At 66.8% G+C, this 57,320-nt stretch carries 43 protein-coding genes (1 of these 43 running past the window's edge); 26 read left to right on the top strand and 17 right to left on the bottom strand.

The window, feature by feature from the left end; genetic code table 11:
• A protein-coding gene (locus ACZ9C1_RS08260; RefSeq protein WP_476253859.1) for an FAD-dependent oxidoreductase crosses the window boundary here: on the bottom strand, positions 1-4 show its start. 1,532 nt of this gene lie to the left of the window's left edge; the window shows 4 of its 1,536 coding nt (coding positions 1-4); it begins with the start codon at positions 2-4; its stop codon lies off the left edge, out of view.
• Between the two features lie 180 nt (positions 5-184).
• On the opposite strand from ACZ9C1_RS08260, the gene ACZ9C1_RS08255 reads away from it, so the two are divergent.
• Genes ACZ9C1_RS08255 through ACZ9C1_RS08245 form a run of 3 tightly spaced genes read left to right on the top strand, consistent with a single transcriptional unit; the run spans position 185 to position 5,874 of the window.
• Positions 185-1,327: a MexC family multidrug efflux RND transporter periplasmic adaptor subunit gene (locus ACZ9C1_RS08255; protein WP_476253858.1), complete on the top strand. Its 1,143-nt coding sequence runs from the start codon at positions 185-187 to the stop codon at positions 1,325-1,327.
• Between the two features lie 15 nt (positions 1,328-1,342).
• On the top strand, positions 1,343-4,471 hold the full coding sequence (locus ACZ9C1_RS08250) for an efflux RND transporter permease subunit (protein ID WP_102682834.1): 3,129 nt from the start codon (positions 1,343-1,345) through the stop codon (positions 4,469-4,471).
• The gene (locus tag ACZ9C1_RS08245) at positions 4,471-5,874 is read left to right on the top strand and encodes an efflux transporter outer membrane subunit (RefSeq protein ID WP_476253857.1); all 1,404 of its coding nucleotides are present in this window, start codon (positions 4,471-4,473) and stop codon (positions 5,872-5,874) included. Before ACZ9C1_RS08250 ends, ACZ9C1_RS08245 begins: the two co-directional genes overlap by 1 nt.
• A gap of 411 nt (positions 5,875-6,285) precedes the next feature.
• Here ACZ9C1_RS08245 and mobA read toward each other — a convergent pair whose 3' ends face one another.
• The 3 genes from mobA to ACZ9C1_RS08230 form a co-directional block, all read right to left on the bottom strand.
• On the bottom strand, positions 6,286-6,861 hold the full coding sequence (mobA, locus tag ACZ9C1_RS08240) for a molybdenum cofactor guanylyltransferase MobA (protein WP_476253856.1): 576 nt from the start codon (positions 6,859-6,861) through the stop codon (positions 6,286-6,288).
• Between the two features lie 61 nt (positions 6,862-6,922).
• Positions 6,923-10,045: a multidrug efflux RND transporter permease subunit gene (locus tag ACZ9C1_RS08235; protein ID WP_476253855.1), complete on the bottom strand. Its 3,123-nt coding sequence runs from the start codon at positions 10,043-10,045 to the stop codon at positions 6,923-6,925.
• Between the two features lie 11 nt (positions 10,046-10,056).
• Positions 10,057-11,232, bottom strand: coding sequence for an efflux RND transporter periplasmic adaptor subunit (locus ACZ9C1_RS08230; RefSeq protein ID WP_139670353.1), 1,176 nt, complete (start codon positions 11,230-11,232; stop codon positions 10,057-10,059).
• A gap of 158 nt (positions 11,233-11,390) precedes the next feature.
• Between ACZ9C1_RS08230 and ACZ9C1_RS08225 the strand changes: the two genes are divergently transcribed.
• Both ACZ9C1_RS08225 and ACZ9C1_RS08220 read left to right on the top strand, forming a co-directional pair.
• Positions 11,391-12,092: a response regulator gene (locus ACZ9C1_RS08225; protein WP_476253854.1), complete on the top strand. Its 702-nt coding sequence runs from the start codon at positions 11,391-11,393 to the stop codon at positions 12,090-12,092.
• Between the two features lie 6 nt (positions 12,093-12,098).
• On the top strand, positions 12,099-13,397 hold the full coding sequence (locus ACZ9C1_RS08220; protein WP_102682828.1) for an ATP-binding protein: 1,299 nt from the start codon (positions 12,099-12,101) through the stop codon (positions 13,395-13,397).
• 90 nt (positions 13,398-13,487) lie between these two features.
• On the opposite strand, the gene ACZ9C1_RS08215 is transcribed toward ACZ9C1_RS08220, so the two are convergent.
• From ACZ9C1_RS08215 to wecB, 5 genes are all read right to left on the bottom strand, one after another.
• Positions 13,488-14,573, bottom strand: coding sequence for a GGDEF domain-containing protein (locus tag ACZ9C1_RS08215; protein ID WP_277504755.1), 1,086 nt, complete (start codon positions 14,571-14,573; stop codon positions 13,488-13,490).
• 71 nt (positions 14,574-14,644) lie between these two features.
• The gene (locus ACZ9C1_RS08210) at positions 14,645-15,484 is read right to left on the bottom strand and encodes a DUF4434 family protein (protein WP_476253853.1); all 840 of its coding nucleotides are present in this window, start codon (positions 15,482-15,484) and stop codon (positions 14,645-14,647) included.
• Positions 15,484-18,486 carry a phage receptor gene (locus ACZ9C1_RS08205; RefSeq protein WP_476253852.1) on the bottom strand — a complete coding sequence of 1,001 codons (3,003 nt, stop codon included), beginning with the start codon at positions 18,484-18,486 and terminating at the stop codon, positions 15,484-15,486. The genes ACZ9C1_RS08210 and ACZ9C1_RS08205 overlap by 1 nt, the downstream gene beginning before the upstream one ends.
• Positions 18,483-20,657 (bottom strand): cyclic di-3',5'-guanylate-activated glycosyltransferase NfrB, encoded by a 2,175-nt coding sequence (gene nfrB, locus ACZ9C1_RS08200; RefSeq protein WP_457377846.1) that lies wholly within the window; start codon positions 20,655-20,657, stop codon positions 18,483-18,485. Before nfrB ends, ACZ9C1_RS08205 begins: the two co-directional genes overlap by 4 nt.
• Positions 20,654-21,808, bottom strand: coding sequence for a non-hydrolyzing UDP-N-acetylglucosamine 2-epimerase (gene wecB, locus ACZ9C1_RS08195; protein ID WP_198755128.1), 1,155 nt, complete (start codon positions 21,806-21,808; stop codon positions 20,654-20,656). Before wecB ends, nfrB begins: the two co-directional genes overlap by 4 nt.
• 315 nt (positions 21,809-22,123) lie before the next feature.
• Between wecB and ACZ9C1_RS08190 the strand changes: the two genes are divergently transcribed.
• A complete protein-coding gene (locus ACZ9C1_RS08190) occupies positions 22,124-22,549 on the top strand; it encodes a PACE efflux transporter (protein ID WP_102682822.1) in 426 nt (141 codons plus the stop codon).
• Between the two features lie 87 nt (positions 22,550-22,636).
• Positions 22,637-23,389: an AraC family transcriptional regulator gene (locus ACZ9C1_RS08185; protein ID WP_277504747.1), complete on the top strand. Its 753-nt coding sequence runs from the start codon at positions 22,637-22,639 to the stop codon at positions 23,387-23,389.
• Here the strand turns inward: ACZ9C1_RS08185 and ACZ9C1_RS08180 are convergent.
• On the bottom strand, positions 23,359-24,789 hold the full coding sequence (locus ACZ9C1_RS08180; protein WP_277504746.1) for an efflux transporter outer membrane subunit: 1,431 nt from the start codon (positions 24,787-24,789) through the stop codon (positions 23,359-23,361). The two genes, ACZ9C1_RS08185 and ACZ9C1_RS08180, sit on opposite strands and share 31 nt — an antisense overlap.
• Before the next feature lie 16 nt (positions 24,790-24,805).
• Complete coding sequence (locus ACZ9C1_RS08175) at positions 24,806-25,558, bottom strand: helix-turn-helix transcriptional regulator (RefSeq protein WP_139670367.1); 753 nt, start codon at positions 25,556-25,558, stop codon at positions 24,806-24,808.
• A gap of 419 nt (positions 25,559-25,977) precedes the next feature.
• On the opposite strand from ACZ9C1_RS08175, the gene ACZ9C1_RS08170 reads away from it, so the two are divergent.
• Positions 25,978-32,319 carry an amino acid adenylation domain-containing protein gene (locus ACZ9C1_RS08170; RefSeq protein WP_476253851.1) on the top strand — a complete coding sequence of 2,114 codons (6,342 nt, stop codon included), beginning with the start codon at positions 25,978-25,980 and terminating at the stop codon, positions 32,317-32,319.
• 34 nt (positions 32,320-32,353) lie between these two features.
• Here ACZ9C1_RS08170 and ACZ9C1_RS08165 read toward each other — a convergent pair whose 3' ends face one another.
• Positions 32,354-32,998 (bottom strand): helix-turn-helix transcriptional regulator, encoded by a 645-nt coding sequence (locus ACZ9C1_RS08165; protein WP_277504743.1) that lies wholly within the window; start codon positions 32,996-32,998, stop codon positions 32,354-32,356.
• Positions 32,999-33,310: 312 nt separating this feature from the next.
• On the opposite strand from ACZ9C1_RS08165, the gene ACZ9C1_RS08160 reads away from it, so the two are divergent.
• From ACZ9C1_RS08160 to ribD, 7 genes are all read left to right on the top strand, one after another.
• Positions 33,311-34,354 (top strand): methyltransferase, encoded by a 1,044-nt coding sequence (locus tag ACZ9C1_RS08160; protein WP_110701543.1) that lies wholly within the window; start codon positions 33,311-33,313, stop codon positions 34,352-34,354.
• Entirely contained in the window at positions 34,354-35,247 is an 894-nt protein-coding gene (locus tag ACZ9C1_RS08155) for a VOC family protein (protein WP_102685060.1), read from the top strand. The genes ACZ9C1_RS08160 and ACZ9C1_RS08155 overlap by 1 nt, the downstream gene beginning before the upstream one ends.
• A gap of 65 nt (positions 35,248-35,312) precedes the next feature.
• Positions 35,313-36,323 (top strand): formylglycine-generating enzyme family protein, encoded by a 1,011-nt coding sequence (locus ACZ9C1_RS08150; RefSeq protein ID WP_139670375.1) that lies wholly within the window; start codon positions 35,313-35,315, stop codon positions 36,321-36,323.
• A 34-nt stretch (positions 36,324-36,357) separates the two neighbouring features.
• On the top strand, positions 36,358-36,954 hold the full coding sequence (gene ribA, locus ACZ9C1_RS08145) for a GTP cyclohydrolase II RibA (RefSeq protein WP_102685058.1): 597 nt from the start codon (positions 36,358-36,360) through the stop codon (positions 36,952-36,954).
• Between the two features lie 24 nt (positions 36,955-36,978).
• Complete coding sequence (locus ACZ9C1_RS08140; protein ID WP_102685057.1) at positions 36,979-38,670, top strand: WD40 repeat domain-containing protein; 1,692 nt, start codon at positions 36,979-36,981, stop codon at positions 38,668-38,670.
• 12 nt (positions 38,671-38,682) lie between these two features.
• Positions 38,683-39,342 carry an SAM-dependent methyltransferase gene (locus ACZ9C1_RS08135; RefSeq protein ID WP_102685056.1) on the top strand — a complete coding sequence of 220 codons (660 nt, stop codon included), beginning with the start codon at positions 38,683-38,685 and terminating at the stop codon, positions 39,340-39,342.
• Positions 39,339-40,253 (top strand): bifunctional diaminohydroxyphosphoribosylaminopyrimidine deaminase/5-amino-6-(5-phosphoribosylamino)uracil reductase RibD, encoded by a 915-nt coding sequence (gene ribD / locus ACZ9C1_RS08130; protein WP_476253850.1) that lies wholly within the window; start codon positions 39,339-39,341, stop codon positions 40,251-40,253. Before ACZ9C1_RS08135 ends, ribD begins: the two co-directional genes overlap by 4 nt.
• Before the next feature lie 130 nt (positions 40,254-40,383).
• Here the strand turns inward: ribD and ACZ9C1_RS08125 are convergent, their stop codons facing one another.
• Both ACZ9C1_RS08125 and ACZ9C1_RS08120 read right to left on the bottom strand, forming a co-directional pair.
• Complete coding sequence (locus ACZ9C1_RS08125; protein ID WP_046855205.1) at positions 40,384-41,112, bottom strand: class I SAM-dependent methyltransferase; 729 nt, start codon at positions 41,110-41,112, stop codon at positions 40,384-40,386.
• Between the two features lie 2 nt (positions 41,113-41,114).
• The gene (locus ACZ9C1_RS08120; protein WP_457377851.1) at positions 41,115-42,536 is read right to left on the bottom strand and encodes an MFS transporter; all 1,422 of its coding nucleotides are present in this window, start codon (positions 42,534-42,536) and stop codon (positions 41,115-41,117) included.
• A 134-nt stretch (positions 42,537-42,670) separates the two neighbouring features.
• On the opposite strand from ACZ9C1_RS08120, the gene ACZ9C1_RS08115 reads away from it, so the two are divergent.
• The 3 genes from ACZ9C1_RS08115 to ACZ9C1_RS08105 all read left to right on the top strand — a co-directional run bounded on the left by ACZ9C1_RS08115 (position 42,671) and on the right by ACZ9C1_RS08105 (position 43,851).
• A complete protein-coding gene (locus tag ACZ9C1_RS08115) occupies positions 42,671-42,991 on the top strand; it encodes a YbjQ family protein (protein WP_023632483.1) in 321 nt (106 codons plus the stop codon).
• 140 nt (positions 42,992-43,131) lie between these two features.
• Positions 43,132-43,320: a hypothetical protein gene (locus tag ACZ9C1_RS08110; RefSeq protein ID WP_023632482.1), complete on the top strand. Its 189-nt coding sequence runs from the start codon at positions 43,132-43,134 to the stop codon at positions 43,318-43,320.
• A gap of 225 nt (positions 43,321-43,545) precedes the next feature.
• Positions 43,546-43,851, top strand: coding sequence for a hypothetical protein (locus ACZ9C1_RS08105; RefSeq protein ID WP_139670384.1), 306 nt, complete (start codon positions 43,546-43,548; stop codon positions 43,849-43,851).
• Between the two features lie 53 nt (positions 43,852-43,904).
• Here ACZ9C1_RS08105 and ACZ9C1_RS08100 read toward each other — a convergent pair whose 3' ends face one another.
• Complete coding sequence (locus ACZ9C1_RS08100; RefSeq protein ID WP_046855208.1) at positions 43,905-44,237, bottom strand: hypothetical protein; 333 nt, start codon at positions 44,235-44,237, stop codon at positions 43,905-43,907.
• Positions 44,238-44,580: 343 nt separating this feature from the next.
• Positions 44,581-45,720, bottom strand: a complete 1,140-nt coding sequence (gene ampC, locus ACZ9C1_RS08095) for a class C beta-lactamase (RefSeq protein ID WP_457377852.1) — start codon at positions 45,718-45,720, stop codon at positions 44,581-44,583.
• Between the two features lie 133 nt (positions 45,721-45,853).
• Here ampC and ACZ9C1_RS08090 point away from each other — a divergent pair, with 133 nt between their 5' ends.
• Positions 45,854-46,846, top strand: coding sequence for a bile acid:sodium symporter family protein (locus ACZ9C1_RS08090; RefSeq protein ID WP_102685049.1), 993 nt, complete (start codon positions 45,854-45,856; stop codon positions 46,844-46,846).
• A gap of 34 nt (positions 46,847-46,880) precedes the next feature.
• Here ACZ9C1_RS08090 and ACZ9C1_RS08085 read toward each other — a convergent pair whose 3' ends face one another.
• On the bottom strand, positions 46,881-48,197 hold the full coding sequence (locus ACZ9C1_RS08085) for a hypothetical protein (RefSeq protein WP_258600547.1): 1,317 nt from the start codon (positions 48,195-48,197) through the stop codon (positions 46,881-46,883).
• A 219-nt stretch (positions 48,198-48,416) separates the two neighbouring features.
• On the opposite strand from ACZ9C1_RS08085, the gene ACZ9C1_RS08080 reads away from it, so the two are divergent.
• The 7 genes from ACZ9C1_RS08080 to ACZ9C1_RS08050 all read left to right on the top strand — a co-directional run bounded on the left by ACZ9C1_RS08080 (position 48,417) and on the right by ACZ9C1_RS08050 (position 57,068).
• A complete protein-coding gene (locus tag ACZ9C1_RS08080) occupies positions 48,417-49,631 on the top strand; it encodes a sugar transporter (protein ID WP_102685047.1) in 1,215 nt (404 codons plus the stop codon).
• A 240-nt stretch (positions 49,632-49,871) separates the two neighbouring features.
• Positions 49,872-50,357 (top strand): DUF2165 family protein, encoded by a 486-nt coding sequence (locus ACZ9C1_RS08075; protein WP_110701571.1) that lies wholly within the window; start codon positions 49,872-49,874, stop codon positions 50,355-50,357.
• A 14-nt stretch (positions 50,358-50,371) separates the two neighbouring features.
• On the top strand, positions 50,372-51,466 hold the full coding sequence (locus tag ACZ9C1_RS08070; protein WP_457377853.1) for an efflux RND transporter periplasmic adaptor subunit: 1,095 nt from the start codon (positions 50,372-50,374) through the stop codon (positions 51,464-51,466).
• A gap of 18 nt (positions 51,467-51,484) precedes the next feature.
• Positions 51,485-54,568: a MexW/MexI family multidrug efflux RND transporter permease subunit gene (locus tag ACZ9C1_RS08065; protein ID WP_457377854.1), complete on the top strand. Its 3,084-nt coding sequence runs from the start codon at positions 51,485-51,487 to the stop codon at positions 54,566-54,568.
• The gene (locus ACZ9C1_RS08060; protein ID WP_476253849.1) at positions 54,565-55,959 is read left to right on the top strand and encodes an efflux transporter outer membrane subunit; all 1,395 of its coding nucleotides are present in this window, start codon (positions 54,565-54,567) and stop codon (positions 55,957-55,959) included. The genes ACZ9C1_RS08065 and ACZ9C1_RS08060 overlap by 4 nt, the downstream gene beginning before the upstream one ends.
• 163 nt (positions 55,960-56,122) lie before the next feature.
• Positions 56,123-56,344: an MbtH family protein gene (locus ACZ9C1_RS08055; RefSeq protein WP_023632740.1), complete on the top strand. Its 222-nt coding sequence runs from the start codon at positions 56,123-56,125 to the stop codon at positions 56,342-56,344.
• Positions 56,345-56,348: 4 nt separating this feature from the next.
• The gene (locus tag ACZ9C1_RS08050) at positions 56,349-57,068 is read left to right on the top strand and encodes a thioesterase II family protein (protein ID WP_277504713.1); all 720 of its coding nucleotides are present in this window, start codon (positions 56,349-56,351) and stop codon (positions 57,066-57,068) included.
• Positions 57,069-57,320: the final 252 nt, after the last annotated feature.

Here is a 57,320-nt window from a genome sequence, read left to right as displayed (position 1 = left end):
TCATGGGGATCTCCTCAGCAGGTAGTGTTCATTTGACGCCTGCCATGGGCCCAGGCTGCGCTCAGCCGACGATCGGAAGGGTGATTACAACATTTCACAAAAACTTCAAATGAGACTAAATTGACTCAAAATCAATGTACAAGTACCATTCGCGCCAATTTTAGCTAACGGCTCGGGTGAGTTCATGAGCAATTTGCGTGCAATAGGGATGGTCAGCTGGCTGGCAGTGGCGGTAGCGCTGGCCGGTTGCGGAGTGGCTGAAGAACAGCAGGCCGTGACTGAAACGGCATTTCCGGTGGAGACCGTGACGCTGGCCAGCGAACAGTTGGCCCTTACCTCGACCTTGCCGGGCCGGGTCGAACCGATGCGGGTGGCCGAGGTGCGTGCCCGGGTGGCCGGCATTATCCTGCACAAACGTTTCGAGGAAGGCGCCGACGTCAAGGCCGGCGATGTGCTGTTCCAGATCGACCCGGCACCGTTCAAGGCTGCCCTGGCGCGTGTCGAGGCCGACCTTGCGCGGGCCCAGGCGGTGCAGCAGGAGGCCCAGGCACGGGTCAAGCGCTATGAGCCGCTGGTCAAGATCGAGGCGGTCAGCCAGCAGGACTTCGACACCGCCAGCGCCGAGCTGCGCAGCGCCCAGGCGGCCGTGCGCTCGGCCCAGGCCGACGTGCAGACCGCGCGCCTGAACCTGGGCTATGCCACGGTCACCGCGCCGATCTCCGGCCGCGTCGGCCGCGCCCTGGCCACCGAAGGCGCCCTGGTCGGGCAGGGCGACGCCACCTTGATGGCGCGCATCCAGCAGCTCGATCCGATCTACGTCGACTTCACCCAGTCCGCCGCCGAAGCCCTGCGTCTGCGTCAGGCCCTCAAGGAAGGCACGCTCGGTGGTGGCGACGACAAGGCGCTGACCGCCCAGGTGGAAGGCACCGACTACCAGCGCCAGGGCGCGCTGATGTTCACCGACGTGGCGGTCGACCGTGGCACCGGCCAGGTCACCTTGCGCGGTCGCTTCGACAATGCTGACGGCATCCTGCTGCCGGGCATGTACGTGCGCGTGCGCACCCCGCAGGGTATCGACCAGCAGGCCATCCTGGTGCCGCAGCGCGCGGTGCAGCGCGGCAGCGATGGCGAGGCGCGGGTGCTGGTGGTCGGCAACGGCAACCTGGCCGAGGCGCGCAGCGTGCGCACCGGCGGGATGCACGGCTCGCGCTGGCAGATCACCGAGGGCCTGCGCGCTGGTGACCAGGTCATCGTCGGCGGCCCGGCCGGCCTTGCGCCTGGCATGTCGGTGCAGCCGGCCCAGGCGCAACAGGCCGCGGCACACTAAGGCGAGGGTAGCGAGATGTCCAAGTTCTTCATCAATCGGCCGAACTTCGCCTGGGTCGTGGCGCTGTTCATTTCCCTGGCCGGCCTGCTGGTGATCCCGGCGCTGCCGGTGGCCCAGTACCCCAGCGTGGCACCGCCACAGATCTCCATCACCGCCTCCTACCCGGGCGCCTCGGCCAAGGTGCTGGTGGAGTCGGTGACCAGCATCATCGAGGAGTCGTTGAACGGCGCCAAGGGCCTGCTTTACTACGAGTCCACCAACAACTCCAACGGCGTGGCCGAAGTGCTGGTGACGTTCGAGCCCGGCACCCAGCCGGACATGGCCCAGGTCGATGTGCAGAACCGCCTGAAGAAGGCCGAGGCGCGCATGCCCCAGGCGGTGCTGACCCAGGGGCTCAAGGTCGAGCAGGCCAGTTCCGGCTTCCTGCTGATCTACGCCTTGACCAGCACGGCCGGTGATCAGGGTGATACCACGGCCTTGGCCGATTATGCCGCACGCAACATCAATAACGAGCTGTTGCGCGTGCCGGGTGTGGGCAAGCTGCAGTTCTTCTCTTCGGAGGCGGCCATGCGGGTCTGGGTTGATCCGCAGAAACTGGTGGGCTATGGCCTGTCCATCGACGATATCAACAACGCCATCCGTGGCCAGAACGTCCAGGTGCCTGCCGGCAGCTTCGGCAGCACGCCGGGGGCCAGCGAGCAGGAACTGACCGCGACGCTGGCTGTGCAAGGCACCCTGGAAACGCCGGAGGCGTTCGCCGCCATCGTCCTGCGCGCCAACCCGGACGGCTCCAGCGTACGCCTGGGCGATGTGGCACGCATGGCCATCGGTAGCGAGAACTACAACCTGTCCTCACGCCTGGATGGCAAACCGGCCGTGGCCGGCGCGGTGCAGCTGGCACCTGGCGCCAATGCCATCCAGACCGCGACGCTGGTCAAGGAGCGCCTGGCCGAGCTGTCGCAGTTCTTCCCGGAAGGCGTTGAATACTCGGTGCCGTACGACACCTCGCGCTTCGTCGATGTGGCCATCGAGAAGGTCATCCACACCTTGATCGAAGCCATGGTGCTGGTGTTCCTGGTGATGTTCCTGTTCCTGCAGAACGTGCGCTACACCCTGATCCCGTCGATCGTGGTGCCGGTGTGCCTGCTGGGTACGCTGATGGTCATGAAGCTGCTCGGTTTCTCGGTGAACATGATGACCATGTTCGGCATGGTGCTGGCCATCGGTATCCTGGTGGATGACGCCATCGTGGTGGTGGAGAACGTCGAGCGGTTGATGGCCGAGGAAGGCTTGTCGCCGGTGGAGGCCACCATCAAGGCGATGGGGCAGGTATCCGGGGCGATCATCGGCATCACTTTGGTGCTGGCCGCGGTGTTCCTGCCGTTGGCGTTCATGTCCGGATCGGTCGGGGTGATCTATCAGCAGTTTTCCGTATCGCTGGCGGTGTCGATCCTGTTCTCCGGCTTCCTCGCCCTGACCTTCACCCCGGCGCTGTGCGCCACCCTGCTCAAGCCGGTGCCCCATGGCCACCATGAAAAGGGTGGTTTTTTCGGTGCCTTCAACCGCGCCTTTGCCCGCGTCACCGAGCGCTACTCGGTGATGAACAGCGCCCTGGTGGCCCGTGCCGGGCGCTGGATGCTCGCCTACGTCGGGATCCTGGTGGTGCTCGGCTACTCCTACCTGCGCCTGCCGGAGGCCTTCGTGCCAGCAGAAGACCTGGGCTACAGCATCGTCGACGTGCAACTGCCGCCCGGCGCCAGCCGGGTACGCACCGACCACACCGCTGAGGCACTGGAAAAGTACCTGATGTCGCGCGACGCGTTGGCCAGCTCGTTCATCGTCAGCGGCTTCAGTTTCTCGGGCCAGGGCGACAACGCCGCGCTGGCGTTCCCCACCTACAAGGACTGGTCCGTGCGCGGCAAGGAGCAGTCGGCGGAGGCGGAAACCGCAGCCATCAACGCCCAGTTCGCGGCCAATGGCGATGGTGCCATCACCGCGGTCATGCCTCCGCCGATCGACGGCCTGGGCAACTCCGGCGGTTTCGCCCTGCGCCTGATGGACCGTGGCGGCCTGGGGCGCGATGCGCTGCTGGCGGCCCGTGACCAGCTGTTGGCCCGCGCCAACGGCAACCCGGTGATCCTCTACGCGATGATGGAGGGCCTGGCCGAGGCGCCGCAGCTACGCGTGCAGATCGACCGCGAGAAAGCCCGCACCCTGGGCGTGAGCTTCGAGACCATCAACAGTACCCTGGCCACCGCCTTCGGTTCGGCGGTGATCAACGACTTCAGCAATGCCGGGCGCCAGCAGCGCGTGGTGGTGCAGGCCGAGCAGGGCGAGCGCATGACCCCGGAAAGCGTGCTACGCCTGTATGCACCCAATGTCAGCGGCGAGCAGGTGCCGTTCAGCGCCTTTGTCTCCACTCGCTGGGAGGAGGGGCCGGTACAACTGGTGCGCTACAACGGTTACCCGTCGATCCGCATCGCCGGTGACGCCGCGCCCGGCTACAGCACTGGCCAGGCGATGGCCGAGATGGAGCGTCTGGTCAGCGAGCTGCCACCTGGCATTGGTTATGCCTGGACCGGCCTTTCGTACCAGGAAAAGGTGTCCAGCGGCCAGGCTGCCGGCCTGTTCGCCCTGGCCATCCTGGTGGTGTTCCTGCTGCTGGTGGCGCTGTACGAGAGCTGGGCAATCCCGCTGACGGTGATGCTGATCGTGCCGATCGGCGCCTTGGGCGCGGTCTGGGCGGTACTGCTCACCGGCATGCCCAACGACGTGTACTTCAAGGTCGGCCTGATCACCATCATCGGCCTGGCGGCGAAGAACGCCATCCTGATCGTCGAGTTCGCCAAGGAGCTGTGGGAGAAGGGTTACAGCTTGAGCGACGCCGCCATCGAGGCCGCGCGCCTGCGTTTGCGCCCGATCGTGATGACCTCCATGGCCTTCATCCTCGGCGTGGTGCCCCTGGCCATCGCCACCGGCGCCGGTGCGGCCAGCCAGCGCGCCATCGGTACCGGGGTGATTGGCGGCATGCTCAGCGCCACCTTGCTGGGCGTAGTGTTCGTGCCGATCTGTTTCGTCTGGGTGCTGAAGCTGCTCAAGCGCAAGCCGGCCCCTGTGCAACACGCTGTCGAGGTGGCGAAGTGATGTTCATGGGTAAATGTGCACTACCGTTCGTGCTGGCCTTGACCCTGGTCGGCTGTTCCCTGGCGCCGACCTACCAGCGCCCGGAGGCGCCGGTGGCGGCTGCCTGGGGCGATGCCGCCGGCCATCATGGCAAGTCGGTGGAGCAGCTGGACTGGCAGGCGTTCATCGTCGATCCGGCCTTGCGCCAACTGGTCGCCACGGCACTCGACAACAACCGCTCTCTGCGTCAGACCCTGCTCGACATCGAGCAGGCCCGAGCGCAATACCGTATCCAGCGGGCCGATCGGGTACCAGGCCTGAACGCCGGTGCCTCCGGTAACCGCCAGCACCTGCCGGCGGACCTGTCGAACAGCGGCAGGGAAGGGGTCAGCAGCAGTTACCAGGTGGGGCTGTCGCTGCCAGAGTACGAAGTGGACCTGTTCGGTCGGGTCAAGAGCCTGAGCGATGCGGCGCTGGAGCAGTACCTGTCCACCGAGGAAGTCGGCCGTGCCGCGCGCATCGCGCTGATCGCTGATGTCAGCCAGGCCTACCTGACCCTGGACGGTGCCGAACGGCGCCTGACGCTGACTCGCCAGACCCTGGCCAGCCGCGAGGACTCGCTGGCCCTGGTCGGCCAGCGACGAGGCGCTGGCACGGCCACGGCGCTGGACCACCAGGAAGCGTTGGGGCTGGTCGAGCAGTCACGGGCTGAGCTGGAAGGCATCGTGCGCGAGCAGCGCCAGGCCTACAACGCCCTGGTACTGCTGCTGGGCAGCGCCGAGGCGGCCAAGTCGATTCCCGCCGAGCGGGCGCAGGCGCCGATGGTCCTGCAGGACATCGCCCCAGGCGCGCCGTCGGCGCTGATCGAGCGCCGCCCGGACATCCTCGCCGCCGAGCACCGGCTGCGGGCGCGCAATGCCGATATCGGCGCGGCGCGGGCGGCGTTCTTCCCGCGGATCAGCCTGACCGGCAGTTTCGGCACCTCCAGCGCGCAGATGTCCGGGTTGTTCGACGGTGGCTCGCGTAGCTGGACGTTCATGCCGCAACTGTCGCTGCCGCTGTTCGACGCCGGGCGCAACAAGGCCGGCCTGAACCTGGCCGAGGCGCGCAAGGATTCGGCGGTGGCCGCTTACGAAGGCACGATCCAGAGCGCCTTCCGCGAAGTGGCCGACGCCCTGGCCGCCACCGATACCTTGCGTCGCGAGGAAGCCGCGCGGCGTGCCCTGGCCGACACCAGCCGGGCGACCGTAACGCTGGCCAAGGCGCGCTATGAGGGCGGGGTGGACAACCACCTGCGCTACCTGGACGCGCAGCGCAGCGGCTATGTCAACGAAGCGGCGTTCATCGAGGCCAGCACCCAGCGCCAGCTGGCACTGGTCGATCTGTTCCGTGCCTTGGGCGGTGGCTGGTCGGCCCAAGGTTGAAATGCCTCCTTTGGTTGGGAAATCCAACCGCTTGGCCCCGGGGGGGATTTTTGCCCCGGGGCTTTTTTTGCGTGGAGTCCGGCGGGTGTTTGCTGGGGAAGTTGTGGTGCCTACAAGACCGAGCGCCGCCCGCGCGGCGCATCGCGGATGAATCCGCTCCTACATTTATTGCAACGTACCGAACCTGTCAGGCCATGGTTGCCAGCCTTGGCGCAAGGCTTGAGATAGGTGGGGCGGCGGCAAAGCCCACCGAAAAATCCCGTCGAGCACACAAGGCTAACAACCATGGTCTATCAGGCATGGCCACGTTGCAACGAATGTAGGAGCGGATTCATCCGCGATGCGCCGCGCGGGCGGCGCTCGGTCTTATAGGCGTTGCAAGGTTTGCGCCGGACACTCAAGCAATCAACATCAGTCCTGCAACAGATCCGGACTGTTGAAGTTACTCAATCGCGCATCGTCCTCGGCACACGCCAACCCCTGCACATTCACCTGCAGCAAAGCCTTCTGCAAACTCCGCTCACCCGCCTGCCAGGCTTGCTCCAGCAATGGCAACACGCGCCGGGGCAACACACTGAACATCGGCTGCCAATACCCACCCTGGCGCACCATGGCCGCACTGTCGTGCGCCACGGCCAGGCGCAGCAGGTCCTCGACCAGCGCCCGGTCGATGCGCGGCGCATCGCAGGCCAGCACTACCACCCATTCGTGCCGGGCTGCCCTGAGCCCGCTGATCACGCCGGCCAGCGGGCCGGGAAAGTCCGCTTCGGCGTCGGTGACGAGCTGGTCGGCGTAGATCGCGTAGGCTGTCTGGTTGCGGTTGCAGGAGATCACCAGGTCATCGCTCAGTGCCCGCACGGCGCGTTGCACATGCGCCACCAACGGCTCGCCGCGCCAGGGCACCAGCCCCTTGTCGCGCCCGCCCATGCGCTGGCCACGGCCGCCGGCAAGAATAAGGATGGAGCAGGGGGGGAGAACGTCGGGCATGAAAAAGGGTTCCGGGCAGTCAATGCCGGGAACCCTCCCATTTACCGCAGGGCTTGTCCAGTCAGCCCTGGTGGATGGCCACCTGCGCCGCCTTGGTCTTGCCGCGCCCGGCCAGGCGCATCACCACGACGAAGAACACCGGCACGAACACCACGGCGAAGGTGGCGCTGAGCATGCCGCCGATCACTCCGGTGCCGATGGCTTGCTGGCTGGCCGAGCTGGCGCCGCTGGCGATGGCCAGCGGCACCACGCCGAGGATGAACGCCAGCGAAGTCATCACGATCGGGCGCAGACGCAGACGCGCGGCCTGGATCGCCGCGTCCGCCGCATCGACGCCCTGGTCCACCAGGTCCTTGGCGAACTCGATGATCAGGATGGCGTTCTTCGCCGACAGGCCGATCAGAGTGATCAGGCCGACCTTGAAGAACACGTCGTTGGGCAGGCCGCGCAGGGTCACCGCGAGCACCGCGCCGAGCACGCCTAGTGGCACCACCAGCAGCACCGCGGTGGGGATCGACCAGCTTTCGTACAGCGCGGCCAGGCACAGGAACACCACCAGCAGCGACAGCGCCATCAGCAGTGGCGCCTGGCTGCCGGACAGGCGTTCCTGCAGCGACAGGCCGGTCCACTCCAGGCCTGCACCTGCCGGCAGCTGTGCCACCAGGCGCTCGATCTCGGCCATGGCCTCGCCCGAGCTGTAGCCGGCCGCCGGCTCGCCGGAAATCGACACCGCCGGGTAGCCGTTGTAACGGGTCAGCTGCACCGGGCCGGACTGCCAGCGGGCGCTGACGAAAGCGCCCAGGGGCACCATCTTGCCGCTGCTGTTGCGCACGTGGATTTTCAACAGATCTTCGACCTGGCTGCGCCGGTCGCCTTCGGCCTGCACCACCACCCGCTGCATGCGGCCCTGGTTGGGGAAGTCGTTGACGTAGTTCGACCCCACCGCGGTGTCGAGCACCGCGCCGATATCGGCAAACGACACACCCAGGGCGTTGGCCTGGCGGCGGTCCACTTCCAGTTCAACCTGAGGGCTTTCGGCCAACGACGCTTCGCGCACGTTGACCAGCACCTTGCTCTTGCGCGCCGCGTCCAGCAGTTGGTCGCGGGCTTCCATCAGCCCGGTGTGGCCCATGCCGCCGCGGTCCTGCAGGCGGAACTCGAAACCGGTCGACTCGCCCAGGCCGTCCACCGGCGGCGGCAGCACCGCGTAGGCGATGGCGTCCTTGAGCTGGGTGAAGGCCATGGTGGCGCGCTCGGCGATCGACTGCGCGCTGTCGTCGCCACCGCGCTCGGACCAGTCCTTGAGCGTGGTGAAGGCCAGCGCCGCGTTCTGCCCGCTGCCGGAGAAGCTGAAACCGAGGATCAGCGTGGTGTTGGCCACGCCGGGCTCTTCGGCGTTGTGCGCCTCGATCTGCTGCCCGACCTCGATGGTGCGTGCCTGGCTGGCGCCCGGCGGCAGCTGGATGTCGGTGATGGTGTAGCCCTGGTCCTCGGTGGGCAGGAAGGCGGTGGGCAGCTGGCTGAAGCCGTACACCAGCACGCCGACCAGCGCGGCGTACACCAGCAGGTAGCGACCGCTGCGGGCCAGGGCGTGGGTCACCCAGCGCTGGTAGCCGTTGCTCATGCCTTCGAAGCGGCGATTGAACCAGCCGAAGAAGCCCTTGCGCTCATGATGCTCGCCTTTCTCCAGCGGCTTGAGCAGGGTGGCGCACAGGGCCGGGGTCAGGCTCAGGGCGAGGAACGCCGAGAACAGGATCGACACTGCCATCGACACCGAGAACTGCTGGTAGATCACCCCCACCGAACCTTGCATGAAGGCCATCGGCAGGAACACCGCCACCAGCACCAGGGTGATGCCGACGATGGCGCCGCTGATCTGGCCCATGGCCTTGCGCGTGGCTTCCTTGGGCGGCAGGCCTTCCTCGGCCATGATCCGCTCGACGTTTTCCACCACGACAATGGCGTCGTCCACCAGGATACCGATGGCCAGCACCATGCCGAACAGGGTCAGTACGTTGACCGAGAAGCCCAGCACGTTCATCACCGCGAAGGTACCCATCAGCGCCACCGGCACCACCAGGGTCGGAATCAGCGTGTAACGGAAGTTCTGCAGGAACAGGAACATCACCGCGAACACCAGCACCATGGCCTCGAGCAGGGTGTTGATCACCTGCTTGATCGAGACCTTGACGAAGGGCGAGGTGTCGTAGGGGATGTCGTACTTCACCCCGGCCGGGAAGTAGCGCGCCAGCTCGTCGAGCTTCTGCTTGACCAGGGTCGCGGTTTCCATGGCGTTGGCGCCGGGCGACAGCTTGACGCTGAAGGCGCTGGTGGCCTTGCCGTTGAGGCGGGTGCCGTACTGGTACTCCTGGGCCCCGATCTCGACCCGCGCCACGTCACCGACAGTGACCGTGGAGCCGTCGGTGTTGGCGCGCAGGACGATGGCGGCGAACTCCTCGGGGGTGCTCAACTGGCCCTTGACCACCACGTTGGCGGTGATCTCCTGGGTCGGTCGGCTTGGCAGGTCGCCGATGCTGCCGGGGGCGACCTGGGCGTTCTGCGCGGCGATGGCCTCGGCCACGTCGTTGGGCGTGAGGTTGAAGCCAACCAGCTTGGCCGGGTCGATCCAGATGCGCATGGCCCGTTCTGAACCATACAGCTGCGCCTTGCCGACGCCCTTGAGGCGACGGATCTCGTTCATCACGTTGCGTGCGAGGATGTCCGACAGGGCGATCTCGTCGAGGCTGCCGTCCTCGGAGGTGAGGGTGGCCAGCAACAGGAAGCCGGTAGACACCTTCTCCACCTGCAGGCCTTGCTGGGTGACCGGGCGCGGCAGGCGCGACTCGATCACCTTGAGGCGGTTCTGCACGTCGACCTGGGCCATGTCCGGGTTGGTGCCGGGCTGGAAGCTGGCGGTGATGGTGGCGCTGCCCAGGCTGCTCTGGGATTCGAAATAGAGCAGGTTGTCGGCACCGTTGAGCTCCTGCTCGATGATGCTGACCACGCTCTCGTCCATGGTCGCCGCCGAGGCGCCGGGGTAGACGGCGTAGATTTCCACCTGCGGCGGTGCCACGTCGGGATACTGGGCCACCGGCAACTGCGGGATGGCCAGGGCGCCGACCAGGAGGATGAACAGGGCCACCACCCAGGCGAACACCGGGCGGTCGATGAAGAACTGCGGCATGGATCAGGCCCTCATTGGCCGTTGTGTTGGGCGACTGCGGTGGCGCCTGGTTGTTCGTCGACTTGCACCTGGTCGCCGGCCTTGACGTGTTGCAGGCCCTCGACCACCACGCGGTCACCCGGGGCCAGGCCCTCGCTGACGATCCAGCGGTCGCCCTGGGCGCTGCCCAGGGTCACCTGGCGTTCGCTGATACGGTCCTGCGGGTCGACCAGCAGCACCTTGGGCACACCGGCGCTATCGCGCAGGATGGCGCGTTGCGGCACGCTGATGCCCTGAGGCTGCACGGCCTGGTCCAGGCGCACGCGCACATAGCTGCCGGGCAGCAGGTCGAGGTCCGGGTTGGGGAACTCGCTGCGCAGGGTGATCTGGTTGGTGCTCGGGTCGACGCTGATATCGGAGAACAGCAGCTTGCCGGCCAGCGGGTAGGCGCTGCCATCGTCCTGGATCAGCGTGGCCTTGACCTGGTCGCGGCCCACCTGCTGCAGCTCGCCGGCACGCAGCGAGCGGCGCAGGGCGTTGAGTTCGCGGGTCGACTGGGTGACGTCGGCGTGGATCGGGTTCAACTGCTGGATGGTGGCCAGCGGCGTGGTCTCGCTCTGGCCGACCAGCGCGCCCTCGGTTACCAGGGCGCGGCCGATGCGCCCGGAGATCGGTGCGGTGACGGTGGCATAGCCCAGGTTCAGGCGCGCGCGTTCCAGCGCCGCCTTGGCTTCGCCGACCGCGGCGTCGGCCTGGAGGAAGGCGGCGCGGGCGTTGTCGTACTCCTGGCGGCTGACGGCCTTGTCCTCGACCAGTTCGCGGTAGCGCTGCTCCTGCAGGCGCGCCTGGTACAGCGTCGCCTCGGCCTTGGCCAGGGTGGCGCGGGCGCTGTCGAAGTCGGCCTTGAACGGCGCCGGGTCGATCAGGAACAGCACATCGCCTTGTTTCACGTCGCTGCCTTCGCGGTACACCCGCTTGAGCACCACGCCGGCCACCCGGGCGCGCACCTCGGCGGTGCGGGGGGCAAGGATGCGGCCGCTGAGTTCGGTGCTGATGGCCAGCGGCTGCACGGCAAGGGTTTCGACCCGGACCTGGGAGGGCGGGGCCTTTTCTTCCTGCTCGGCGGCGTCGTTGCAAGCGGCCAGGGAAAGGGTCATCAGCGCCAGCAGCGCCAGAGGGCGCAGGCGCAAAGCACGGAGCGTGGACATACGGATCTTCCAGGTTTGATCCAGCGTATGCTAAAGCAGCCGTTCGGGTGGCGGCTGTTAAGCTGTGTTGGGCGTGTGTGAAAAAGTGTTAACAATCGGCGGTGGCCCGCCCGGGATTCTATATCCTGCCTTACTTCAATCTTTCGTCAAATCCCCTTATGCCGAACATTCTCCTGGTCGAAGACGACAGCGCGTTGTCCGAACTGATTGCCAGCTACCTGCAACGCAACGATTTCCATGTCCGGGTGATTGCCCGCGGCGACCATGTGCTGGACGAATTCCGCCGGCAGAAACCGGACCTGGTGATTCTCGACCTGATGCTGCCGGGCCTGGACGGCCTGCAGGTATGCCGCCTGCTGCGCCAGGAGAGCCAGAGCCTGCCGATCCTCATGCTGACCGCCCGCGACGACAGCCACGACCAGGTGCTGGGGCTGGAGATGGGCGCCGACGACTACGTCACCAAGCCGTGCGAGCCCCGCGTGCTGCTGGCCAGGGTGCGCACGTTGCTGCGCCGCAGCAATGTCAACGAGCCGCGCCTGGACTGCGACCTGATCCAGATCGGCGGGCTGTGCATCGACCTGGCCGAGCGCACGGTCACCTGGCGCGGCGAAGAGGTGGAACTGTCCAGCGGCGAGTACAACCTGCTGGTGGTGCTGGCGCGCAACGCCGGCGAGGTGATGAGCCGTGACCGCATCCTCCAGCAATTGCGCGGCATCGAGTTCAACGGCACCGACCGTTCGGTGGACGTGGCCATCTCCAAGCTGCGCCGACGTTTCGACGACAGCGCAGGTGAAGCGCGCAAGATCAAGACCGTATGGGGCAAGGGCTACCTGTTCAGTCGCGTCGAGTGGGAGTACTGATACGCCATGCTGAAGATCCTGGTGCGGTTGTACCTGGTGATCATCGTCGCCTATGCCGGGGCGATCGCGCTGATTCCCGACACCATCGTCGGTTTGTTTCACGATCGCTTCATGGCCTACAACCTCGACCAGGCCAAGGGCGTGCAGACCCTGATCGTGCGCCAGTTCCAGCAGGCCCCGCGGGAGCAGTGGCCGACGGTGGAAAAGGAACTGGCCACGGCGTTCAAGCCGTTGGAGGTGCGCTTGCTGCGCATGGACGACGCCGAGCTGAGCAGCGAGGAAAAGGCCCGGCTCGAGCATGGCCTGTATGTGGTGCGCATGGCCGACTGGGGCTATTACGAAACGGCGCTGGCGCCGCTGGACCAGGACTGGCTGGTACGCCTGCACTCGCCGGACGACCCGCTGGACATCAACGTGCTGTCCTGGGGCGTGACCGTGCTGATCGGCGCGGCCATGCTCGGCTGCCTGTTGCTGTGGGTATGGCCGCACTGGCGCGACCTCGAGCGCCTGAAGGACACCGCCCGGCGCCTGGGGCGCGGCGAGATGTCCGAGCGCACGCATATCTCGCCGCGCTCGAACATCGGCGAGCTGGCCGGGGTGTTCGACACCATGGCCAGCGACCTGGAGCGCCACGTCAATCAGCAGCGTGAACTGCTCAACGCGGTGTCCCACGAGCTGCGCACGCCATTGACCCGCCTGGACTTCGGCCTGGTGCTGCTGTTCGACGAGGTGCCGCCGGCCAGCCGCAAACGCCTGCTGGGGCTGGTGGGCCATGTGCGCGAGCTGGACGAGCTGGTGCTTGAGCTACTGTCCTACAGCCGCCTGGAAAGCGCCGACCAGGCCCGCGAGCGGGTCGAGGTGTCGTTGCTCGAGCTGGTGGACAGCGTGCTCGGTGGTTTCGCCGAAGAACTCGACGATCGCGGCATCCAGTGGGAGGTGCAATGCGACACCGACCTGCCACGCTTCGTCCTCGATCCGCGACTGACTGCTCGCGCGGTACAGAACCTGGTGCGCAACGCCATGCGCTACTGCGACGAAAGCCTGCTGCTGCGTTTGCGCCTGGAAGAGGATGGCGCCTGCCTGGTGACGGTCGAGGACGACGGCATCGGCATTCCAGTCGAGGAGCGTGAGCGGATCTTCCAGCCGTTCTACCGGCTGGACCGCAGCCGCGATCGCAACACGGGTGGTTTCGGCTTGGGCTTGGCGATCAGCCGGCGGGCCATCGAAGGGCAGGGCGGCACGCTCACAGTGGCGCAATCGGCGTTGGGTGGGGCGCAGTTCAGGATTCGCTTGCCAGCCGGTTGATGCAGCGCCTGGGCCGGCCTCATCGCGGGGCAAGCCCGCTCCCACGCTGATGATGGACACTGGTGTGGGAGCGGGCTTGTCCCGCGATGGTCATTGTCCTGACAAGCTTGCCGACCAGGTCACGAAACGGTCCTTGCCCGTGTGCTTGGCTTCGTACAGGGCCTGGTCAGCCCGGATCAGCGCCGTGCTCAGGGTATCGCCGCTATCGATCCGGGCCAGGCCGATACTGATGGTCACCGGGTGTGCCCCGAGGTCCTCGCGCACCCGCTGGCACAACCTCGCAACTTGCTGCTCGGCGCATGTTTCATCCAGCCCCTGGAAGAAGATCGCGAATTCCTCGCCGCCCAGCCGGGCGATCTCGTGGCCGATCATCGCCGCCTTTATGTGCGCCGCCACGCGCTTGAGCACCTCGTCGCCGATGTCATGGCCGAAGCGGTCGTTGACCTGCTTGAAATTATCGATGTCGATCATCGCCAGATACTGTTCGCCGGCCTGTTGCAGCTGCTTTTCGGCCTTGGCCATGAACGAGCGACGGTTGGGGATGTCGGTCAGCGCATCGATATAGGCCTGCTCCAGCAGTACCTTGGTCAGGTAGAAGTTGTGCAGCTTGGCCTGGCGGATGCGCAGGTAGCTGTAGATCACCAGGCCGCTTAGGCATACCGCGTAGCTAATCAGCATCGCGCCTTCGAGCTCCAGGGCTTCGATACGCGTGTGGAGGAAAGGATTGAGCATGATCCAGGTGATGCCCATGGCGCAGAAGAACGACCAGCGTCGCACCGGTAGCACCGACACGGTGTACAGCACGGTAGAGACTCCGAGCACCAGCCATACCGGGCGCAGGGCGATGGGGATGCCCTCGATCACCAGGCGCATGGCCAGGGTGATCACCGCCACGAACAGCAGGTTGAGTACGTCGAAATGCTGGCTCCTGCGGGTGAAGCCCAGGACCACGGTGAGGCTGCACAGCAGGGCGATGAACATCCCGGACAGCCAGGTGAAGCCCTGGCCGCCGAGGTAGCTGACGATCAGGTCGAAGACCAGCCAGATGGCGATGCCGATGCAGAAGATCAGCAGGCAGAAACGGCGCATGGCCTCGAATTCGTGCTGGCGGAACTCGGCGCGCAGGGCGGCGGGGGCGACCTGCTGGCGGATGTGGGCTTCGAGGGTCTTGTACATGCTGGAGGATGCCCTCGGTTATTGTGCTGTTCTTGTCGGCCCCGCGATGAGATTCGTTCAGGCGGCTGGTTTCAATCCCAGGAAAGCGTCCCTCTGGCCCAGGGCCGATAGCGCAGGGCGAACACGGCTTGGGCGTGGCAACCTCCGCTCAGCGCCGGCTGCGCAGGTTCGGCGTGGAACGGTTGGCCAGGCTTGCTGACCTGGCGAAATGCCTCGCGCACGATGCCCACCCGGCAGGGCAGGGCCTGTTCATAGCCTTGGCGTACCAGCGGCGTCAGGCGCCCCGTGCCGGCGCCGTCCTGCCACCAGACGTTCAGGCCAAGGCTGGCCAACTGCTCCAGCCACGCGCCATTGACTCGCGGCGACAGCTGCCCGGCGCTGAACGCGCTGATATGCAGGGGCTTGTCCAGTTGTCGGTTGAAAGCCTGCAATTGCGTGTGCAGCGCATCGCGCCTGGCCGGGTCGCGAAAGTGCAGGTCGTCCAGTTCCATGGGCAGGTACCAGCCGGCCACCGGCAGCGCCCAGTTGGCCTTGAGCTGCTGATACTGGGTGAGCGAGCGTCCCAGCTGCGCCTTGAAGTAACTGTTCAGGCCTTCGCCGTCGAGCTGTTCGAGGCGCTGGTAGTAGGCCGGATCCATGTACAGGCCCAGCACCAGCTCGAGGCCTTGGGCCCGCGCTTCGCGCAGGCTCCCGGCCAGCCAGCCCTCGGAGCCTCCAAAGTCGCTGTCGCCGTAGGCACTCCACTGCACGATCAAGGTCTTGCCGCCCTGGGCCACGGTGGCTCGCCACAGGTTTTGCCACTGCGCCGGGGTGACGTTCGCGTCACGGTTGAGCGGCTGGTAGAACAGGCGCTGGTCGGCCTGGGCGGGTAGCCACAGGATCAGCAGGCAGAGAGCCAGGAAGCTACGCATCAGAAGTTCATCTCCACACCCAGCAGTACGCCGTTGCCGCGCTCGTAGAGGTTGCCGCCCAGTGCCTGCTGGTACTCGGCGCGTACTTTCAGCGAACCGCGATAGGCGTTGTAGCGGTCATCGTCGAACCACCACTGCCAGCGCACGCCGACCCCGGCGCGGGCGTCCTGGCGCCAGTCGTTGCTCGGGTCCTGGCTGGAAAATTCGAGAAAGCCGTAGGGCATGATCGTCTGCGGCGACTGGCTGGGCAGTTTCCACGCATGGCCCTGCTGGAAGCGCGACAGCCAGGCATGGTCGCCGGCACGGGTCCACCAGGCGGCGTCGAGGTAGAGGAAGCGCTCGTCCCAGTCGTCCTCGTCGATACGCCAGTCGTTGCGGTACTTGCCCTGATCCAGGAACGAAGCCGTGGCGCGCAGCAGCAGGTCGTTGCTCGATTCGGCGTTGTGACGCAGGTCGCCCCAGTTGCCACCGACCTTGGCCGGGCTGAGCAGTTCGCCCAGGCTCAGGCCACTGTAGTGCGTGCTGTCGATCTGGCGCTGGTGGTACAGCTCGGCGTACAGGTTGAGGTTGGCCTGACCGAGCGGCTTGTAGCGCAGGCCAACACCGGTGCCCATGCTCTGCGCATAGTCGGTGCGGCTCTGGCCACCGAACAGCACGCGGCCGTAGACCGACAGGGTGCTGCCATTGCGGCTGGGCTCCTCGCCCAGGGCGTGGTCCCACATCGCCAGCTGCACGTTCTGCGAGCGGGCCCGGCGCGAGGTGCCGCTGCGTTCGCCGCTGTCGAGGAACTTGTCGTTGGTCGAAGTGCCGGCGGGCGACCAGGTGCTGGCCAGGGTGATGCTGTCGCGGCGCGACAGGGCTTCATGGGCGCGGCGCTGGCGGTACTTGCGCGCCTCAAGGCTGCCGTACTCGTCGTCGCCGTCGACCAGGTTGCGCTCCACGTCCAGTACCCGGCGCAGCTCGCGGCGGGCCGAGGCACTGTCCTCGACCTCGTCGTAGCGCAGGGCCAGGGTTTCGCCCAGGCGGTAGTCCTCGGGGAAGTCGCGGCTGGCGCGCTCCAGGTAGGGTATGGACTGGCGGCGTTGCTGCTTGTCCGCCGAGCCCGCCAGGCGCATGCCGTAGTCGGCGCGGTAACGCGGCTGGTCCGGCGCCAGGCGCACGGCCTCGGCCAGCCAGGCGCTGCTCTGGGCGCTGTCGCCGGCCTGCTGGGCGGTGCCGGCGGCAGCGTAGTAGTGATCGGCGCGCGGGGCATGACGCAGCGCTTCGCGCTGGAAGACCAGGGCCTGCTGCGGGTCGCCCTGGCGCTGGGCAATGGCGGCGCCCAGCGCCCAGTCGTCGGCACTCTGGTGCGCTGCCGCATCCCAGTGGCGGCGGGCGGCGTTGGCGTCACCGGCGTTCAGCGCACCACGGGCGGCGGTCAGGCGCGCATTGTCGGTCCAGGCGCTGGCCGGCAGGCTGTTCCAGATCGGCAGCGCTGCCTCTGAGTCGCCGGAGGCTTCCAGGGCGTAGGCCAGGGGCAGGCGACTGCGGCTATCGCCCAGGCGTTCGGCGGCCTGGTAATAGACCACAGCTTCGCCGGGCTGATCAGGCATGGCGCAGCGCCCCAGGGCGCGATACTGCCCGGCTTCGACCGGGGTGGCCGGGATGGCCTTGCGCACGGCGTCGCACTGGCCGGCTTCGGCCAGGCGGCCCAGTAGCTGGCCACGGGTGACGGCATCGACCCGTGGCACCAGGGCGAGCATGCGTGGACCGTCCAGCGGGCCGTCGTTGCGCGCATAGAGATTGCCCAGGCGTTGCAGCAGCGAGGGCATCAGCCTGCCCTGGCGATGCGCGTAGGCGTTGTCGAGCAACTGCCTGGCGCGCTCGCTCTGGCCGCTCTCGAGCAGCATGAAGCTGGCTTGTTCCAGGGCGGCGAGATCGCCAGTCTGTCGGTAGCGTTGCTCCCACTGCGCCGCGGTGCGCGGTTGCGCAGGCTGCGCGGGGTCGCCATACAGGCGTTGCCTGAGGATGGCATAGCTGCGCGGATTGTCGCGGGCCTGGCATTGGCCGAGCTGCTCGCGGGCCAGCTTCAGGTCCTTGTGGGACAGCCAGTCGACGGTCTCCAGGCACGGGCGTTGCAGTTCATTGCTCAGCTGGCGCACCAGCGGCGCATCATCGCCTTCACGGGCCAGCTCCCACAGCTGCTGGCGCTGCTCGGGGTGCTGCAGTTGCTCGGCGGGCAGGCTCTGCAGCCAGCGCTCGGCCTGCTGGTTATGGCCCATGGCGATGGCGCGGTTGGCCATGGCCAGGCGGGCGCGGGTCGCCGCTTCCTGGGAAGGTGCGCTGGCCAGGAGTGAGTTCAGGCCCTTTTCATCGACCTGCTGGATATACGCATTGGCCAGGCGCTGCCAGTCCTGCGGGGGCAGTTGGCCCTGGTCGGCCAGCGGCTGCAACTGGTCGATGGTCTCTCCCCAGTTGCGCAACTGCTCGGCGAAGTTGGCCCGGGTCATGCGCAGCACCATGCCATCGTCGCGCACCGGCAGATGGTTGAGCCACTCCAGGGCCTTGGCCGCGCCGCCGAACTTGGCCAGGCTGACGCTGTAGGCCTGCCACAGGCGCACGCGCTGCTGGCCCTGGCTGTCGGCGAGCCAGGCCTCCACCTGGCTCGCGGCCGGCGGGTCCTGTTCGATCCAGGTCAGGCGCAGTTCCAGCAGGGCATCGGCGTGTTCAGGATTGTCGTCGAGGTCTTCGGCAATGGCCTGGGCTTCCTTGTACCGACGTTGATGGGCCAGGGCTTCGGCCAGCAGGGCGCGGGCCTCGTTGTTGTTCGGCACGCGCCCCAGCACATGGCGGGTCAGGCGCTCGACCTCGGCCCAGTTGTCTTTCTGCGCCTCCCGATAGCCACGCTCCATGAAGGGGTAGCTGGTGAAGCGCTGGAAGTCGGTCATCGGCTTGGTCGGTGCGGCCAGGGCGGAAGAACACAGCAACAGGCTGGCGATGGTCAGGGAAAGACGGGGCGTCATGCCACCTCCCGGCTCAGGTCGTAGGCGGCCTGCTGTTCGCTGGCCTGCTCGGCGAGGGCTTGCTGCAGCACCTCCTCGGTGATGATGCCGCGGGCGATCAGGTGCTCGCCCAGGCTCTGCTGCTCAGGGTTGAAGTCGATCAGGGCCTGGTTGAACAGGGTCACCGGCACCATGCCGCGCACTTGCAGCAGCGAACCGAGCATCACCTGGTGGGTACCGACCCTCTCCAGCAGCGCGGCATCGTCCTGGTGGCGTTCGAGTACCTCGAGCATTTCCCGGGTCTCGGGTTTCTGCCAAGGGCTCGGGTAGTGATAGCGCAGGCCCAGGGTAACGCGCCCCTGCGGCGCCAGGCGGGCACGCACCGGGCGTTTGAGCTGGCGGCTGATGACCCCCAGCGAGACCTGGCTGACCGGGCTTTCGCTGGCCAGCACCAGGGTGTCGCCGTCTTCATCCACCGGCAGCACGCCGTAGTGCGTGGCGAGCTTGCGCGGCAGCTTGGCGATCAGCGCCGGGGCGATCTTGAACGGATTGAGCGGTGCCCAGGGCAGGTCCAGTTGCTCGGCCAGGGTCTCGACCAGCTGTTCGCTGGTGAGCCAGCCGCGCAGCAGCAGCTCGCGGCCCAGGCGCCGGCGTACCGGGCTGGTGATGGCCTGCTCCAGCTGTTCTTCGCTGATCAGGCCTTTCTCCACCAGGCGATGGCCCAGCGGGGTGCGTGCCGGCGCGGCGAGGGCAGGGAACTCGTGGGTGGTCTTGTCCCAGGCCACCCGCCGCGAATCGCCCATCTCCATCACCTGGCGCAGGGCGCGCAGGTTGGCGAAGAAGTTGACGAAGTTGCTCCACATCATTCGTGGTGCCGAGAGCAAGCCTTCGAAGACGCCGTAGTAGCGGGTGACGAACCAGAACCGCTGGAACAGGCGATTGAACAGCAGCAGGCCGTTGAGCCACAGCAAGATGCTGAGCAGCGTGCTGTCGCTGAGGATCGACATGAACCGCCACGACTCCGGCGCGATCACCGTGACCAGCCACATGGCCAGCAGCACCAGCAGCAACAGGTTGACCAGGAAGCTCAGCAGGTAGGCGAACAGCCCGCGGCGGTCGCGCCAGAGGAAGTAGTTGAGCGCGCCCTTGCGGCTCCAGCCGAGGTTGCTGGTGCCCTGGAACACGATGCCGACGATCCACCGCGATTTCTGGCGGATGGCGTGCTGCCAGTCACGGGGGAAATGCTCGCGCACGCAGATCACCTGGGCGAACTCGCGGCTCATGCCGGGGCGCCACTCCTGCTTGAGGGCCAGCGCCGGGTCGGTGATGGAATAGCGGGCGAAGATGCACTTCATGCCCTTTTGCTTGAGGCGAAAACCGATGTCGTAGTCTTCGGTGAGGCTCTGCACATCGAAGGCGATGCCGTCGCCGTCCTCCAGCAGCGCGCTGATCGCCCGGCGGCTGAAGCAGGTGCCGACCCCGGCGCTGGGCACCTGGCCGGTGAGCGCCTCGCGCACGATGACGTCCTTGCCGTGGTTCTCGGCGAACTCGTCGACATAGTGGCCGGCGGTGAAGCCCTTCCATTCCGGGGCGTAGGGGTACACCGGGATCTGGATCATGTCCTTGTTCGGCAGCAGGTAGTTGAACAGGCGCAGTTCCATGGGCGAGATGACATCCTCGGCGTCATGCAGGATGAACCCGGCGAACTCGATGCGCGCGTCCTGCTGGAAACGCAGGATGGCGTCGATGATGTTGTTCAGGCAGTCGGCCTTGCTGGTGGGGCCGGGGCGGGCGCAGACCACCTTGTGCACGTTGGGGTAGTGCAGGCACACGGCGTCGACGTCGGCCTGGGTCTGCGGGTCGTTGGGGTAGGTGCCGACGAAGATCTGGTAGTTCTCGTAGTCGATGGTCGAGGCGGCCAGGCGCGCCATCTCGCCGACCACGCCGACCTCGTTCCAGGCCGGCACCATGATCGCCAGGGGCTTCTCCGGCACTTCGAACAGGCGCTTTTCGTCGGCCTTGTCGAACTTGTCGTAGATGCGGAAACGCCGGATCAGCTTGCGGCCCCAGTAGCACAGGTCGATGAACAGATCGTCCAGGCCCAGCAGGAACATCAGTGTCGCCAGGATGATGGCAAGGATCTTCAGGCCGAACAGGACATAGGTGAGGAAATCGATGAAGGCCAGGCTCATGCGTTGTCCCGTGCGGCGGATTGCTCGGCGAACCAGCGGCTCAGGCGTTCGGCGATGCGCTCGCTGGCATGGCCGTCACCGAAGGGGGTGTAGACCTGGGCCATACGCTCGTAGGCCGACGGGTCATCGAGCAACTGGCTGGTCTCCTGGACGATGCGCTCGGTGAGCGTGCCGACCAGCTTGACCGTGCCGCCCTTGAGCACGGCGGGTCGCTCGGTGACCTTGCGCAGCACCAGCACCGGCTTGCCCAACGCGGGGGCCTCTTCCTGCACGCCGCCCGAGTCGGTGAGGATGATATGGGCGCGGTTCATCAGCCAGACAAAGTGCGGGTAGTCCTGAGGCGCGACCAGATGGATGTTGTCGCGCCCCGAGAGCACGCTGTACACCGCGTGCTGCACCTGGGGGTTGAGGTGCACGGGGTAGAGGAACTGTACGTCGGGGTAGCGCAGGGCCAGTTCGGCCAGGGCCAGGCAGATGCGTTCGAAGCCGCTGCCGAAATTTTCCCGGCGGTGGCCGGTGATCAGCACCATGCGCTGGTCGTCGCGCAGCACATTGAGCGGGGAGTCGGCGGCGGGGCGCCAGTTGTCCTTGTTCAGCTTGTCGCGCATCCACAGCAGGGCGTCGATCACCGTGTTGCCGGTGACCTCGATGTGCTCGGGCGGCACGCCTTCGCGGATCAGGTTGGCGTCGGAGTCGCGGGTGGGGGTGAAGTGCAGGTCGGCGAGCACGCCGGTCAAGCGTCGGTTGGCCTCCTCGGGCCAGGGCTGCTGCAGGTTGCCGGTGCGCAAGCCGGCCTCGACATGGCCGATGGGAATGTGACGGTGGAAGGCGGCCAGCGAGGCGATGAAGCTGGTGGTGGTGTCGCCGTGGACCAGGACGATATCGGGCCTGACCTGTTCATAGGCCTGGTCGAGCTTGTCCAGCAGGTCGCGGGCCAGGCCGTTGAGGGTCTGGTTCTGGGTCATCACCTGCAGGTCCTGGTCGACCTCGAGGCCAAAGGCGGTGAGGACCTGTTCGAGCATTTCGCGGTGCTGGCCGGTGGAGCAGATCTGCAGGTCGACCTCGGGCCAGTCGCGCAGGACGCGGGCCAGCGGGGCCATCTTGATCGCTTCGGGGCGGGTACCGAATACCATCATCACGGTGTAAGCCATCGTGTAGTTCCTCGTTCGATTCCCTGGACGAAGGTGTACGACGTGTCGACGCTTGCCAGTCATAAATACAAGCAGTCGATCATGGGGTTGTCCAATGCGCGGCATGCCCCAAGACGTGCCGGGCAGGCCTTGGCCGAGAGGCTTCGAGGCATGGGTCGTGCCGGCGGAAGGTGGTGCCGGACGCCAGGGATGGGTGTTGCGGAAACGTTTATGCTAATTTTTCTTGATTGAACGGTCAGTCAATAAAGTATTTCTGACTTTTTCTTGAGGCTTACTTCTTGTAGCTTTGCGGGTCTTTTATTCAAGGAGTTGAACATGCAAGGCAAGGCGCGCAAGGTCGTCCAGGCCATCCTTTACGAGGCCATCGCCGTGGCTTGCGTGGCACCGGCGCTGGAGCTGGCGTTCGGCGCGGGCATGGCGCAGTCGACGGTATTGTCGGTCCTCATGTCGGGCATCGCGATGAGCTGGAACATGGCCTACAACTGGGCCTTCGAGCGCTGGGAGGCGCGCCAGCACAAGCGCAGCCGCACCTTGCTGCGGCGCCTGCTGCATGCCTTGGGTTTCGAGGGCGGGCTGGTGCTGATCCTGCTGCCGCTGGTGGCGTACTGGCTGGATATCGGCCTGTGGGCGGCGCTGGTCACCAACCTGGCGTTGTTCGTGTTCTTCTTTGTCTATGCGTTCGTGTTCCAGTGGGGCTTCGACAAGGTTTTCGATGTGCCAGTCTCGGCGCAGGGCTGCTGATCGGGGCTTTTCGCACAAGCCCCTGGGATTCCCCTTTGAATCGTGCATCGCCAATAATCCGTATCCACCCTTGCCAGGCTCGCATCAATGCCGCGCCCTATCATCCTGCCGCTCGCCGAGAACTACCGCCATGGCGAGCACATCGCCCCGCATTGCCATGACCGCGCCCAGCTGATCCATGCCATCAGCGGCGTGGTCACGGTCAGTGCCCGCGAGGGCAACTGGGTGGTCCCCCCTGGGCGAGGTGTGTGGGTACCGGCGGCTGTCGAACATGAGCTACGCATGGCCGGCGTGGTGCGCATGCGCACCCTGTTCGTCGACCCGGGCGCGCGCCCGGACTTGCCGCGTCAATGCCAGGTGATCGAGATCTCGCCGTTGCTGCGCGAACTGATCATCCGCGCCATGGACGTCGCCCCCGATCATCCGGCGCAAGGCCGCGAGGCGCGGATCATGCAACTTATCCTCGACGAGATCCGCGTGCTGCCGGTGTTCGCCCTGCATGTGCCGAGCCCGCATTCGGCGCACCTGCAAAGACTGTGCGAAGCGCTGCGCCAGGCCCCGTCCGAGGACTGGAGCCTGGCCCGCGCCGCGGCCTACAGCGGCTTGAATGCGCGCACCCTGACTCGCGCCTTCCAGCGCGAGACCGGGTTGAGCCTGGTGCAATGGCTGCGGCGCATGCGCCTGTTGGCCAGCCTGGATGCCCTGGCGGCCGGACAGTCGGTGCTGGAGGTGGCGCTGGACCTGGGCTATGACAGCCCCAGCGCGTTCAGCGCGATGTTCCGCCGTACCCTCGGGGTGTCGCCATCGGTCTACTTCGGCAGGACCGCCGAGCGCTGGTAGGCCAGCCCCGGTGCTTCGTCCCAGCCGCCGCCCAGCGCGGTGAACAGGTTCACCTCGGCCAGCAACTGCGCCAGGCGATCACTGATCAGGCCTTGCTGGGCGCTGAACAGCGAGCGCTGCGCATCGAGGAACGTCAGGCTGCTGTCGATGCCGTTGCGGTAGCGATTCTCGGCCAGGTCGTGGTAGCGCTGGCTGGCCTCGACCAGGTCGCGTTGGGCCTGCAGCTGCTGCTGGTAGGTGGTGCGCGCCGCCAGGCCGTCGGCCACCTCCTGAAAGGCGGTCTGGATCGATTTCTCGTAGCGCGCCACCTGCATGTCCTTTTGCAGCTTGGCGTAATCGAGGCTCGCGCGCAGGCTGCCAGCGTTGAACAGCGGCAGGTTCACTTGCGGCTGGAACAGCCAGCTGCCGGTGCCGGCATCGAACAGATCGGCCAGCTCGCGGCTGCTGCTGCCGGCGTTGGCGGTCAGGCTGATGCTTGGGAAGAACGCCGCCCGTGCCGCGCCGATGTTGGCGTTGGCGGCCTGCAACTGGTATTCGGCCTGGCGGATATCGGGCCGGCGCTGCAGCAGGTCGGCGGGCAGGCCGGCCGGCACCCGGGCGATCTGCTCGTTGGCCAGGGGCAGGGGCAGCAGGTGCTCATCGACCTGCGCGCCGACCAGGCGCTGTAACTGGTTGAGGTCCTGGGCGGCCAGGCGGGTATAGCGCGCGACGGCGGCGCGGGTGCTGTCGACCCGGGTGGTGGCCTGGATCTGGTCGAGCGCCGACAGCGTGCCGGTGCGGCGCTGGCGCTGGGTCAGGCGCAGGCTTTTCTCGTCGGCCTGCAAGGTCTGGCGCGACAGGGCCAGCAGTTCCTGGTCGGCGCGCCAGGTCAGGTAGGCGCCGGCAACGCTGCTGATCAGGCTGAGCTCGGCGCCACGCCGTGCCTCGTCGGTAGCCAGGTAACTGAGCAGGGCCTGGTCGCTGAGGCTGCGCAGGCGGCCGAACAGGTCCAGCTCATAGGCGCTGATGCCGATGGTGGCCGATTGCTGTGTGCTGATCACGCCTTCGCCACCGGTACGCCGCCGTGGCAGGTACTGGCGTGTGCCTTGGGCATTGGCGGCGATCTTCGGCAGTAACTCGGCGCGCTGGATGCGGTATTGGGCGCGGTAGGCTTCGGCGTTGAGCACGGCCACGCGCAGGTCGCGGTTGTTGGCCAGCGCGGTGTCGAGCAGTTGGCGCAGCACCGGGTCGCGGAAGACCCCCTGCCAGTCGCGGGGCAGTGCCGTGGTGGACGGCCCGCCCCGATAGGCGGGGCCGCTGGGGTATTGCTCGGCGCTGGGCGAGGGGGGGCGCTGGTAGTCGGGGGCCAGGCTGCAGCCGGTCAGCACGAGGGCAAGCAAGGGTAGTGTGATTTGCCGCATGGCAGGGTCTCTGGGTTCAGGTGCCGGCCATCCAGCGGGCCAGGCCGTGGCGTCCGCTGACGCCGAGTTTGGCGGTGGCGCGTTTGAGGTAGGTCTCGATCGAGCTGCTCTTCACGTTCAGGCGCTGGGCCATCTGCGGCACGGTGCCACCGGTGAGCAGGCCGATGCACACCTCCTGCTCGCGGCTGGACAGGCGGATTGCGTCTTGCTCCAGGCGCTCGGTGAACACCTGGCGCAGCGACCCGGCCTCATCGGGCAGCAGGCCGCCCGGGCGGCGACTGGCCGACTGCAGGAACAGCTGGGCGTGATGCTCGACCAACGGCAGCAGTGTGTCGGACAGGCGCTTGAGCAGCGACAGCTCGGCCAGCGAGAACATTCCCTCGCTGCGCAGCCGTTGGCAGCAGATGACCCAGCGCCGGTTGCCGCTGCGCGATACCAGGTTGCACTGGTGCACGGGGGCGTTTATCTGGATCAGCAGCGGGTCTTCCATGCGCATGATGCTTTGCAGCAGGGGGTGGCGCAGAGGCTCCTGAACCGGTGTTTCCTCGGGGCGGCCGGCACTGCCCAGTGCCTTGACCTGGCGGATGCTGGCCTGGTCGCTGTCGAGGGTCCATTCGCTGAGGTCGAGGCGATGGAGCGGCACCTGGTCACCGATCAACTGGAACATCTGTTCGGCGAAGGTGCCATCGCCGGTGCTGGCAACCAGTGCCCCCAGTTGCAGGTACAGGTGCGGGTCGTGGCAGTGTTCGAGGCTGTCGATCAGCTTCATGTGCTTGTCTTCCTTGATCCGGTAACGCGGCGGGGTCTCGCGGTCGAGTCCTCTCTGTGCTGGGGCTTGGCGCTATTGAATAGCAGGCTCCAAGCCTGCGTCTGTAGCGGAAAGCGGGGACAGGAAATGCCAATTAATCCGACAAGAAAAGTCGGTGTTTTTCCCCTGATGTACCTTGCGGATCGCAGGATTGTCGGACAATTGGCGCCAGTAAGCGGCGAGATCGGCGGCGTTTGCCACGCTCGCTCATAGGGGTAGGCCGCTGCCGGCTGCCCGCTAGCGTCAATGTCCTACAAAAGATTCCGCAGGTTCAGGCTGAGCAAAAAGGCCCTGCCATTGTCCGGGTTTGGGGGGCCATACAGGGGCCGGGGTGGGTGCTTGAATCCGCGAACGACCCCGTTTCAAGGAAGATCCACGCCATGTCCGCCGCCGACACCTTTCCCCTGACCTGCGCCCAGCGCGACATCTGGCTCGACCAGATCAGCCATGGCGATTCGCCGCTCTACAATGTCGGCGGTTATGTCGAGCTCGATGGCCGTGTGGACTGCGGGCTGTTGAGCCAGGCGCTTGACCATCTGGTCCGCGTGCACGACGGGTTGCGCACGGTGCTGGTGCGCCATGCCGGTGGCGATGGCCTGGCGCGCCAGCGCTTCGCCCGCGACGTGCGGGTCGCGCTGGACGAGCATGACCTGCGCGACCACAGCGCACCGTTCGAGGCGGCGCAGGGGCTGATCAAGACGTTGCTGCAACAGCGCTTCGCCCTCGAGCGCGGGCCACTGGTGCGCATGGCGCTGCTCCACCTGAGCGAGTGCCGCAGCCTGTTGGTCCTGCAAGGTCACCACCTGATCTTCGATGGTTGGGGCCTGGAGCAGTTCGTCTACCAGTTGGGCCAGTACTATGGTTGGCTTGAACAGGGCCTGGCGTTGCCGGACTCAGCGCCGTCCTACCAAGCCTTCATCGAGGACGACCTGGCGTATCAGGGCTCGGCACGCCAGCAGCGTGACCTCGCCTACTGGCTGGACAAGTACCGGACGCTGCCCGATGCGTTGCTCAGGCCACGTGACCAGGGGCTGCTCGCCACCGCCACGCCGAGCAATGCGCTGGAGTGCAGCTTCGACACCAGATTGCTGACGCGCATGCACCAGCTGGCCGCCGAGTTGCAGGGGTCGGCCCTGCATGTGTTGCTGGCGGCGCTGCATGTCTGCTGCGCCCGGGCCTGGCAGCGTGACGACTGGGTAATCGGCTTGCCAGTGCGCAACCGTGGCAATGCCCGGGCCAAGGCGACGCAAGGGATGTTCGCCCAGGTCAATGCGTTGCGCATGGACTTCGGCAGGACCTTGAGTTTTGCCGATCTGGTGCGGCGCATTGGCGACACCCTGAAGCGCGACCTGCGCCACCAGCGCTTGCCGCTGAGCGAGCTCAACCGTGCGCTGGGCCTGTCCCGCGAGGCCCGTGGGCAGCTGTTCGAGATCACCGTGTCCTACGAGGAAGAGGGTCACGACTTGCGTTACGGCAGCCTCGGCGCACACAGCGTCAAAGTGTGCAACGACCACGAGCCCACCCCGTTGTCGATTTACCTGCGCAGCAATCCGCACAATGGCAAGGCCTGGTTGCACCTGGTGTACAACCAGGCCTGGCTGGCGTCCGAGGAGGTCGAAGTGTTCAGCGCGCGCTTGCTTCATGTGCTGGCCCAAGGGCTCGAGCAACCGCAGGCGGGCATCGACAGCTACGACCTGTTGCTTGCCGAGGAACACCAGCGCCTGCGTCAGTGGAACGCCACCGCCCAAGGCCCCGAGGGCCCAGCCTTGGTTCACCGCCGTATCGAGGCCCAGGCCGCAACACGCGCCGAGGCGACGGCCGCCGTGCATCAGGGGCGCAGCCTGAGTTATGGAGAGTTGAACGACCGCGCCAACCAGCTGGCCGCGCAACTGCTGGCCATGGGCGTGCTGCCAGAGCAGCGGGTGGCGGTGCTCGCCCGGCGCGGCCTGGAGACCCTGGTCGGCTTGCTCGCGGTGCTCAAGGCTGGCGCGGCCTATGTGCCGGTGGACCCGGCGCACCCGAGCGAGCGCCTGCAGTACCTGATCGATGACTGCGCGCCGAAGGTGGTGCTGACCCTCTCGGGCCTGCGTGACCGCCTGCCGGCCACGAGCGTGCCGGTGATCGAGCTGGACCGCTTGCCATCGGCCAGGGCAGGGCTGGCCAACCCCCAGGTAGCCCAGCTGTCCGGCGCCAACCTGGTCTACGTGATCTACACCTCCGGCTCCACCGGCCAACCCAAGGGCGTGATGGTCGAGCACCGCATGCTGGCCAATCTGGTCGACTGGCACTGCGCTGCCTTTGACCTGCACGCGGGCAGCCATGCCTCCAGCCTGGCCGGCTTCGGCTTCGATGCGATGGCCTGGGAAGTCTGGCCAGCCCTGTGCGCCGGCGCGACGCTGCACCTGGCGCCGGTGGGCGAAGGGGGCGAGGATATCGATGCGCTGTTGCGCTGGTGGCGCGCCCAGCCGTTGCAGGTCAGCTTCCTGCCCACGCCAGTGGCCGAGCACGCCTTCGCCCAGGGCGAGCCACACCCGACCTTGCAGACCTTGCTGGTCGGCGGCGACCGCCTGCGGCGCCTGGCCCGGGAGCGGGGTTGCCGGATCATCAACAACTACGGCCCGACCGAGGCCACGGTGGTCGCCAGCGCTGGCGAGGTGCACCCCGGGCAGGTGCTGCATATCGGCGCGCCGGTGGCCAATGCGCGCCTGTACGTGCTGGATGCCCAGGGGCGAGAATTGCCGGTGGGCGCCGTGGGCGAGTTGTACATTGGTGGCGCGGGGGTCGCCCGTGGTTACCTGAACCGCCCCGAGCTCACCGCCGAACGCTTCCTTGACGACCCTTTCGCCCAGCAGCTTGGCGCGCGGATGTACCGCACAGGGGATCTGGTGCGCTGGTTGCCCGAGGGCACCCTGGAGTATCTGGGCCGCAGTGACGACCAGGTGAAGATCCGCGGTGTGCGGGTGGAGCTGGGCGAGATCGAGAGTGCGCTGGCGAGCCACGCGGCCGTGCGTGAGGCCGTGGTACTGCTGCGTGACGGGCAGTTGGTGGCCTGGTATGTCGCCGAGCAGGTACTGACCCCGCTGGACCTGCATGAGCACCTGCGCGACCGCTTGCCCGCGGCATTGCTGCCTTCGGCCTATGTGGCGATGGCGGCCTGGCCGCTGACCGCCAATGGCAAGCTCGACCGTCGCGCCTTGCCGGCACCGGACAGCGAGGCCTCGGTGCGGCGTACCCACGAGCCGCCGCAGGGCGAGCTCGAGCAGCGCCTGGCCGCGCTATGGGCCGAGCTGCTGGAGGTAGAGCAGATCGGGCGGCATGATCACTTCTTCGAACTGGGTGGCCATTCGCTGCTGGCGGTACGCCTGATCGAGCGCATGCGCCAGGCAGGGCTGCACGCCGATGCCCAGGTGCTGTTCGGCCAGCCGACCCTGGCCAGCCTCGCCGCGTCGCTCGGCAGCGCCCCCGCGCAAGCGGTACCGGCCAACCGCGTGGCGCCGGGTTGCCAGCGCATCACCCCCGAGATGCTGGCCTTGACCCACCTCGACCAGGCCAGCATCGACCAGATCGTCGGCACGGTTCCGGGCGGCGCGGCCAATGTGCAGGAGATCTACCCCCTGGCGCCGTTGCAGGAAGGGCTGCTGTACCATCACCTCACCGACGAGCGCGATCCCTACCTGCAGCAGGCGCTCTTCGCCTTCGACAGCAGGGCGGCGCTGGAGGCGTTCAACCAGGCCCTGGCCCGGGTCATCGAGCGCCACGACATCCTGCGCACCAGCCTGGCCTGGGAAGGCCTGGCACAGCCCCAGCAGGTGGTGTGGCGCCAGGCTTGGCTGCCATTGAGCGTGCTTGGGCCCGGCCCGGGCGATGCGGCCACGCGGCTACGCGAACAGGGGCTGCGGCTTGACCTGCGCCAGGCACCGATGATGGCCCTGGCCTGTGTCGAGGACAGCGTGCAGGCGCGATGGCTGGGCCTGCTGCATTTCCACCACCTGGTCAACGACGCGGTCTCGGTGCAGGTGCTGCTCGCCGAGCTGGCGACGCTGATGGCAGGCGAAGGCCATGACCTGCCTGTTCCGGTGGCTTACCGCAACTATGTTGCGCTGAGCCGCGATGAGCGCCGGCAGGCCAGCCATGAACGGTACCTGCGCGAGGCCCTGGCCGGGGTGCTGGCGCCGCCCCGGCTGGCCGGCATGGCTGAAGGGCCGCAAGGGGGGGCGCAGGTCGAGACCTGCGCCATCACCGTGCCCGAGGCCCTGGCCGCCACCCTGCGCCAGCGCGCGCGCCAGCACGATGTCGGCCTTGGCAGCCTGATGCACCTGGCCTGGGCGCAGGTACTAGGGGCGCTGGGCGGCCGTGACGAGGTGGTCTTCGGCACCGTGCTGCTGGGCCGGGTGATGGCCGGCGAGGGCGCCGACCGGGCGCTGGGCATGTTCATCAACAGCCTGCCGCTGCGCGTGTCGCTGGCCGGGCGCAGCGTGGCCCAGGCCCTGGCCGGTACCCATAGCCAACTGGCGGCGCTGCTCGGGCACGAGGACGCGCCATTGGTCCTGGCCCAGCGTTGCAGCGGCCTGCCAGCCGGCGTGGCACTGTTCGACAGCCTGCTCAACTATCGGCATGGCGCGGCGCAGACTGTGTCGTTGCCGGGCGTGTCGCTGCTCGAGGCCAGCGAGGTGCACAGCCATGCCCTGGTGCTGACCGTGGACGAGGAGGGCGACACCTTGCGCCTGAGTGTGCGTGCGCCCCGTGAACTGGGCGCCGAGCGCGTGCTCGGGCATGTGTCGTGCGCGCTGCGGGGCTTGGCCGAGGCGCTGGCCGGCCAAGCCCCGGTGGCGCTCGAATCGCTGTCGACCTTGCCGGAGGATGAACGCCGCTACCTGCTGGAGACCGTCAACGCCACCGAGGTGGCGCTGGACCCTGGATACCCGCATCTGCCGGCCATGTTCGCCGCTCAGGTGAGGCGCGCGCCGGATGCCGTGGCGCTGCAGACCGAGCAGACGCAACTGACCTACCGCGAGCTCGATGCCAAGGCCAATCGCCTGGCGCACCACTTGATAGGCCTCGGCGTGCGGCCCGACACGCGGGTCGCCGTATGCCTCGAGCGTGGCGTGGCGCTGATCGTCGGCCTGCTGGGCGTGCTCAAGGCCGGTGGTGCCTATGTGCCGCTGGATCCTGACTACCCCGACGAGCGCCTGCACTACCTGCTCGCCGACAGCGCACCGCTGGCGCTGCTGGTGCAGGGCGCCACCCGCGGCCTGTTCGATGGCCAGCAAACACCGTTGGTGGACCTGGACCAGGGCGCCTGGCAGGCGCACAGCGACCAGGCGCCCGCGCTGGCGGAGCTTGGCGGCGGGCACCTGGCCTATGTCATGTATACCTCAGGCACCACCGGCACGCCGAAGGGCGTGATGGTCGAGCACCGCGGGCTGTGCAACCTGATGCGCTGGGGCAGCGACCTGTGCCCGCCGCAGGCCGATGACGGGTTGCTGCAACGGGCGCCGTTCAGCTTCGATGGCTCGGTATGGGAGCTGTTCTGGCCATTGTGCGCGGGGCTGCGCCTGGTACTGGCGCGCCCTGACGGGCACCGTGACCCGGCCTACCTGGTGCAACTGATCCAGGCCCGCCAGGTGACCACCGTAAAGTTCGTGCCGGCCTTGTTGCATGCCTTCCTCGACACCCCGGGCGTAGAGCGCTGCACCAGCCTGCGCGATCTGTTCTGCGGGGGCGGCGAACTGACCCTGGCACTGGCGCAGCGCGTGCGCGAGCGACTGCCCCGGGTGCGCCTGCACAACGTCTATGGCCCCACCGAGGCCACCGTCGACAGCACCGCCTGGACCTTGGAACCGCAGCAGCCACTGCCCGTCGTCGCCCCACCGATCGGGCGGCCAATCGGCAACACCCGCCTGTATGTGCTCGACGCCCATGACCGCCCGGTGCCCATGGGGTGCGCCGGCGAGCTGCACATCGGCGGTATCGGCGTGGCCCGTGGTTACCTGGGCTTGCCGGCACTGCAGGCCGAGCGCTTCATCGCCAGCCCGTTCGTGGCCGGTGACCGGCTGTATCGCACCGGCGACCTGGTGCGTTACCGCGCCGATGGCGAACTGGAGTTCCTTGGGCGCAACGATTTCCAGGTCAAGCTCAATGGCCTGCGTATCGAGCCAGGCGAGATCGAGGCTCTACTGGCGAGCCACCCGGCCCTTGGCCAGGCCGTGGTGCTGGTGCGCGAGGATCGCCTGGTGGCCTATGCCAGCTGCCGCGATAACCACGACGCGCCAACACCTGAGGCGTTGCGTGGCTACCTGCTGGCGCGCCTGCCGGCCTACATGGTGCCGTCGGCCTACGTGCTGCTGGCCGAGCTGCCGCTGAGCGCCAATGGCAAGGTCGATCGCAACGCCTTGCCGGTGCCAGGCGCTGCGGCGGTGATCAGCCGGGCCTACCAGGCACCGCGTGATGAGCTGGAGCAGGCCTTGGCGCAGATCTGGACCGAAGTGCTGAAGATCGAGCAGGTCGGTCGCGACGACAACTTCTTCGAGCTGGGCGGGCATTCACTGCTGGCGGTCAGCCTGGTGGCACGCATGCGCCAGGCCGGCTTGCACGCCGATGCGCGGTTGCTGTTCAGCCAGCCGACCTTGGCGGGCCTCGCGGCCAATACCCGCCGCGAGCAGGTACAGGTGGAGATCGCCCAGACCACCATCCCGGCGCTCAAGGGCAGGCGGCGGATCTGATGGAGCGGCGTGACGAGCACTGCCTGGGGGCGGGCTACCGCGGCGAGATGCGATAGACGCAGCGCCGGTCCCCCGAGATCAGGTGCTCGCAGCGCTCCACCAGCCCTTGCTCACCGATTGCCGCCTGGAACACCTGCAGCTCGCTGCGGCAGAACCCTTGGCAACGGGTGGCGGCAATGCAGATCGGGCAGTGGTTCTCGACGATCAGCCAGTTGTCGCCGTCGGCCTGGATCTCGGCCATGTAGCCTGCGCGTTCACGCAATTGCACAAGGATGCGCACCTTGTCTTCCAGGCTTTCGGCTCCTGCGCAGGCTTGCTGATACTCGCGGCTGTTGCTGTCTTCCATGCGGCTGATCAGGCGGTCGACGCCATCGCTGCCGAACACCTGCTCGACGCTCTCGATCAGTTGCAGGGTTAGCACGCTGTGGGAATCGGGGAAGCGGCGCTGGGCGGTGGCGGTCAACGCCCATTTCTGCGAGGGCCGCCCGGCGCCCTTGGCCGGCACGCTGATGCCGCTGATCAGCTCGGCCGCCTGCAGTTTCTGCACCTGCTGGCGGGCGGCTTCGAAGGTGATGGCGAGCAATTGGGCAAGATCGGCGGTCTTGAGCGGCCCGCGGGTCTTGAGCAGGAACAGGATGCGGTCGGCGGTGCAGTTCGAATCTACGGTGGTCGAGGTCATGGAGCGCTGGAAACCGGGCGTGAATGAGCGGATCGGGCACTCTCCTGGGCCATCCTTTGCGCAGGCAAGTGGGCGAAGGATAGCCCGGATTCGCGGTGATTTGTGCAAGGGGGAACGATTATCGATGAGAAAATTTATATGCGATAAAAATATAAAAGGTATTAGTTGTATTTATTAGATCCGCGTCTAGGCTGATCTGCGGAGCCTGTGCTTGCCGGTCCCAGGGAGGGGTGCGTGCAAGTGCGTCAACACCTTGCTGGCAAATGCCGGGCATGGGCCCATCAAACAACAACTCGACAGGGATGTGAGTGCATGAATGCCCAGAAACCCGTGACCATCTATGAACACGCCGATGAAGTGAGCAGCCTGCAGGGCGTGGTCGACCTGGTGAAGCTCTCCGACCAGTACCGCCAGTCCGCCATCCTGCATTCGGCGCTGGCCCAGCGCGTGTTCGACCACACCCGCCAGCCAGTCGGTGCCGAGGCATTGAGCGATGCGCTGGGTTGGGTGCCGAACAAGGGCCGTATCTTCCTCAACGCGCTGGTGGCCATGGGCCTGCTCAAGCGCACCGCACAAGGCTTCGAGAACCTGCCGCTGAGCCAGCGTTTCCTGGTCAGCGACAGCGCCGAGTTCATCGGCCCGATCATCGACCATCAGCGCCTGCAGTGGCACAACTGGCCACGCCTGGACGAAGTCCTGCGCAGCCGCGATTCGCTGGACTTCCAGCAGGAAAATCGCTTCAAGCACGACCTGGCGGCCCGCGATGCCTTCAACGACGCCATGGTCCGTTTCAGCCAGCCGATGGTGGACGTGCTGCGTGACCTGCCGCTGTTCGACAAGGCCCGTCGGGTGATCGACCTCGCCGGCGGCCACGGCACCTACCTGGCCGAGATCGCCAGCCGCCATCCGCAGGTCAAAGGGGAGGTCTGGGACCTGGAGCCCACCCGCGAGGCGGCCGCGGCCACCTTCGCCAAGTACCGACTCGACGAGCGCCTGGGTTTCCATGCCCGCAACCTGCTGGACCTGGCCCAGTACCAGGGCGAGCGCGCCGATGTGGTGATGCTCAACGACTGCCTGCACTACTTCACCCGCGAGCAGGTGCGCACCCTGATCGCTGGCGCCGCTGGCATGGTCGAGGGCGACGGCGCGCTGCTGGTGCTGAGCATGGCCCTGGAAGACGATGAGATTCATCCGGCCCTGTCGGCCGACTTCTCCCTGCACATGATGCTCAACACGGTCAACGGTGAACTGCACCCCAGCCGTTACCTGATCGACAGCATGGCAGCGGCGGGGCTCACGGTGGAGCAGGAACCGATCGGCCGCTACACCCTGCTGATCGGGCGGAGGGCTGCCTGATGTTGCGTCTATTGGCATTGCACGCCGCGCCGCTCGGTGACGCCGCTGCCCAGGCCCTGGACAGCCTGGGCAGCGCCGCGGCCGCAGCGGGTTTCAGCCTGCAGGTCAGCCAGAAGCCGGTCGGCCAGGGTCCGGTGGACGCGGTCTGCCTGTTGCTCGACAGCGCCACGCCCCCCACGGCGCTGAACACCCTGCTCAGTGAGGCCGCCGGGCTGTGCCGGAATACCGCGCTGGTGCTGGTGCGGGTGCAAGGCACGCTGGCGCAGCTGCCGTCCGCCACGGGGGTGATCGCCCAGTGGCAGCAGGCCAGCCAGGGCTTCCTCTACCCGTACCCGCTGGATATCGCCAGCGGGCAGGTACCCGGGGTGGCGATCAAGGACTGGCTGGCGGGCTTCGCCAAGTTCGCCGCGGCAACCAAACTGTGGCGTTCCCTCGACGGCCTGGAGCTGGACGAGGCGGCGCGGGCCAGGCAGCGTCCGGAAATGAACCACGTGAACATCCTGACCCGCGACCTGGAGGCGTCCAAGGCCTTCTACAGCGACATACTCGGCGCCAACTACTGCTACAACCTCGGCCCGCGCAAGGCAGTCATGGAGCTTAACGGCTTCGACTTCTTCATCGAACAGAGCGAGTCGTTCAGCTACCCGGCCGGCTACCACATCGGCATACGGGCACTACCCGAGGATGTAAGGCGCATTGCCGACCAGGTCACCGCCGCCGGCACCATCAAGCTGGTCAAGGGCAACGGCCCGGCGCCGGGTTATCACCATGGGCCGGACAACGTGCGCAGCGCCGTCTACTTCGAAGACCCCGATGGGCTGGTGATCGAGGTGTACAGCGCCGAAGTGGAGATGATCGAAAGCAACCCGCGGTTGCTCCTCGACCGTCTCTGACCCCACGTCGTCACACGCCTGCCGTGCCTTTGCGCGCGCAGGTGTGTGCCCAGGCAGGTATTCGCATGAACAGCTACAAACAGTGGCATTGGCCACGGCTGCCCAGCCCGTTGCCCAAGGATGTCAGTGACCGGGCGTTGATGGGCTATTCCGAGCAGTACCAGGAGCATCCCCTGCAGGCCAAGGTCGGCGAAGCGTTCGCCGATCTGCTCCAGGCTCCGCTGGACGTCCTGCTCGCCATCCTGGAACAGCCGCGCCAGCCTTTGGCGCGTCGCATCGGCGCCGGCGAGGTGCTGGCGTTGCGCGGTGATCCACGCATCGACACCTTCGCCCCGGACATGATCGACATTCCCGCGGCGCGTGTGCACATCGGCCTGGACCCAGGCGCGGTGGCGCAGGTGATGGATCAGTTCGACGGGCTGGGCCTGGACCGCAGCTGGATCGAAAAGGAGACCCCGCGCCATGCGGTCGAGCTGGCGGCGTTCCGCATCGCCCGCTTCCCGGTGACGCACCAGGAGTATCGCCAGTTCCTGCTCGACAGCGGTCATGCCGGCATCCCCGACGGCTGGGCCTTCGGCCGTTACCCACGGCACCATGCCAACCACCCGGTGTACAGCGTTTCGGCCAGCGATGCCGATGCCTATGCCCGCTGGCTCAGCGAGCGTACCGGCCGGCGCTTCGCCCTGCCCACGGAGGCGCAGTGGGAGTATGCCGCCGCCGGTGCTGAAGGGCGCCAGTTCCCCTGGGGCGACGCCTACCAGGTCGAGCACGCCAACACTGCCGAGCTGGGCTATCTGGACAGCACGCCGGTCGGTGTGTTCATCGATGCGGCCTCGCCGTTCGGCGTGCTGGACATGGCCGGCAACGTGGAGGAGTACGTTGCCGAGGACTACCAGCCTTACCCCGGTGGCCCCCGCATCGAGGACGACCTGGTGCTCGATGTTGGCACCCACCGCGTGGCCCGTGGTGGCAGCTTCACCCGTTTCCGCGACCTGGCGCGTACCGCGCGCCGCCACGGGCGTTACCCGCGACCGATCTACGTCATGGGTTTGCGCCTGGTTGAAAACCACAACTGAGTTTTTCCGTCTTCCGTGCAAGAGGTCTGATTCCATGAACAAGGATGTTTCGCTTCACACCATCGTGCCGATTTCCATCCTCGGCGGCGATGTCGATGCTCATTTCTTCGGCTTCCACGGCTTCGAGCGTGACCAGGAGCATTTCGCCGTGGGTATCGGGCGCGATCAGTGCGACGTGCCGCTGGTGCGGGTGCATTCCGAATGCATCACCGGCGATGTGTTCGGCTCGCAGCGCTGCGATTGCGGCCCGCAGCTGCAGGAGGCCCTGCGCACCCTCAAGGAGGTCGGCGGCTACCTGATCTACCTGCGCCAGGAAGGGCGCGGTATCGGCCTGTACTCGAAGTTCGAGGCCTATCTGCTGCAGGACTCGGGCCTGGACACCTACGAAGCCAACCTGCGCCTCAACCACCTGGCCGACTCACGCTCCTTCGACCCTGCCGTGCAGATCCTGCGCGCCCTGGGCGTGGACCAGTGCCGGCTGCTGACCAACAACCCGGAGAAGGTCGCCCAGTTACGCGCCGGCGGCATCGATGTGATCGAGCAGGTACCCACCGGGGTGTTCCTGACCAACCACAACCGCAACTACCTGCAGGCGAAGGCCGTCAAGTCCGCCCATTCGATCAAGCTCTGACCCCCAGCGAAAAAGGATCTTTCGATGAAACACATTGGCCCTATCAGCGGTATCGCCGCCCATGCCGCGCACTTCGTCGCCACCGCAGGCTACGACAACCAGGTGATCCTGTGGAACGCGGCCACCGGCGAGCCGATCCACCGTGTGCACCATGACCACCTGGCCAACCAGTGCGCCTTCAGCAGCGACGGCAAGCACCTGGTCAGCGCCAGCAGCGACTACACCGCGCGTATCTGGGAAGTGCCGAGCATGCGCCTGAAGGCCGTGCTGCAAGGGCACAACGACGACGTCGAGATGGCGGTGTTCTCGCCCGACAGCCTGCGCGTGGCGACCTGTTCGCGCGACCACGTGCTGCGCATCTTCGACCTCGATGGCGTGCAGCTGCAGGCATTCCATGGCCACCAGGCCGACGTGATCTCGGTGGTCTGGTCGCCGGATGGCCAGCGCCTGATCTCCAGCAGCGATGACGGCACCGTGCGCCAGTGGGACACCCGCAGCGGCCAGCAATGCGACGAGGTGGACATCGGCGGCGTGGAAACCGATACCATCGCCATCACCCGCGAAGGCGTGGTGTTCGCCGGCGATGACGAGGGGCGCATCTCGATCATCGCCGACGGCCAGGTGCAGACCGTGGCGGCCCACGCCGCAGGGATCAAGCGCATTGTCTGGAACGACGACAAACGCCTGCTGGTGAGCCTGAGCTACGATCGCTCGGCGATACTCTGGACCTTCGACGCCGGGCGCAACCTGGTCAAGCGCCGCAGCACCGCACTGCCGAGCATCGTCTGGCCACGCAGCTGCGCCTTCGTCGGCGACGAGCAACTGGTGTTCGCCACCTTCGGCTCGCGCTACGCCACCTGGAACTACGAGCAGGACCAGTGGCAGGTGTCGGGCATCGAGCCGGCGGTGAGTATCAATGCCGTAGTGCGCAGCGAAGAGCGCCAGTACAGCATCGGCGACGCCGGTATCCTGCACCGTGACGACCAGCCGGTGACCTGTGTCGGCAGCCTGTGCAACTTCCTCCTGCCGTTCGGGCCGCTGCTGCTGACCGGTGGTCAGATGGGCCAGGTGTTCGATGGCCTGTCCGGGCGCATGCTCTACCAGCACCGTTCGCCGCTCAACTGTGGCGCCACCTTCGTCAAGCAGGGCGAGGACCTGGCGCTGATCGGCACCTACACCGGCGAAGGCCTGGTGTTCGGCCATGACGGCAAGGGCGGCCTGCGCCTGGTGGCGTCGATCCCCATGCACGACAACGCGATCAAGGGCGTGGCCGCCGACGAGCGTCACCTGTTCAGCGTCTGCGCCTCGGCCGACGCCGCGTTGCACAGCATCGCCGACTTCAGCTGCGTGCGGCACATCGAGGCGGCGCACACCCGCATTTCCAACGGCTGCTGCCCGATCACCGGCGGTTTCGCCAGCATCGGCCGCGACCTCAAGTTGCGCCTGTGGCTGGAGACCGGCGACGAGGTGTTCGATTCGCCGCACCAGCACTCGATCAAATGCATCGCTGCCTCCAGCGATGGCCGGGTGATCGCCACCGCCGCCTACAACGGTACCGTGGCGCTGTTCGACCTGGCCTCGCGGCGCTGGCTGCCGGTACAGCGACCCACCGCCAGCGGCATTTCCTGCCTGACCCATGACGCGGCCAGCGATGCGTTCCTGGCCAGTTCCTATGACGGGCGCATCTACGGCATCGACGCCCGCCTGGCATCCTGAAGGAGCAGCACGATGAGCAAGCAAGCAAGCGACTTCATGCCCCAGGGCGACTACCGCAAGGCCCTCGACACCTCGTTCGTGCACCGCTACAGCCATGGCGAGGACGAGTGGTCGTGGGATGTCGGCATGATCCAGGCGGCCCAGGCCTTCCTTGAACGGCTCGACCCACAGGGCGACCAGCATGTGCTGGATATCGGCGTGGGTCGCGGCCGCGACGCCTCCACCTTTATCCTCGCCGGGCACCGCGTCACCGGGCTGGATATCGTCGAGAACTCCAGCTGGCCGTTGCTGCGCAAGCGTTGGGGCGATCGCCTGGACCTGGTGAACAAGGCCATGCAGGACTGGCAACCGGCGCCGGGAACGGTGTTCGACGCGGCCCTGGACAACGGCTGCTTCCACCACCAGCACCCGGATGAATGGGGCCCTTACCTGGCCCATGTGCGCCGGCTGCTGCGCCCCGGCGCCTTGGTGGGGCTGAACGTGTTCGGGGTTGATGATGCCCACCCCGAGGCGGGGTGGCGGGAAATGGACAACCAGCGCCAGGGCTATTTCTTCACCGACGATGGCATCCGCCAGACACTGGAGGCCCACGGCTTCACCTGGCAGGGCCTGGAGGTGATCGAGCGTCAGCATGGCGAGGCCCGCTATCTGCTGGCGCTGGTCCGCACGTGAGTGCGCTCGACCGCCATTACCTGGACATGGCCCTGGCGCTTGCCAGCCAGGGCCTGTACAGCACCATGCCCAACCCGCGCGTCGGCTGCGTGATCGTCAACGATGGCCAGGTGGTGGGGCGCGGCTGGCACCAGCGCGCCGGCCACGCCCATGCCGAGATACACGCCTTGCAGGAGGCAGGCCCGGCGGCGCGGGGGGCCACCGCCTATGTGACGCTCGAACCTTGTGGTCACCATGGGCGCACCCCGCCGTGTGCCGATGCCCTGGTGGCCGCCGGGGTGCGCCGGGTGGTCACGGCCAGTGCCGATGCGTCGCAGAGCATCGGTGCGGTTCGGCTGCGCGAAGCGGGCATCGCGGTCGAGGCCATGCCCTGTCCCACGGCGCGAGCACTCAATCGCGGGTTTTTCTCGCGCATCGAGCGCCAGCGCCCCTGGGTGCGGGTGTTGCGGCCGGCGGCGCTGGCCATCGGCGCGATGGGTGAGGGCGCGATGCTCAGCCATTGCGACGAGCAGGCGCCGCTGGAGCACTGGCGGGGCAGGGCGTCGGCGTTGTTGACCACCTGTGACTGGGTCAAGGCCTGCGACCCGTCGTTGCTGGCGCAGGTACCGGCACAGCGAGTCGAGCCGGTGACTCCGTTGCGGGTGGTGGTCGATCAGGGGCTCGATTGCCCTGCCTCGGCCAAGGTGCTGGATGGCCTTGCACCGACGCTGGTGCTGCATGCGGCGCAGGCGATGCGTGACGGGCGCTATGCCCGGGCGCGCTGCCAGGTGATCGAGGAGGTCGATGCGCGGCGGGTGTTGCAAGCGTTGTACGAGCTCGACTGCAATGAAGTCCAGGTCGAGGCGCAGCCGGCGTGGTGCGAGGCTCTGGCGCGCCAAGGGCTGGTGGATGAGTGGCTGGTGCAGGTCTGAGCGGGGACGCCTTGTGCGTCCCATCGCTGGCAAGCCGGTTCCTACGGGATGGCGCATGGCTTGAGGTTGGCCGCGATCGGTGTGGGAGCCGGCTTGCCGGCGATGCGCCGCGTTAGCGGCGCCAGCGATCTCAGCGGCTGCAGATCAACCCGACTTGCAGGCTGTTCTGTTCGAACAGGTCCCAATACCCCGGCGGATGCGCCTTCTTGCGGATGCCGCTGATCAGCGGGGCGATCCAGCGCACATTGCGCAGGCCCACGTCATGGGCGGCCTGCTCGTAGACCGCCTTGTGCCAGCGGTAGTAGGTGAAGTCCGCCGGCGGCGTGCTCATGAACTGTCCCTGGCAGCGAAAGCCGCCTTCGACCGGCTGTTCGTCCAGTACGCGGATGCCGTACTCGGTGAAGTTGCCACGGGCCAGGTCGAAGGCCGGGTTGGCGGTGTAGGCAATCAATCGACCGGACGGCTTGAGATTGAGGGCGACGCTTTCGAACATGCGCCGCAGCTCCTCGACGCTGCCGGCGTAGTTGAACAACCATGCCGCAGTGACCTTGTCGAACTGGCCGATCTGGCCCATCTGCGCCACGTCGCGCACTTCGTAGGCGATGCCGTCGTTGGCCTGGCGCGCCTGATAGATCATGCTCGGCGAGATGTCCACCCCATGCACCCGCGCCGCGCCCCAGTCCTTCAGGCGGCGGCTGAAGAAACCATGGCCGCAGGCCAGGTCGAGGATCTCCTCGCCGATCACTTCGCCGGCCATGTAGCGAAAGGTGTCGACCTCGACCCCGCGCTGGCTGGCGTGGCTGGTGAAGTCTTCGAACTGCTCGCTGATGCGCTCGTAGACTTCCTTGGATTCCTTCATGGTCACTCCTTGCGTTCAGAGGTGAGGCGCAGCGCCAATGGCAGGGCCAGCAGCGGTGCGCAGGCGAATACGGCGAACAGCCACAATGCCGCCCGGCGCGCGCCCTCGACGCCACCGGGCTCGACCAGCCCGGCGCTGTTGGCTACCAGGCCGGCCAGGGCCGCGGCCAGCGCGGTGGCATACAGCTGCACGGTGGTGATCGAGGCCGAAGCGAGGTTTTCCTCGCCGGGGCGCGCCGCTTGCAGCACGCGGGTAAGCAAGTGCGGCCAGCCCAGGCCGATGCCCAGGCCCACGCCGGCCAGGGCCAGGGCAAACACGGCCAGGCCCGGCGTGCTGGCCACCCACGTCACGGCGGGTGTCAGCAGAGCCAGGGCCAGTAGCGCCAGGACCACCAGCAGCGGGCCGCAGCGGATCTGCCAGGCGCCGCCATCGCGGTCACGCCCGGCGCTGGCCAGGGCGCCGACCGTCCAGCCGGCGGCCATCACGGCCGTCAGGTAGCCCGCGGCCAGGGGGCCGAAGCCATGGATGCGCTGGAGGAAATAGGGCACATAGATCTCGGTGGTGATGGCCGCCACCAGCAGGCACATCATGGCGAACAGCGCGCCCATCGGTTGCCTGAGACTGTAGGCGCCGGTGGGCAGCAGGTGGTGACGGGCACGGGGATCGAGGCGGGCGATCAGCGCGGCGATGGCCAGCCCGGCGACGATCCCGGCCAGATTGACCCACAATGAGTCGGCCAGGCTGGCCGCGCAGATCGCCAACACCGAGGCCACCAGGCAGGCGATCAGGCCATAGGCCGGGCGTGCGCCATTGTCGTCCAGCGCCTGGCGCGCCGGCAGACGCAGGCAGACGATCAGCGCCAGGGCGGCGGCCACCGGCAGTAGCGACCAGAATGCCCAGCGCCAGTGCCCGCCCTCGGCGAACACGCCGCCCACGGCCGGGCCGCACAGCGTGGCCACCCCCCACATTGCCGAGACCAGGGCCATGGCGCGGGGCCACAGGCGGGTCTCGAACACCAGGTGGATCAGTGCATAGCTCAAGGCGAACAGGATGCCACCGCCCAGGCCCTGCACGCTGCGCCCGACCAGCAGCAGCGGCATGCTGGTGGCCATTGCGCACACTGCCGAACCGAGGGTGAACACCAGCAGTGCGAGCAGATAGGCGACCCGTGGCCCGCCGCGAGCGAGCAAACGGGTGGAAAGGGTCGAGCCGATGATCGAGGCCACCACGAACAAGGTGGTGTTCCAGGCATAGAAGGCCAACCCGCCGATTTCGTCGATCACCGTGGGCAGCAGCGTGGTGACGATATAGACATTGACGGCGTGCAGGGCGACCCCGCCGGCCAGGGCGATCGAGCGCAGCGCGTTGCCGCCGCTGAGCAGTTCGCTCCAGCGTGCGGGGGGCTGTTCGGGGATGGCGGTCATGAAGGCTCCTTGCGTGATCCTGCGTTGGGAGTCTAGGAGCCGGAAAATCATTATTCAAGAAGTTGCTTGTGTAATTTGGCTGCAGTGGATTTGTTAGGATCGTGCTCTTTTGTCTTGTTCCAGGAGCTTCACCCATGATCATCAGCACCACCAGCCAGCTCGAAGGCCGCCCCGTTGCCGAATACCTCGGTGTGGTCAGCGCCGAATCGGTGCAGGGGATCAACTTCGTGCGCGATTTCTTCGCACGCTTTCGCGACTTCTTCGGTGGCCGTTCGCAGACCCTGGAGAGTGCGCTGAAGCTGGCCCGCGAGCAGGCCACCGAGGAGCTTGTGGCGCGGGCACGGCAGTTGCAAGCCGATGCGGTGGTAGGCGTGGACTTCGAGATCAGCATGCCGTCGGTGCAGGGCGGCATGGTCGTGGTGTTCGCCACCGGTACGGCGGTGCGGTTGAAGTAAGGCCAGTTGCCACTGGTCGGGCAAGGAGGTTTTGTCCGGCTGGTCTGCAAATGACCGACTAGTCTCACTTCAACGGGCCGCTGCTTCACTAGGCAGGTGCATTGCCTGCCGGCACGGTCGCCATTGGAGGGAGTCAGGGCATGAGCGAATCTTTTTTTGAAGACCTGAACGATGCGTTTCCGATCAACAGCCAGGTGCGCTGCGGGCAAGCGGCCTTGCGCCTGGGCTTTGCCAACATGACCCTGGACGAATCGGAGCAACTGCAGCCGGCGCACCTGCAACGGGCCAAGAAGGGGCGGTTCACGCCGCGTGTCCCGTCGAAAAAGTGAAACAGCACATTAGCGGGGCAAGCCCGCTCCCACAGACCTTGCTAGAAATCTGTGGGGGCGGGCTTGCCCCGCGATCATGTTGGTCCGAACACTGCAAAACCGCCCAACGGCACGCATTTCCCGCCATTTCTTGATCCCGCTCATGGTATCGGCGCGTCCCCCTCGCCGCCGGCTCGAGGCTGTGCTTTTCTTGCGCGGCATGTCAGACACGGAGTATCGACTTCAATGCGAATCAGGGAAGAGACCTACTGGCAATGGGCCGATGCGCAGTTGCACAGCCGCAGCCATGACGAGGAGTTGAGCGACGGCACCAGCATCGATGTGCAGGTGCGCCTGTCCAGGGTTGGCGCCACGCAGCTGTTTCTCGGGCTGTACGCCCGCGACGGCAAGGCACTGCTGGAGGAGTACTACCCCTCGCGTCCGGGCGAAACCATGACACGGGCCCTGGTGTGGGGCGTTGACCGTGCCCGCGCCCTGGCCACGGGCGCCTTGCCGCTGCCCGAAGCGATGCCGCGCAGGCGCCAGGCATGAAAAAGCCCGGCCTTTGTCGGGCCGGGCTCAAGAAACGGTGTAAAGCCGCGGGATCAGTTCAACGCGTCGATCACCTTGATTGCCTGCCGCTCGCGGGCGGTCGGCCATTCTTGTTGCAGGGTCTCGAGTACGCGACCGACGAAGGAGGTGTCGGCGGCGGCCTTCTTGCCGACGTAGCCCTGGCCACGGCGGTAGACCTTGAAACGGGCGCGCATGCTGGGCATGTGCGATTCGAACTCGTCTTCGACCGTGTTCGGCGGCAGGCGATCCAGGCGGACCTCGCCGGATTGGCTGACCCACAGCAGGTGGTCGTCGAGGCTGTCCTTGCGCGCGGCGAACAGCTGGGCCAGTTGGTCGATGGTTGGATTGTTGTTCAAGTTCATCATAAAGCCCCCATTACTCACATTCGTTGGTGAAGTTCGTCTGAAGTTCACATTGGCGCCACACCATGTAGCGCGCTAACCAAGGCTGCTACAGCAGCTTCGCAACAGGGGCTTTCTCACGCTGCCTTCTGGGCAGTTTCCCTCTCCACGGACGGCCTGCGTTACCGCGCAGACCGTCTGGAACACCCTTGCCACCGCTCCCGATCAGGGAGACGGCCTCATCATGCCCAAGGCGCGGGAAGGGCGTCAACCGTTTTGTAGTGATTATTTTTAGTCACTACATCTTGTCGGACAATCCTCTTCGTTGTGTCTGTCGAGTCCGTTCGCCGGCGTCGGGAATCGGCCGTCATGGCTCCAGGCTTGAGAGGATGCGTTGCGCGACACGTACCCGCTCCTCGTTGGGGTAGTTGCGGTTGGCCAGCAGTACGATGCCCATCTGTTTCGACGGCACGAATGCCACGTAGGCGCCAAAACCGCTGGTTGCGCCGGTTTTGTTGTACCAGGCGGCGGGTTCGGCGGGCAGTGCCGGGGTCAGCGCGTGGGTGGCGTTGGGCTCGCGGACCAGCCTGGCGCCGTTGTAGTCCAGCAGGGTGTCGAGGGCGACCGGATAGGGATAGCGCTCCCAGCCCAGGCCCTGGGTCATGGCGCCGACCTGGAAGTAGCCGGCCTGGGTGATGGCGATGGCCTGGCGCAGGGCAGGGTCGAGCGCGGCCGGTTGCAGTTGCAACTGGACATAGCGCAACAGGTCGCTGGCGCTGGTCTTGATGCCGTAGGCCTGCTCGGCGTAAGGGCCCGGGCTGACTCGCACAGGCTTGTCCTTGGCGTCGTAGCCCTGGGCATAGAGGCCCCGGAGGTTGGCCGGTACTTCCAGGTAGGTATGCTCGAGGCCCAACCGAGGCAGCAGCCCCTGGGTCATCAGCTCGGCGAATGGCCGCTGTTGCGCACGCGCCGCCAGGTCGCCGAACAGGCCCAGGCTGGGGTTCGAGTAGCAGCGCTGGGTGCCGGGTTCGGCGCGGCGTTGCCAGTGCTGCAACCAGGCCAGGGTCTGTTCAGGCGTTTGCACCTCGTCGGGAAACTGCAGCGGCAGGCAGTCGCCGCTGTAGGCGCCCAGCTCAAGCACACTGGCGCTGCCGATCGGCGCCTTGGCCAGGGCGGGCTGGTAGCGGCTGGCGGGCGCCGCGAGGTCGAGCTTGCCCTCGGCGCTGGCCAGGGCGGCGAGGGTGGCGGTGTAGGTCTTGCTCACCGAGCCGACCTCGAACAACGTATCGCGGGTCACTGCCTGGCCGCGGGCCTTGTCGGCCAGGCCGTAGTTGAAATAATGCGATTGGCCATTGGCATACACTGCCACGGCCATGCCGGCGATGCCGTGCTCGCGCATCAGCGGCTGGATGACGCCATCGACGCTGTGCTGCAGGTCGCCTGCCAACAGTGGTGGCGCGGCCAGCGTCAGGGCAGTGGCCACCAGCAGGTGCGGGGGACGTTTCATGGTGCAAGGTTCCTTTTCGTGATTCAGCCGCCGGGTTGTCCGTTGGGCGACACTGACGGGGGTTCCGGCGTTAGCGGCTTAAAGGCCGAGACCTTATCGTCCAGGCTTGCACAAAGACAAGGCGGAATCTGTGATGAGATATTTGCGCATGCTGTTCGACAACTTCACCCTGGCCCTGCTCGGGGTGGTGTTCATCGCCACCGTGCTGCCGTGTTCCGGCGAGGGCGCGGTGCTGTTCGGCTGGCTGACCAACCTGGCCATCGGCCTGCTGTTCTTCCTGCACGGCGCCAAGCTGTCGCGCGAGGCGATCATCGCCGGTGCCGGCCACTGGCGCCTGCACCTGCTGGTGTTCTCCTGCACCTTCGTGCTGTTCCCGCTGCTGGGGCTGGCGTTCAAGCCGCTGTTCGTGCCGCTGGTGGGCAATGAGCTGTACCTGGGCGTGCTCTACCTGTGCGCCTTGCCGGCCACGGTGCAGTCGGCCATCGCCTTTACCTCGCTGGCCCGTGGCAACGTGCCTGCGGCGATCTGCAGCGCGGCGGCCTCGAGCCTGCTGGGGATCTTCCTCACGCCGCTGCTGGTGATGCTGTTGCTGGGCGCTTCGGGCGACACCGGCTCCGGGCTGGATGCGGTGCTGAAGATCACCCTGCAGTTGCTGGTGCCTTTCGTCGCCGGGCAGATCGCCCGCCGCTGGATTGGTGCCTGGGTCCAGCGCAATGCGCGCTGGCTGAAGCTGGTGGACCAGGGCTCGATCCTGCTGGTGGTGTACACCGCCTTCAGCGAGGCGGTGGTGACCGGGTTGTGGCACACGGTGTCGCCGCAGCACCTGGCGGGCCTGTTCGCCGTGTGCGGGATCCTGCTGGCGGTGGTGCTGCTCGGCACGCGGCTGCTCGGGCGGCTGCTGGGCTTCAATGTCGAGGACCGCATCACCATTCTCTTCGCAGGTTCCAAGAAGAGCCTGGCAACCGGCGTGCCCATGGCCCAGGTGCTGTTCGTCGGCGGTGGCATTGGGGCAATGATCCTGCCGTTGATGCTGTTCCACCAGATCCAGCTGATGGTCTGCGCGGTGCTGGCGCAGCGTTATGCGGCGCGGGTCGAGGAGGGCGGGCAGGCGACGGCGGCTTCCTGAGACGGATTCGTTGCCGCAGGCCCGCGCCAGCGATCTACCAGGCCAGCGGCCGGTCGAACCCTTTCCAGCACAACCAGCGGCGCACCTCGCCATGCGCCCCCGTGCCGATCTGCCACTGCGGTCGGCCACGGTCCAGGGCGATCTGCGAAATGAACCCGGCATGGCTGGCCACCACCAGGGTGCGGCCGTCGGCGCTGATGTCCATCGCGCTGATGGTCGAACCAAGATAGTGCTGCCAGTGCTCGTGGCCGTCCTCGCCGAAGGCGCGCAGGTAGCCATGGGCGTCACCGACGATGTATTCGCCATCGCGGGCCACCCCGGCGTAGACCCTTGCGCCGTCCTGCAGCAGTGGCGTGCGCGGATCATTGCTGTAGAAACCGGTATCCAGCCCCGGCAGGTCGGCCAACCGCACGCCGACGGTGCCACCCTGATAGAAGTGGCAGGCATTGAGGATCAGCTGGTCGCCCCGGCGGTTGAACAGCGCGAAGTGCGGGTACTCGCTGGCCGGGCCGACCTCTGCGATGCGCCTGAACTGCTCGTCGAGCACCAGGTGACGGCCGCATTGTTCGCCCAGGGCGACCAGCCTGCCGTCCGGTGACAGCGCGGCATGTGCCATCGTCAGGCCCAGGGCGATGTCGTCCGGGTCAGTGCCCTGGCGCAGCTCCTCGAGAATATCGTCCTCGCGTGGCAGCAGGCGCGTGGCACCAGCGGCGGCAAGCACGAAGATGCCGTCGCTGCTGACCAGCAGGACCCGCTGGCCATCGGGGAAGGGCAGCAGCGCAGTGGGCGTCGGCGGCAGGTCGAAGGGGTCGAACGGGTAACCCGCCGGTAACCCTTCCAGACCATGGGGCCAGGCCAGCCGGGCCACTTGCGGGCCACCCCAGCCATCGGTCACGCGTACCCCCTCGGCGTTGCCTAGGGCGAAGTAGCGCCGCCCTGGGCAGCGCCCGAAGTGCTCGACACCGATCACCGGGGTGACGCCCTGGTCGTCGAGGCGCAGCACCTGGCCGCGCTCGAACGGCATGCCGATGCGCACCAGCAGGCTGCCGTCGTCGAGCAGCAGCAGGTTGCCGATGCCCTGGGCCTGTTCGTCGAGCAATGGCAACAGCGGCAGATGCGCCGGGGGCCAGGCTTCGCGGAACAACTGGCGTTGCTGTTCGTCGGTGCCCGGGCGGTTTATGGCCAGCAGCGCCGCCTGCCAGGCGTCGAGCAGGTGCTCGGTGGCCGGCGCCTGTGGTTCCTCCAGATCGTCCCAGCCTTGCGCGCGGCCCTGCGCGACATAGCGGTTGATGGCCTCGGCATAGGCGATGACCGCCTCGCGCCATTGCTGCTGGGGGTGCTGCTTGTCCATGGGCGGATCGAACTCCTTGTTCCGCAGGGTAGGTGATGTGCGACAAAAGGGTGCACGCAGGCGCGCATGGTACTCCGTCCGCGCCCGCGGTTGTGAGGCTCGGCCTTGATGCGTACCATGCCGGACATCCTTTCAATAAGAAAACGTGCGTCACCGGCCTGGAACCTGGGCAGGCGATGCGCGTCCTGTTGCCTTGTCCGCGGAGAAAAACATCTTCACATGAATGGTCCCGTCCCCACCTCCATGCCTCCCACCGCCGGCAGCGGCAGTTGGCTGAGCGTCATCGCCCTGGCGCTGGCGGCGTTCATCTTCAATACCACCGAGTTCGTCCCGGTGGCGCTGCTCAGCGATATCGGCCGCAGCTTCGAGATGACTACCGCACAGGTCGGCCTGATGCTGACCATCTACGCCTGGGTGGTGGCACTGGCCTCGCTGCCGATGATGCTGGTGACCCGCAACATCGAACGCCGCCGCCTGCTGCTGCTGGTGTTCCTGGTGTTCATCGTCAGCCACCTGATGTCGTGGCTGTCGCAGAGCTTCGCCATGCTGCTGGTCAGCCGCATCGGCATCGCCCTGGCCCATGCCGTGTTCTGGGCCATCACCGCGTCGCTGGCGGTGCGCGTGGCGCCGCCCGGCCAGCAGGCCAAGGCGCTGGGCCTGCTGGCCACCGGCACCACCCTGGCGATGGTCATGGGCATCCCGCTGGGGCGTGTGGTGGGTGAGGCGCTGGGCTGGCGCATTACCTTCCTGTGTATCGCCGGGGTGGCGCTGGCGACCATGCTCTGCCTGATGAAGTCGCTGCCGCTGCTGCCGAGCCAGAACTCCGGCTCGCTGCGCAGCCTGCCGGTGCTGTTCAAGCGTCCGGCGCTGGTGATCACCTACATGCTGGTAACCCTGGTGATTACCGCGCAGTTCACTGCCTACAGCTACATCGAACCCTTCGCCCTGCACGTGGCACGGATCAGTGGCGAACACACCACGTTGCTGCTGTTGCTGTACGGCGGTGCCGGCGTGTTCGGCTCGGTGTTGTTCAGCCGCTACAGCGAGCGTTTCCCCCATGGCTTCCTGGTGGGCGCCATCGGCGCGCTTGCCGCGTGCCTGCTGCTGCTGTTGCCGCTGTCGGGCAATTTCCAGGTGTTCGCCGCCCTGAGCATGGTCTGGGGCGTGGCGATCCTGAGCTTCAGCCTGGCCTTGCAGTCCAAGACCCTCAAGCTTGCCTCGGATGCCACCGACGTGGCCATGGCGTTGTTCTCCGGTATCTACAACATCGGTATCGGTGGCGGTGCGTTGCTTGGCAGCATTGTCAGCAGCCAGGTGGGCGTGGCGCATATCGGCCTGGTGGGGGGCGGCGTGGCGGTTGTCGGCCTGGTGCTGGCGCTGGCCAGTACCCAGCGCTTTCGCGAAGCCCTGACTCGGGTGCCTGGGCAGGCGTGAACCACGCCTTCTGCAGGAGCGGTCAAAGCCGCTCTTGCAGGCATTCCATTGACCAAGAATCCCGGTTCCTGGCACCTCCAGCCCTGCAAATGTCTCCCGACTGATCCGCATCAACTTCCCTGTCAACACGCGCCCCTGTAATAGGGGCGCTTGTGTATCGGCAAGGCTGCCTCTAATATCCAAGCGTTTTCTTGTGTAATTGCCTGGCGTCCCGCCCAGGCCATCAATACGGACGTTGATATGGATTTGCACACCTCCCTGTGGCTGTTCCAGGCCATCCAGGCCGTGGGCCTGGCGTTGTGGCTGAGCATCGCGGTATTGAACAACCTGCAGGCCTTCGCCAGCTCCGTCGGCGCCATTGGCGCCACCTTGGCCATGGCGCCACTGCGCCAGCCGCCGGCCATCGAATTCCCCTTGTTGCGCAGGGCCTGTCATTCGGCAGGCTTGGCCCGCGCCGCGCTGCTGGTGATCCTGCTGCTGCAGATCGTCGCCAGCCTGGCGGCCTGGGTCGGCACCTATGGGCTGATCGTCGCCCAGGATCCGCTCCTGGCCCGGGCCTGGTTGAACCTGGCACTTGGCGCCTTCCTCGCCTTCACTTTCGCCATGCTGCTCGGGGGCCTGTGGTTCGGCTACTGGATACGCCAGGAAGGCCTGCAGCTCACCCACCTGGTGCTGGTGCTGTGGGCGACCCTGGCGTTCTTCCTGTTCAACCTGGATTGGGCCTGAGGCGAGGACGCGCAATGAATAGCAAGGCAATACTTGGCAGTGCCCTGGTGCTGGCCCTGGCCACCGCCGGTGGCCTGGCCTGGCGCCACACCGGGCAGGCCCAGGCCACGGCAGCCGCGCCGCGGCACCTGGTCAAGGTGGCCCTGGCCACGGTACAGAAAGCACCGCAGAAACGCGCCTTCGCCGGCGTCGGCGAGCTGGAGGCGGTGCACCAGGTGCTGGTGTCGGCCGAGATCGGCGGGCGGGTGACGGCGATCAACTTCAGCTCCGGCCAGCAGGTGCGCAAGGGTGATGTGCTGGTCACCCTCAACGATGCCCCGGAGCAGGCCGAGCGCCTGCGCCTGAAGGCCCAGCTGGACAATGCGCGGACCAACTACCGGCGCGTCAAGGACCTGCTGCGCGAGAACGCCGCCACCCAGGAACAGCTGGACAACGCCCTGGCGGCCCGCGACATGGCCCAGGGCGAGCTGGCCCGTACCGAGGCGGTGATCGCCCAGAAGGCGGTGCGCGCACCCTTCGACGGGCGCCTGGGTATCCGCCGGGTGAACCAGGGCCAGTACCTCAATGTCGGCGACCCGGTGGTCAGCCTGATCGACACCCGCAGCCTGTACGTCAACTTCTCCCTCGAGGAGCAGCTCAGCGCCCAGCTGCGCACCGGCCAGGCGGTCGAGGTGCGGTTGGATGCGTTCCCCGATAAGGCCTTCACCGCGCACATCACCGCCATCGACCCCTTGATCGGCCGTTCGCGCACGGTGCAGGTGCAGGCCACCCTGGCCAAGCCCGATGCGCGCCTGTCGGCCGGCATGTATGCCAGCGTGCAGGTTGCCAGCCCCGATGACGGCCAGGTGCTGACCGTCCCGGAAACCGCCGTTGCCTACACCGCTTACGGCGACACGGTGTTCATCGCCCGCCACGATGCCGCCGCCGATGCCCTGGTGGTACAGCGCGTGGCAGTGCGTACCGGTGAACGCCAGGCCGGGCGGGTGGTGATCGAGCAGGGCTTGCGCGAGGACGACCAGGTAGTGGTGTCCGGGCAGTTGCGCCTGAGCGACGGCGCCGCCGTGCAAGCCACCGAAGACACCCTGCAGGCCCCGGCCAGCGGCGCCTGACCCCAGCGAGAAAACGCCATGACATTCACCGACCTGTTCGTGCGCCGGCCTGTGCTGGCGCTGGTGGTCAGCACCTTGATCCTGCTGCTGGGGCTGCTGTCGCTGCTGCAGTTGCCGATCCGCCAGTACCCCTTGCTGGAAAGCTCGACCATCACCGTGACCACCGAGTACCCCGGCGCCCCCGCCGAGCTAATGCAGGGTTTCGTCACCCAGCCGATCGCCCAGGCGGTGTCGTCGGTGGAAGGTATCGACTACCTGTCGTCCTCGTCGGTGCAGGGCCGTAGCCTGGTGACCGTGCGCATGGAGCTGAACCGCGACTCGACCCAGGCCCTCACCGAGGTGATGGCCAAGGTCAACCAGGTGCGCTTCCGCCTGCCGGAGCGGGCCTACGATCCGGTGATCGAGCGCTCGGCGGGCGAGTCCACGGCGGTGGCCTACATCGGCTTCGCCAGCGCGAGCCTGCCGATCCCGGCCATGACCGACTACCTCACCCGGGTGGTCGAGCCGCTGCTCAGCACCATCGAGGGCGTGGCCAAGGTCCAGGTGTTCGGCGGCCAGACCCTGTCCATGCGCCTGTGGATCGACCCGGCGCGCCTGGCCGCCCGGGGCCTGACCGCGGCCGACGTGGCCGAGGCGGTGCGCCGCAACAACTACCAGGCGGCGCCGGGCAAGGTGAAGGGCCAGTACGTGATCGCCAACATCCGCGTCGACACCGACCTGACCTCGGTCGGCGATTTCCGCGAGCTGGTGATCCGCAACGACGGCAACGGCCTGGTGCGCATCCGCGATATCGGCACGGTCGAGCTGGGCGCGGCTTCGGCCGAGACCAGCGCCAGCATGGACGGCGTAGCGGCGGTGCATCTGGGGCTGTTCGCCACCCCGGGCGGCAACCCGCTGGTGATCGTCGACGGCATCCGCCAATTGCTGCCGCAGATTCGCCAGACCCTGCCGCCGGACGTCAAGGCCGAGCTTGCCTTCGAGACGGCGCGCTTCATCCAGGCCTCCATCGACGAGGTCACCAAGACCTTGCTTGAGGCCCTGGCAATCGTCGTGGTGGTGATCTACCTGTGCCTGGGCTCGCTGCGCACGGTGCTGATTCCGGTGGTGACCATCCCGCTGTCGATGCTCGGGGCCGCGGCGCTGATGCTGGCCTTCGGTTTCAGCGTCAATCTGCTCACCCTGCTGGCCATGGTGCTCGCGGTGGGGCTGGTGGTGGACGACGCCATTGTCGTGGTGGAGAACGTCCACCGCCATATCGAGGAAGGGCGCACGCCGGTGGCGGCGGCATTGATCGGCGCCCGTGAGGTGGCCGGGCCGGTGATCGCCATGACCATCACCCTGGCGGCGGTGTACGCGCCGATCGGCATGATGGGCGGCCTGACCGGCGCGCTGTTCCGCGAGTTCGCCCTGACCCTGGCCGGGGCGGTGGTGGTCTCCGGCGTGGTGGCCCTGACCCTGTCGCCAGTGATGAGCTCGTTCCTGCTCGACGCCCGCCAGTCCGAGGGGCGCATGGCCCATGCGGCCAACCGTTTCTTCGACTGGCTGGCCGAGCGCTACGCCCATGTGCTGGGCTTCTCGCTGAAACACCGCTGGATCAGCGTCGGTTTCGCCTTGCTGGTGCTGGTCAGCCTGCCGCTGCTGTACGCCTTGCCGCAGCGCGAGCTGGCGCCGACCGAGGACCAGGCCGGGCTGCTCACCGCGATCAAGGCGCCGCAGCACGCCAACCTGGCCTATGTGGAGCGCTTCGCCGACAAGCTCGATGCGGTCTACCGGACCCTGCCGGAAACCGTCAGCACCTGGATCATCAACGGCAGCGACGGCATCGCCTCGGGCATCGGCGGCATCAACCTGCAGCCATGGGGCGAGCGCGAACGCAATGCCTCGCAGATCCAGCTCGACCTGCAGGCGGCGGTGAACGATGTCGAGGGCACCAGCATCTTCGCCTTCCAGCTGCCCGCGCTGCCGGGCTCCACCGGTGGCCTGCCGGTGCAGATGGTGCTGCGCAGCTCGCAGGACTACCGGGTGCTGTTCGACACCATGGAGCAGGTCAAGGCCAAGGCGCGGCAGAGCGGCCTGTTCGCCGTGGTCGACAGCGACCTGGACTACAACAACCCGGTGGTGCAGGTGCGGGTCGACCGGGCCAAGGCCAACAGCATGGGTATCCGCATGCAGGACATCGGCGAGTCGCTGGCGGTGCTGGTGGGCGAGAACTACCTCAACCGCTTCGGCCTGGATGGCCGCTCCTATGATGTGATCGCGCAGAGCCCGCGTGACCAGCGCCTGACCCCGCAGGCCCTGACCCGGCAGTACGTGCGCAGCGAGGAGGGCCGGCTGGTGCCGCTGTCCACCGTGGTGCAGGTCAGCGAGCAGGTCGAGCCCAACCGCCTGACCCAGTTCAACCAGCAGAACGCCGCGACCTTCCAGGGTATTCCGGCGGCTGGCGTCACCCTGGGCGACACCGTGGCCTTCCTCGAGCAGGCCGCCGCCGAACTGCCGGCGGGCTTCAGCATCGACTGGCAGTCCGACGCGCGCCAGTACCAGCAGGAGGGCAACGCCCTGATGCTGGCCTTCCTCGCCGCCGTGGTGGTGATCTACCTGGTGCTGGCGGCGCAGTACGAAAGCCTGGTCGATCCGCTGATCATCCTGATCACCGTGCCGCTGTCGATCAGCGGTGCCCTGCTACCGCTGGCGCTGGGGGTGGCCACGGTGAACATCTACACGCAGATCGGCCTGGTGACGCTGATCGGTCTGATCAGCAAGCACGGCATCCTCATGGTCGAATTTGCCAACACCTTGCAGGCCGAGCAGCACCTGGACCGGCGCACGGCCATCGGCAAGGCAGCGCAGATCCGCTTGCGGCCGATCCTGATGACCACGGCGGCCATGGTGGTGGGGCTGATCCCGCTGTTGTTCGCCTCCGGTGCCGGTGCTGCCAGCCGCTTCGGGCTCGGCGTGGTGATTGTCACCGGGATGCTGGTCGGCACTTTGTTCACCCTGTTCGTGCTGCCGACCATCTACAGCCTGCTGGCCCGTGACCATGCCAGCACGGCGCGTTCGGCACGGGCCCGATCGTTGGCCGATACCCTGGAGGGGCAGCCATGAAGCCGGTATTCGTCGTATCCCTGCTGGCCCTGGCCTTGTCGGCCTGCAGCGTCGGCCCCGACTACCGCAAGCCCGAGGCACCTGCCAGTGGCCTGCACAGTCCGCAGCGCGCCGCCTTCGCCGCCCGTGGCGAGATGCCGGAGCAGTGGTGGCGGTTCTTCGACGATCCGCAGCTGGTGCGTCTGGTCGACCAGGCCCTGGTCAACAACCACGATATCCGCCAGGCCCATGCCAACCTGCTGGCGGCGCGGGCGCTGTTCGACGACCGCAGCCTCGACCGCTACCCCTGGGTCACCGCCCGCGCTGGCTACAACCAGAGCCTGGAGCAGCAGCAACCGGTCGATGGCAGCGACCCGCGGCGCATGCGCACCGAGCAGTACCGCGCCGGATTCGACGTGCAGTGGGAGATCGACCTGTTCGGCCGCCTGCAGCGCCTGACCGACGCCGCCGAGGCGCGTGCCGACGCGGCGGCGGCTGACCTGCGCCAGGTGCGCTTGAGCATCGCCGCCGAGGTGGCGCGCAATTACTACCTCAAGCTCGGGCTCAAACGCAGCCTGGTGGTGGCCGAGGATCAGGTCGAGGCCTGGCGCGAGACCCTGCAACTGACCAGCGCCCAGGTGCGCGCCGGCAGTGGCCAGTACGAAGACCAGCAGAACGCCCATGCCAACCTGCTGCTCAGCGAGGCGGCGGTACCGCCGTTGCAGGCGGCCATCGAGCAGGCCAGCTATCGCCTCGATGTGTTGACCGGGCAGGTGCCGGGCAGCCAGGAGCAGGGCGCCGCGCCGTTCCTGCCGCCGTTGGCGCGCCAGTTGCCGCTGGGTGACGTTGATGCGCTGATTGGCCAGCGACCTGATGTGGTCAGTGCCGAGCGTGAGCTGGCGGCCAGCACCGAGGATGTCGGCGCGGCCACCGCCGAGCTGTACCCACGGTTGGACCTGGGCGGTTTCATTGGTTTCTTCGCCTTGCGCAGCGGCGACCTGGGCAGCGCGGCCCGTGCTTATGAGCTGGCGCCGATGGTCACCTGGCCGGCCTTGCGCCTGGGCAATGCCCGTGCGCGCCTGCGGGTGCGCGAGGCGCTGGCCGAGGGCAGCCAGGCGCGCTACCAGCAGGCGGTGCTGTTGGCCCGCGAGGAAGTGGAGAACGCCGTCACGCAGTTGGTGCGCAACCAGGCACGGCTGCAAAGCCTGGTGGCCTCCGCCGGGCACGGCAGCGAGGCCATCGATATCGCCAACAAGCGCTATCGGCGCGGCGCCGGCACCTACCTGGCGGTGCTCGAGAACCAGCGTGCGCTGTTCTCGATCAAGCGCGAGGTGGCGGAGGCGGAGACGGCCTCGTATCTGGATGCGATTGCGCTGTACAAGGCCTTGGGGTGGGGGAGCGAGGCGATGTAGCCTGTGTTGCCAGGTACGCTGTGGCAGCCCGGCAAGACATGCGGGCTTCCCTCCTTTGGCAAGGCCACGAGCAATGGCCTAATTTTCCCCGCGCGCCTTTCGTTTTCATGGAAGCCGCCCTGCGCCCGGCGCGTTCGGCCCTCATCATTCAAGGAGACAGGCAATGACTTCCGTTTTCGACCGCGACGATATCCAGTTCCAGGTAGTGGTCAACCACGAAGAGCAGTATTCCATCTGGCCCGACTACAAGGCGATCCCCAATGGCTGGCGCGCGGTGGGCAAGAGCGGCCTGAAGAAGGACTGCCTGGCCTACATCGACGAAGTCTGGACCGACATGCGGCCCCTGAGCCTGCGCCAGAAAATGGCCGAAGTCGCGGCGCAGTAAGGCGGTGTCGACCCTGAACCTGTTGTGCCTGCCGTATTCCGGTGCCAGTGCGATGGTCTACAGCCGCTGGCGGCGCAAGCTGCCGGCCTGGCTGCAGGTGCGCCCGGTGGAGCTGCCCGGGCGCGGCGCGCGCATGGCTGACCCGCTGCATACCGACCTGCGGGCCCTGGCCCGGCAGTTGGCCCATGAGCAGCGCGCCGTCACCCATGCGCCTTACGCCGTGCTCGGCCACAGCCTGGGGGCGCTGGTCGCCTTCGAGCTGGCCCATGAGTTGCGTGCACTCGGCTGCCCGCCGCCTGTGGCCTTGTTCGCCTGCGGCACCGCAGCGCCGACCCGGCGCGAGGATTACGCCGGTGGCAAATGGACCGAGCCGCGTGGCGATGCCGAATTGATCGCCGAATTGCGCAAGTTGGGTGGTACCTCCGAGGAGGTGCTGGCCAACGAAGAGCTCATGAGCCTGGCCTTGCCGATCGTGCAGGCGGATTTCCTGCTTTGCGGCCGTTATGCGTATGAGCAGCGCCTGCCATTGCAATGTCCCTTGCATGTATTCGCCGGCGAGAACGATCGCGCCAATGATGAACAATTGCAGGCCTGGGGGCGGGAGACGGTTGGCGAGTATTCGCTGGCGAAGTTTCCGGGAGGGCATTTCTTTATACATGAGCATGAAGATCGTGTGCTTGATGTGCTGTGCAGGACGTTGGAGCCATTGCGGCTTTGTGCGTGATGGACAGGGCGGTTTATAGAATTCTCTTACAGTTTGATAATTCTGCAGTGGCCTCATGCCTGGTTATCGGCGAGAGGCCTGACTGCATATAAGAACTTTCAACTCCCAATCCAAAACTTATTTTCTTGCTCTTGCTCTTGCTCTTGCTCTGCTTTTGCTTCTAAGTGCGCGATAGTTCAGGCGACACAAATTGCGACTTCAGGAGGCCGAACGGAGGTCTTGCGGAGGGAGGTGACGGGCATGGATGCCCGT

It is taken from the genome of Pseudomonas sp. TE21435, assembly GCF_056279265.1.
The sequence above is the reverse complement of the archived record's forward strand: the minus strand, read 5'-3'. Positions and strand labels throughout refer to the sequence as shown.

What these genes read in the sequence shown, in the direction of transcription:
- ACZ9C1_RS08255 (WP_476253858.1), top strand. Translation starts at nt 185, where the DNA reads ATGAGCAATTTGCGTGCAATAGGGATGGTCAGCTGGCTGGCAGTGGCG.
- ACZ9C1_RS08250 (WP_102682834.1), top strand. Translation starts at nt 1,343, where the DNA reads ATGTCCAAGTTCTTCATCAATCGGCCGAACTTCGCCTGGGTCGTGGCG.
- ACZ9C1_RS08245 (WP_476253857.1), top strand. Translation starts at nt 4,471, where the DNA reads ATGTTCATGGGTAAATGTGCACTACCGTTCGTGCTGGCCTTGACCCTG.
- mobA (WP_476253856.1), bottom strand. Translation starts at nt 6,861, where the DNA reads ATGCCCGACGTTCTCCCCCCCTGCTCCATCCTTATTCTTGCCGGCGGC.
- ACZ9C1_RS08235 (WP_476253855.1), bottom strand. Translation starts at nt 10,045, where the DNA reads ATGCCGCAGTTCTTCATCGACCGCCCGGTGTTCGCCTGGGTGGTGGCC.
- ACZ9C1_RS08230 (WP_139670353.1), bottom strand. Translation starts at nt 11,232, where the DNA reads ATGTCCACGCTCCGTGCTTTGCGCCTGCGCCCTCTGGCGCTGCTGGCG.
- ACZ9C1_RS08225 (WP_476253854.1), top strand. Translation starts at nt 11,391, where the DNA reads ATGCCGAACATTCTCCTGGTCGAAGACGACAGCGCGTTGTCCGAACTG.
- ACZ9C1_RS08220 (WP_102682828.1), top strand. Translation starts at nt 12,099, where the DNA reads ATGCTGAAGATCCTGGTGCGGTTGTACCTGGTGATCATCGTCGCCTAT.
- ACZ9C1_RS08215 (WP_277504755.1), bottom strand. Translation starts at nt 14,573, where the DNA reads ATGTACAAGACCCTCGAAGCCCACATCCGCCAGCAGGTCGCCCCCGCC.
- ACZ9C1_RS08210 (WP_476253853.1), bottom strand. Translation starts at nt 15,484, where the DNA reads ATGCGTAGCTTCCTGGCTCTCTGCCTGCTGATCCTGTGGCTACCCGCC.
- ACZ9C1_RS08205 (WP_476253852.1), bottom strand. Translation starts at nt 18,486, where the DNA reads ATGACGCCCCGTCTTTCCCTGACCATCGCCAGCCTGTTGCTGTGTTCT.
- nfrB (WP_457377846.1), bottom strand. Translation starts at nt 20,657, where the DNA reads ATGAGCCTGGCCTTCATCGATTTCCTCACCTATGTCCTGTTCGGCCTG.
- wecB (WP_198755128.1), bottom strand. Translation starts at nt 21,808, where the DNA reads ATGGCTTACACCGTGATGATGGTATTCGGTACCCGCCCCGAAGCGATC.
- ACZ9C1_RS08190 (WP_102682822.1), top strand. Translation starts at nt 22,124, where the DNA reads ATGCAAGGCAAGGCGCGCAAGGTCGTCCAGGCCATCCTTTACGAGGCC.
- ACZ9C1_RS08185 (WP_277504747.1), top strand. Translation starts at nt 22,637, where the DNA reads ATGCCGCGCCCTATCATCCTGCCGCTCGCCGAGAACTACCGCCATGGC.
- ACZ9C1_RS08180 (WP_277504746.1), bottom strand. Translation starts at nt 24,789, where the DNA reads ATGCGGCAAATCACACTACCCTTGCTTGCCCTCGTGCTGACCGGCTGC.
- ACZ9C1_RS08175 (WP_139670367.1), bottom strand. Translation starts at nt 25,558, where the DNA reads ATGAAGCTGATCGACAGCCTCGAACACTGCCACGACCCGCACCTGTAC.
- ACZ9C1_RS08170 (WP_476253851.1), top strand. Translation starts at nt 25,978, where the DNA reads ATGTCCGCCGCCGACACCTTTCCCCTGACCTGCGCCCAGCGCGACATC.
- ACZ9C1_RS08165 (WP_277504743.1), bottom strand. Translation starts at nt 32,998, where the DNA reads ATGACCTCGACCACCGTAGATTCGAACTGCACCGCCGACCGCATCCTG.
- ACZ9C1_RS08160 (WP_110701543.1), top strand. Translation starts at nt 33,311, where the DNA reads ATGAATGCCCAGAAACCCGTGACCATCTATGAACACGCCGATGAAGTG.
- ACZ9C1_RS08155 (WP_102685060.1), top strand. Translation starts at nt 34,354, where the DNA reads ATGTTGCGTCTATTGGCATTGCACGCCGCGCCGCTCGGTGACGCCGCT.
- ACZ9C1_RS08150 (WP_139670375.1), top strand. Translation starts at nt 35,313, where the DNA reads ATGAACAGCTACAAACAGTGGCATTGGCCACGGCTGCCCAGCCCGTTG.
- ribA (WP_102685058.1), top strand. Translation starts at nt 36,358, where the DNA reads ATGAACAAGGATGTTTCGCTTCACACCATCGTGCCGATTTCCATCCTC.
- ACZ9C1_RS08140 (WP_102685057.1), top strand. Translation starts at nt 36,979, where the DNA reads ATGAAACACATTGGCCCTATCAGCGGTATCGCCGCCCATGCCGCGCAC.
- ACZ9C1_RS08135 (WP_102685056.1), top strand. Translation starts at nt 38,683, where the DNA reads ATGAGCAAGCAAGCAAGCGACTTCATGCCCCAGGGCGACTACCGCAAG.
- ACZ9C1_RS08125 (WP_046855205.1), bottom strand. Translation starts at nt 41,112, where the DNA reads ATGAAGGAATCCAAGGAAGTCTACGAGCGCATCAGCGAGCAGTTCGAA.
- ACZ9C1_RS08120 (WP_457377851.1), bottom strand. Translation starts at nt 42,536, where the DNA reads ATGACCGCCATCCCCGAACAGCCCCCCGCACGCTGGAGCGAACTGCTC.
- ACZ9C1_RS08115 (WP_023632483.1), top strand. Translation starts at nt 42,671, where the DNA reads ATGATCATCAGCACCACCAGCCAGCTCGAAGGCCGCCCCGTTGCCGAA.
- ACZ9C1_RS08110 (WP_023632482.1), top strand. Translation starts at nt 43,132, where the DNA reads ATGAGCGAATCTTTTTTTGAAGACCTGAACGATGCGTTTCCGATCAAC.
- ACZ9C1_RS08105 (WP_139670384.1), top strand. Translation starts at nt 43,546, where the DNA reads ATGCGAATCAGGGAAGAGACCTACTGGCAATGGGCCGATGCGCAGTTG.
- ACZ9C1_RS08100 (WP_046855208.1), bottom strand. Translation starts at nt 44,237, where the DNA reads ATGATGAACTTGAACAACAATCCAACCATCGACCAACTGGCCCAGCTG.
- ampC (WP_457377852.1), bottom strand. Translation starts at nt 45,720, where the DNA reads ATGAAACGTCCCCCGCACCTGCTGGTGGCCACTGCCCTGACGCTGGCC.
- ACZ9C1_RS08090 (WP_102685049.1), top strand. Translation starts at nt 45,854, where the DNA reads ATGAGATATTTGCGCATGCTGTTCGACAACTTCACCCTGGCCCTGCTC.
- ACZ9C1_RS08085 (WP_258600547.1), bottom strand. Translation starts at nt 48,197, where the DNA reads ATGGACAAGCAGCACCCCCAGCAGCAATGGCGCGAGGCGGTCATCGCC.
- ACZ9C1_RS08080 (WP_102685047.1), top strand. Translation starts at nt 48,417, where the DNA reads ATGAATGGTCCCGTCCCCACCTCCATGCCTCCCACCGCCGGCAGCGGC.
- ACZ9C1_RS08075 (WP_110701571.1), top strand. Translation starts at nt 49,872, where the DNA reads ATGGATTTGCACACCTCCCTGTGGCTGTTCCAGGCCATCCAGGCCGTG.
- ACZ9C1_RS08070 (WP_457377853.1), top strand. Translation starts at nt 50,372, where the DNA reads ATGAATAGCAAGGCAATACTTGGCAGTGCCCTGGTGCTGGCCCTGGCC.
- ACZ9C1_RS08065 (WP_457377854.1), top strand. Translation starts at nt 51,485, where the DNA reads ATGACATTCACCGACCTGTTCGTGCGCCGGCCTGTGCTGGCGCTGGTG.
- ACZ9C1_RS08060 (WP_476253849.1), top strand. Translation starts at nt 54,565, where the DNA reads ATGAAGCCGGTATTCGTCGTATCCCTGCTGGCCCTGGCCTTGTCGGCC.
- ACZ9C1_RS08055 (WP_023632740.1), top strand. Translation starts at nt 56,123, where the DNA reads ATGACTTCCGTTTTCGACCGCGACGATATCCAGTTCCAGGTAGTGGTC.